Origin of the sequence: Pseudomonas sp. NFACC10-1, assembly GCF_900119195.1 — a bacterium.
GTDB lineage: Bacteria > Pseudomonadota > Gammaproteobacteria > Pseudomonadales > Pseudomonadaceae > Aquipseudomonas > Aquipseudomonas cerasi.
Genome location: NZ_FPJB01000005.1, coordinates 1 through 56,137, shown reverse-complemented (window position 1 = coordinate 56,137; position 56,137 = coordinate 1). Strand labels below are relative to the sequence as shown.

Annotated in this window: 62 protein-coding genes, 4 tRNA genes and 1 rRNA gene; 11 read left to right on the top strand and 56 right to left on the bottom strand. The window is 56.0% G+C overall.

Features of this window, described 5'->3' with window-relative positions; all coding sequences use genetic code 11:
- The first annotated feature begins 213 nt into the window (after positions 1–213).
- Positions 214–453 (top strand): hypothetical protein, encoded by a 240-nt coding sequence (locus tag BT119_RS15455; protein ID WP_072366276.1) that lies wholly within the window; start codon positions 214–216, stop codon positions 451–453.
- A gap of 81 nt (positions 454–534) precedes the next feature.
- A complete protein-coding gene (locus BT119_RS15450; protein ID WP_058416279.1) occupies positions 535–1,086 on the top strand; it encodes a hypothetical protein in 552 nt (183 codons plus the stop codon).
- Between the two features lie 43 nt (positions 1,087–1,129).
- Here the strand turns inward: BT119_RS15450 and BT119_RS15445 are convergent, their stop codons facing one another.
- From BT119_RS15445 to BT119_RS15435, 3 genes are all read right to left on the bottom strand, one after another.
- Positions 1,130–1,765 (bottom strand): hypothetical protein, encoded by a 636-nt coding sequence (locus BT119_RS15445; RefSeq protein WP_054081925.1) that lies wholly within the window; start codon positions 1,763–1,765, stop codon positions 1,130–1,132.
- Positions 1,766–2,207: 442 nt separating this feature from the next.
- Positions 2,208–5,126, bottom strand: a complete 2,919-nt coding sequence (locus BT119_RS15440) for a putative bifunctional diguanylate cyclase/phosphodiesterase (protein WP_054081924.1) — start codon at positions 5,124–5,126, stop codon at positions 2,208–2,210.
- A gap of 31 nt (positions 5,127–5,157) precedes the next feature.
- Positions 5,158–5,979 (bottom strand): phosphate/phosphite/phosphonate ABC transporter substrate-binding protein, encoded by an 822-nt coding sequence (locus tag BT119_RS15435; RefSeq protein WP_003431792.1) that lies wholly within the window; start codon positions 5,977–5,979, stop codon positions 5,158–5,160.
- Positions 5,980–6,293: 314 nt separating this feature from the next.
- Here BT119_RS15435 and BT119_RS15430 point away from each other — a divergent pair, with 314 nt between their 5' ends.
- Entirely contained in the window at positions 6,294–7,181 is an 888-nt protein-coding gene (locus BT119_RS15430) for a serine hydrolase domain-containing protein (RefSeq protein WP_003368979.1), read from the top strand.
- A gap of 73 nt (positions 7,182–7,254) precedes the next feature.
- Here the strand turns inward: BT119_RS15430 and BT119_RS15425 are convergent, their stop codons facing one another.
- A complete protein-coding gene (locus BT119_RS15425; RefSeq protein ID WP_003431794.1) occupies positions 7,255–8,385 on the bottom strand; it encodes an ROK family transcriptional regulator in 1,131 nt (376 codons plus the stop codon).
- Between the two features lie 165 nt (positions 8,386–8,550).
- Here BT119_RS15425 and BT119_RS15420 point away from each other — a divergent pair, with 165 nt between their 5' ends.
- The 7 genes from BT119_RS15420 to BT119_RS15390 are packed head-to-tail and all read left to right on the top strand — an operon-like array spanning position 8,551 to position 15,370.
- Positions 8,551–9,867, top strand: a complete 1,317-nt coding sequence (locus tag BT119_RS15420) for an extracellular solute-binding protein (protein ID WP_072366272.1) — start codon at positions 8,551–8,553, stop codon at positions 9,865–9,867.
- Complete coding sequence (locus tag BT119_RS15415) at positions 9,864–10,757, top strand: carbohydrate ABC transporter permease (protein WP_072366270.1); 894 nt, start codon at positions 9,864–9,866, stop codon at positions 10,755–10,757. The genes BT119_RS15420 and BT119_RS15415 overlap by 4 nt, the downstream gene beginning before the upstream one ends.
- The gene (locus BT119_RS15410; RefSeq protein ID WP_072366268.1) at positions 10,754–11,647 is read left to right on the top strand and encodes an ABC transporter permease subunit; all 894 of its coding nucleotides are present in this window, start codon (positions 10,754–10,756) and stop codon (positions 11,645–11,647) included. Before BT119_RS15415 ends, BT119_RS15410 begins: the two co-directional genes overlap by 4 nt.
- A complete protein-coding gene (locus BT119_RS15405) occupies positions 11,644–12,750 on the top strand; it encodes an ABC transporter ATP-binding protein (protein WP_072366264.1) in 1,107 nt (368 codons plus the stop codon). The genes BT119_RS15410 and BT119_RS15405 overlap by 4 nt, the downstream gene beginning before the upstream one ends.
- A 6-nt stretch (positions 12,751–12,756) precedes the next feature.
- Positions 12,757–13,518 carry a glycerophosphoryl diester phosphodiesterase gene (locus BT119_RS15400; protein ID WP_003368990.1) on the top strand — a complete coding sequence of 254 codons (762 nt, stop codon included), beginning with the start codon at positions 12,757–12,759 and terminating at the stop codon, positions 13,516–13,518.
- The gene (locus BT119_RS15395; RefSeq protein ID WP_003317091.1) at positions 13,515–14,258 is read left to right on the top strand and encodes an inositol monophosphatase family protein; all 744 of its coding nucleotides are present in this window, start codon (positions 13,515–13,517) and stop codon (positions 14,256–14,258) included. Before BT119_RS15400 ends, BT119_RS15395 begins: the two co-directional genes overlap by 4 nt.
- A complete protein-coding gene (locus tag BT119_RS15390) occupies positions 14,258–15,370 on the top strand; it encodes an endo-1,4-beta-xylanase (RefSeq protein ID WP_072366262.1) in 1,113 nt (370 codons plus the stop codon). Before BT119_RS15395 ends, BT119_RS15390 begins: the two co-directional genes overlap by 1 nt.
- A 129-nt stretch (positions 15,371–15,499) precedes the next feature.
- Here BT119_RS15390 and BT119_RS15385 read toward each other — a convergent pair whose 3' ends face one another.
- Both BT119_RS15385 and BT119_RS15380 read right to left on the bottom strand, forming a co-directional pair.
- Positions 15,500–16,063, bottom strand: coding sequence for a single-stranded DNA-binding protein (locus BT119_RS15385; RefSeq protein ID WP_002555458.1), 564 nt, complete (start codon positions 16,061–16,063; stop codon positions 15,500–15,502).
- Positions 16,064–16,072: 9 nt separating this feature from the next.
- Positions 16,073–17,467, bottom strand: coding sequence for an MFS transporter (locus BT119_RS15380; RefSeq protein WP_003431811.1), 1,395 nt, complete (start codon positions 17,465–17,467; stop codon positions 16,073–16,075).
- 129 nt (positions 17,468–17,596) lie between these two features.
- Between BT119_RS15380 and uvrA the strand changes: the two genes are divergently transcribed.
- Positions 17,597–20,431 (top strand): excinuclease ABC subunit UvrA, encoded by a 2,835-nt coding sequence (uvrA, locus tag BT119_RS15375; RefSeq protein ID WP_003431812.1) that lies wholly within the window; start codon positions 17,597–17,599, stop codon positions 20,429–20,431.
- Positions 20,432–20,526: 95 nt separating this feature from the next.
- Here uvrA and bfr read toward each other — a convergent pair whose 3' ends face one another.
- From bfr to rrf, 50 genes are all read right to left on the bottom strand, one after another.
- Entirely contained in the window at positions 20,527–20,991 is a 465-nt protein-coding gene (gene bfr, locus BT119_RS15370; RefSeq protein WP_003317095.1) for a bacterioferritin, read from the bottom strand.
- A 154-nt stretch (positions 20,992–21,145) separates the two neighbouring features.
- Positions 21,146–22,591: a catalase gene (locus BT119_RS15365; protein ID WP_072366260.1), complete on the bottom strand. Its 1,446-nt coding sequence runs from the start codon at positions 22,589–22,591 to the stop codon at positions 21,146–21,148.
- A gap of 167 nt (positions 22,592–22,758) precedes the next feature.
- Positions 22,759–23,145 carry a 50S ribosomal protein L17 gene (gene rplQ / locus BT119_RS15360; RefSeq protein WP_002555463.1) on the bottom strand — a complete coding sequence of 129 codons (387 nt, stop codon included), beginning with the start codon at positions 23,143–23,145 and terminating at the stop codon, positions 22,759–22,761.
- A 41-nt stretch (positions 23,146–23,186) separates the two neighbouring features.
- Positions 23,187–24,188, bottom strand: coding sequence for a DNA-directed RNA polymerase subunit alpha (gene rpoA / locus BT119_RS15355; protein ID WP_002555464.1), 1,002 nt, complete (start codon positions 24,186–24,188; stop codon positions 23,187–23,189).
- Positions 24,189–24,210: 22 nt separating this feature from the next.
- Positions 24,211–24,831, bottom strand: a complete 621-nt coding sequence (gene rpsD / locus BT119_RS15350; RefSeq protein WP_002555465.1) for a 30S ribosomal protein S4 — start codon at positions 24,829–24,831, stop codon at positions 24,211–24,213.
- A gap of 18 nt (positions 24,832–24,849) precedes the next feature.
- The gene (gene rpsK, locus BT119_RS15345) at positions 24,850–25,239 is read right to left on the bottom strand and encodes a 30S ribosomal protein S11 (protein WP_002555466.1); all 390 of its coding nucleotides are present in this window, start codon (positions 25,237–25,239) and stop codon (positions 24,850–24,852) included.
- 30 nt (positions 25,240–25,269) lie between these two features.
- Positions 25,270–25,626 carry a 30S ribosomal protein S13 gene (gene rpsM / locus BT119_RS15340; protein ID WP_002555467.1) on the bottom strand — a complete coding sequence of 119 codons (357 nt, stop codon included), beginning with the start codon at positions 25,624–25,626 and terminating at the stop codon, positions 25,270–25,272.
- A 130-nt stretch (positions 25,627–25,756) separates the two neighbouring features.
- On the bottom strand, positions 25,757–25,873 hold the full coding sequence (gene rpmJ, locus BT119_RS15335; RefSeq protein ID WP_002555468.1) for a 50S ribosomal protein L36: 117 nt from the start codon (positions 25,871–25,873) through the stop codon (positions 25,757–25,759).
- A 28-nt stretch (positions 25,874–25,901) separates the two neighbouring features.
- On the bottom strand, positions 25,902–27,236 hold the full coding sequence (gene secY / locus BT119_RS15330; RefSeq protein ID WP_002555469.1) for a preprotein translocase subunit SecY: 1,335 nt from the start codon (positions 27,234–27,236) through the stop codon (positions 25,902–25,904).
- Positions 27,237–27,671: a 50S ribosomal protein L15 gene (gene rplO / locus BT119_RS15325; RefSeq protein ID WP_002555470.1), complete on the bottom strand. Its 435-nt coding sequence runs from the start codon at positions 27,669–27,671 to the stop codon at positions 27,237–27,239.
- Positions 27,672–27,674: 3 nt separating this feature from the next.
- The gene (gene rpmD / locus BT119_RS15320) at positions 27,675–27,851 is read right to left on the bottom strand and encodes a 50S ribosomal protein L30 (protein WP_002555471.1); all 177 of its coding nucleotides are present in this window, start codon (positions 27,849–27,851) and stop codon (positions 27,675–27,677) included.
- Positions 27,852–27,853: 2 nt separating this feature from the next.
- The gene (rpsE, locus tag BT119_RS15315; RefSeq protein WP_003317099.1) at positions 27,854–28,354 is read right to left on the bottom strand and encodes a 30S ribosomal protein S5; all 501 of its coding nucleotides are present in this window, start codon (positions 28,352–28,354) and stop codon (positions 27,854–27,856) included.
- A gap of 3 nt (positions 28,355–28,357) precedes the next feature.
- Positions 28,358–28,708, bottom strand: coding sequence for a 50S ribosomal protein L18 (gene rplR / locus BT119_RS15310; protein WP_002555473.1), 351 nt, complete (start codon positions 28,706–28,708; stop codon positions 28,358–28,360).
- Positions 28,709–28,718: 10 nt separating this feature from the next.
- Positions 28,719–29,252 (bottom strand): 50S ribosomal protein L6, encoded by a 534-nt coding sequence (gene rplF / locus BT119_RS15305; protein ID WP_003369019.1) that lies wholly within the window; start codon positions 29,250–29,252, stop codon positions 28,719–28,721.
- A 12-nt stretch (positions 29,253–29,264) separates the two neighbouring features.
- On the bottom strand, positions 29,265–29,657 hold the full coding sequence (gene rpsH / locus BT119_RS15300; RefSeq protein ID WP_002555475.1) for a 30S ribosomal protein S8: 393 nt from the start codon (positions 29,655–29,657) through the stop codon (positions 29,265–29,267).
- Positions 29,658–29,871: 214 nt separating this feature from the next.
- Positions 29,872–30,177 (bottom strand): 30S ribosomal protein S14, encoded by a 306-nt coding sequence (rpsN, locus tag BT119_RS15295; RefSeq protein WP_002555476.1) that lies wholly within the window; start codon positions 30,175–30,177, stop codon positions 29,872–29,874.
- A gap of 13 nt (positions 30,178–30,190) precedes the next feature.
- Positions 30,191–30,730 (bottom strand): 50S ribosomal protein L5, encoded by a 540-nt coding sequence (gene rplE, locus BT119_RS15290; RefSeq protein ID WP_002555477.1) that lies wholly within the window; start codon positions 30,728–30,730, stop codon positions 30,191–30,193.
- A gap of 20 nt (positions 30,731–30,750) precedes the next feature.
- A complete protein-coding gene (gene rplX, locus BT119_RS15285) occupies positions 30,751–31,065 on the bottom strand; it encodes a 50S ribosomal protein L24 (protein WP_003317102.1) in 315 nt (104 codons plus the stop codon).
- 11 nt (positions 31,066–31,076) lie between these two features.
- Entirely contained in the window at positions 31,077–31,445 is a 369-nt protein-coding gene (rplN, locus tag BT119_RS15280) for a 50S ribosomal protein L14 (RefSeq protein WP_002555479.1), read from the bottom strand.
- 23 nt (positions 31,446–31,468) lie between these two features.
- Positions 31,469–31,735, bottom strand: coding sequence for a 30S ribosomal protein S17 (gene rpsQ / locus BT119_RS15275; protein ID WP_002555480.1), 267 nt, complete (start codon positions 31,733–31,735; stop codon positions 31,469–31,471).
- Positions 31,736–31,737: 2 nt separating this feature from the next.
- On the bottom strand, positions 31,738–31,929 hold the full coding sequence (gene rpmC / locus BT119_RS15270) for a 50S ribosomal protein L29 (RefSeq protein ID WP_002555481.1): 192 nt from the start codon (positions 31,927–31,929) through the stop codon (positions 31,738–31,740).
- On the bottom strand, positions 31,929–32,342 hold the full coding sequence (gene rplP, locus BT119_RS15265; protein ID WP_002555482.1) for a 50S ribosomal protein L16: 414 nt from the start codon (positions 32,340–32,342) through the stop codon (positions 31,929–31,931). The genes rpmC and rplP overlap by 1 nt, the downstream gene beginning before the upstream one ends.
- Before the next feature lie 12 nt (positions 32,343–32,354).
- Positions 32,355–33,041: a 30S ribosomal protein S3 gene (gene rpsC, locus BT119_RS15260; protein WP_003176422.1), complete on the bottom strand. Its 687-nt coding sequence runs from the start codon at positions 33,039–33,041 to the stop codon at positions 32,355–32,357.
- Between the two features lie 13 nt (positions 33,042–33,054).
- Complete coding sequence (gene rplV / locus BT119_RS15255) at positions 33,055–33,387, bottom strand: 50S ribosomal protein L22 (RefSeq protein WP_002555485.1); 333 nt, start codon at positions 33,385–33,387, stop codon at positions 33,055–33,057.
- Positions 33,388–33,400: 13 nt separating this feature from the next.
- The gene (rpsS, locus tag BT119_RS15250) at positions 33,401–33,676 is read right to left on the bottom strand and encodes a 30S ribosomal protein S19 (RefSeq protein WP_002555486.1); all 276 of its coding nucleotides are present in this window, start codon (positions 33,674–33,676) and stop codon (positions 33,401–33,403) included.
- Positions 33,677–33,692: 16 nt separating this feature from the next.
- Entirely contained in the window at positions 33,693–34,517 is an 825-nt protein-coding gene (gene rplB, locus BT119_RS15245; RefSeq protein ID WP_003317104.1) for a 50S ribosomal protein L2, read from the bottom strand.
- A gap of 14 nt (positions 34,518–34,531) precedes the next feature.
- Positions 34,532–34,831 (bottom strand): 50S ribosomal protein L23, encoded by a 300-nt coding sequence (gene rplW / locus BT119_RS15240; RefSeq protein WP_002555488.1) that lies wholly within the window; start codon positions 34,829–34,831, stop codon positions 34,532–34,534.
- Positions 34,828–35,430 (bottom strand): 50S ribosomal protein L4, encoded by a 603-nt coding sequence (gene rplD, locus BT119_RS15235; protein ID WP_002555489.1) that lies wholly within the window; start codon positions 35,428–35,430, stop codon positions 34,828–34,830. Before rplD ends, rplW begins: the two co-directional genes overlap by 4 nt.
- A 12-nt stretch (positions 35,431–35,442) precedes the next feature.
- On the bottom strand, positions 35,443–36,078 hold the full coding sequence (gene rplC / locus BT119_RS15230) for a 50S ribosomal protein L3 (protein WP_002555490.1): 636 nt from the start codon (positions 36,076–36,078) through the stop codon (positions 35,443–35,445).
- An 81-nt stretch (positions 36,079–36,159) separates the two neighbouring features.
- Positions 36,160–36,471, bottom strand: a complete 312-nt coding sequence (gene rpsJ / locus BT119_RS15225) for a 30S ribosomal protein S10 (protein ID WP_002555491.1) — start codon at positions 36,469–36,471, stop codon at positions 36,160–36,162.
- Positions 36,472–36,612: 141 nt separating this feature from the next.
- Positions 36,613–37,806, bottom strand: coding sequence for an elongation factor Tu (gene tuf / locus BT119_RS15220; RefSeq protein WP_003369027.1), 1,194 nt, complete (start codon positions 37,804–37,806; stop codon positions 36,613–36,615).
- Between the two features lie 31 nt (positions 37,807–37,837).
- Positions 37,838–39,943, bottom strand: a complete 2,106-nt coding sequence (fusA, locus tag BT119_RS15215) for an elongation factor G (RefSeq protein ID WP_003369029.1) — start codon at positions 39,941–39,943, stop codon at positions 37,838–37,840.
- 30 nt (positions 39,944–39,973) lie between these two features.
- Positions 39,974–40,444, bottom strand: a complete 471-nt coding sequence (gene rpsG / locus BT119_RS15210; protein ID WP_002555493.1) for a 30S ribosomal protein S7 — start codon at positions 40,442–40,444, stop codon at positions 39,974–39,976.
- Between the two features lie 122 nt (positions 40,445–40,566).
- Positions 40,567–40,938, bottom strand: coding sequence for a 30S ribosomal protein S12 (gene rpsL, locus BT119_RS15205; RefSeq protein WP_002555494.1), 372 nt, complete (start codon positions 40,936–40,938; stop codon positions 40,567–40,569).
- Between the two features lie 199 nt (positions 40,939–41,137).
- Positions 41,138–45,337 (bottom strand): DNA-directed RNA polymerase subunit beta', encoded by a 4,200-nt coding sequence (gene rpoC, locus BT119_RS15200; protein ID WP_003431814.1) that lies wholly within the window; start codon positions 45,335–45,337, stop codon positions 41,138–41,140.
- 64 nt (positions 45,338–45,401) lie between these two features.
- Entirely contained in the window at positions 45,402–49,475 is a 4,074-nt protein-coding gene (gene rpoB, locus BT119_RS15195; protein ID WP_003431815.1) for a DNA-directed RNA polymerase subunit beta, read from the bottom strand.
- A gap of 221 nt (positions 49,476–49,696) precedes the next feature.
- The gene (gene rplL / locus BT119_RS15190; protein ID WP_003317111.1) at positions 49,697–50,062 is read right to left on the bottom strand and encodes a 50S ribosomal protein L7/L12; all 366 of its coding nucleotides are present in this window, start codon (positions 50,060–50,062) and stop codon (positions 49,697–49,699) included.
- A 79-nt stretch (positions 50,063–50,141) separates the two neighbouring features.
- Positions 50,142–50,642, bottom strand: coding sequence for a 50S ribosomal protein L10 (gene rplJ / locus BT119_RS15185; protein ID WP_003431816.1), 501 nt, complete (start codon positions 50,640–50,642; stop codon positions 50,142–50,144).
- A gap of 201 nt (positions 50,643–50,843) precedes the next feature.
- Positions 50,844–51,539: a 50S ribosomal protein L1 gene (rplA, locus tag BT119_RS15180; RefSeq protein ID WP_002555499.1), complete on the bottom strand. Its 696-nt coding sequence runs from the start codon at positions 51,537–51,539 to the stop codon at positions 50,844–50,846.
- The gene (gene rplK, locus BT119_RS15175; protein ID WP_002555500.1) at positions 51,539–51,970 is read right to left on the bottom strand and encodes a 50S ribosomal protein L11; all 432 of its coding nucleotides are present in this window, start codon (positions 51,968–51,970) and stop codon (positions 51,539–51,541) included. Before rplK ends, rplA begins: the two co-directional genes overlap by 1 nt.
- Before the next feature lie 118 nt (positions 51,971–52,088).
- Positions 52,089–52,622, bottom strand: coding sequence for a transcription termination/antitermination protein NusG (nusG, locus tag BT119_RS15170; RefSeq protein ID WP_002555501.1), 534 nt, complete (start codon positions 52,620–52,622; stop codon positions 52,089–52,091).
- A gap of 9 nt (positions 52,623–52,631) precedes the next feature.
- Positions 52,632–53,000 (bottom strand): preprotein translocase subunit SecE, encoded by a 369-nt coding sequence (gene secE / locus BT119_RS15165; RefSeq protein ID WP_002555502.1) that lies wholly within the window; start codon positions 52,998–53,000, stop codon positions 52,632–52,634.
- 46 nt (positions 53,001–53,046) lie between these two features.
- A tRNA-Trp gene (locus BT119_RS15160) sits at positions 53,047–53,122 on the bottom strand.
- 165 nt (positions 53,123–53,287) lie between these two features.
- Positions 53,288–53,363 (bottom strand) — tRNA-Thr (locus BT119_RS15155).
- 26 nt (positions 53,364–53,389) lie between these two features.
- Positions 53,390–53,463: transfer RNA gene (locus tag BT119_RS15150), tRNA-Gly, on the bottom strand.
- A 24-nt stretch (positions 53,464–53,487) separates the two neighbouring features.
- Positions 53,488–53,572 (bottom strand) — tRNA-Tyr (locus BT119_RS15145).
- A gap of 142 nt (positions 53,573–53,714) precedes the next feature.
- A complete protein-coding gene (locus BT119_RS15140) occupies positions 53,715–54,143 on the bottom strand; it encodes a hypothetical protein (RefSeq protein WP_003369046.1) in 429 nt (142 codons plus the stop codon).
- Positions 54,144–54,150: 7 nt separating this feature from the next.
- Positions 54,151–54,900 (bottom strand): pantothenate kinase, encoded by a 750-nt coding sequence (locus BT119_RS15135; protein WP_072366257.1) that lies wholly within the window; start codon positions 54,898–54,900, stop codon positions 54,151–54,153.
- Positions 54,890–55,849, bottom strand: coding sequence for a bifunctional biotin--[acetyl-CoA-carboxylase] ligase/biotin operon repressor BirA (gene birA, locus BT119_RS15130; RefSeq protein WP_175550586.1), 960 nt, complete (start codon positions 55,847–55,849; stop codon positions 54,890–54,892). Before birA ends, BT119_RS15135 begins: the two co-directional genes overlap by 11 nt.
- 147 nt (positions 55,850–55,996) lie before the next feature.
- Positions 55,997–56,112: ribosomal RNA gene (gene rrf / locus BT119_RS15125) — 5S ribosomal RNA — on the bottom strand.
- Between the last annotated feature and the right edge of the window lie 25 nt (positions 56,113–56,137).

Below are 56,137 nucleotides of genomic sequence, written 5' to 3'. Positions count from 1 at the left end.
GAGTGACGCTGCGCGGTGTGCTCCTGGAGACAGGATCCTGCGGGAACGGGCCTGCTCCTGAAGACAGGCATCTGTGGGAGCGAGCTTGCTAGCGAAGGCAATCTGCCAGTCGCTGCATAATACGTGTCGGTTGCCAGCCCCACGGCGACGAACAGCGCACGGTGCTGCATACTCCCCCGCATCTATAGCGCCTGACTTCCATCTGGACACACCATGACACCCAACGCAGAACTCTATAACCCCTCCACCGAATATGCCGACAAACTGATCTCGCGCATCGGTCAAACCCCTTCGTGGATTGCCAAGCGCATCGGGGTGACCGACAAACGCATTCGCTACATCCTCGATGGGGAACGGACCGTCAAGGGCGAGACCACGCCGATTCAGATGACCTATACCGAGCAGTTTGCGCTGGAGTGCCTTGTGGCAGAGGCTGTAGCGCTGAGGATGTAGGCCAGCAGGCTATCAAGCATTGCCCTTGAATCTGAGGTTCCTGATAATCACGCCCCCAAATAACTCAGACAAGGAAATGCAGTGAAAGGAAATCTACTGTTGGTTGCGGTGCTTGCACTGTTGATACAAGGCTGTGGCGTGACCATGACGCGTTACGAGCCCAGCTTCGATAACGTCCAGAAGCTCAAGCAAACGCCTCCCCTTTTACCGATCCGTCAGACTCAGGTCAGCGCTGCGGCAGGTCAGGATTCACTGCAAGTGCGCGGCAATCCTGTCACATCCCCTAGCGGCAGCATCACGCAACACATCCAGGATGCCCTGACGGGTGAACTGGACCGCGCAGATCTCATCGACCCGCAATCGCCACGCCAGCTAAATGTGCTGGTTACGCAGAATGAACTGACCGCTGGAATGGGTACAGGCACCGGCACAATCGCCGCGCACTTTACCCTGATCAACGGGGCGAAAGTTGAATATGACGCTACCAAGCAGGTCAGCAGCCAATGGAACAGCAGTTTTTTGGGGGCCGTCGCTATCCCCAATGCGGCAAACGCCTACAACCCGTTGGTGCGTGATTTGCTCAAGGCTTTATATAGCGACCCACTGTTTACCCAAGCGCTGAATCACAAATAAAAAAAGAGCCCAAATGGGCTCTTTTTTTCGGGCGGTCAGTTCATTACGCCTGCGGAACAGTAACCTTCAGCATTGAGTACTTCAGACTCTGGCTCTCCACCAACTGCTTGAGCAGTGAATTGACTTGGCGCGTAAACGTATCGTTAACAGCCTTCTGCGGTGTATTGGCCATCATCGGCACAAACCAGATACCTATCCAGGTGTTGATTGCATCATGGTTACCGACTGTTCTCAGCACCTTGCCCTGGGAATCCTGCGCCTCCAGGCTCATGCTGTACTGATCGGTGGCCATCGACGGAATAATAGTCAGAGTCAGACCACTGATAAACGCCATCACCAATTGGCCACCGCTTGGCGGATGGTTATACACCTTGAGGTGCAGGCTGTAGTCGCCTGGCTGTTTCTTGAACTCGTCAAGGGTCACTCGGCCAAACAACCCAGAGTCAGTCAGCGCTTTTTGCAGTTGGGGCTTGAGTGCATCCCGAGCTTGCGGTACTTCTACTGCGCCGGTGGTTCCGGGTGTGCCCTGGTAGAAATCGAACGCAACGAACACGTTGGGTTTATTCGTGTAGCTGGCCATGGAAGGCATGGTGACTGGCGCTACTTCGTCCTTGGTAAAACTGGCGCAGCCGCTCAATACCAGCATTGCCGCAAGGCCCAGTGTCTTCAAGCGTTTCATTTACGATTTTCCTTAGTCAATAACAGAACGTCTGTCCGAATCCATTCAAGAATTGCGGCCTTACCACTGCCTCGTACGACAGCGATAGAAGCCACTATTGTGCCATCAACTAAAACTTCGTCAATAATCTTAAGGCTGGCGCAGACCTCCAGGCGAATGATCTGAGAAACCCTTGGCCACAGCCGCAAAGGATTTCATGCTCTGGGTCGTCTCACGATACTTCGTTACAACCGTTCGCCGATGATTGCAATTGGAAGCGGGTTGACCCAACACTCAGCATGCTGTTGGACACGCTTTACGACGGAGGCTTCATTCGAATAGAGGATTCTCACGCGACCCACATCGTGCAGATCCCCCCTGAAGCTGTCGGCTAACAGCTAAAAGTGGGCGCTGCGTACAGCGGCGCGCCATGACCGCTCTCGCAGACGCTATCACTACTACGCTACGCCACACCACTTTCAGAAAACCCTATATCCAGACTGCGTGACGATTTGATCATCGCTGCACACTCATCACTGATGACAGGCTTACTGAAAAGATAACCCTGCATTTGATCGCAGCCATACGCCACGAGCAGCTCCAGCTGGTCGACTGTTTCAACGCCTTCTGCAATGACCTTAAGACCCAATTCGTGCGCCAGTACGATTACTGCCCTGGTGATCGCGGCGTCCTCATGATTGCTGGTGATATCCTTTATGAACGCCCTGTCGATTTTGAGGGCATCAAGAGGAAACCGCTTCAGGTAGGCCAAACTGGAATAGCCCGTTCCGAAATCATCGACGGAGAGGCTTATACCATACGATTTTATATCTCGAAGTATCTCAACCGCCGACTCGGGATCGATCATCAGCATCGACTCCGTCAGTTCGAACTCTAAAAGAGCGGGGTTGATACCGTATGCTTCAACGACGTGCTTGACGGTCTCAGCCAGGCCTTTGACTTGAAGTTGCCTGACGGATAGATTGATGGCGATCGGTACCAGCCTTATGTTGTTCTCTTCCCAGCTTTTTAGGGTTTCACAGACTTTCCGTATAACCCAAACGCCGACAGGAATGATCAGGCCAGTGTCCTCAAGAATAGGGATAAAATCGGCCGGAGAAATCATACCTTGCTCCGGGTGATTCCAGCGCAATAAAGCCTCCAGACCACTTATCCTGCCATCGGCGAGGCTGACCTTTGGCTGAAAATGCAGAATAAACTCATCGCGATCAAGCGCACCCCGCAATAGCGTTTCCGTTTGCAAGCGTCTGGTTAAACTTTCGTTCATTCTGGCGTTGTAAAACTTGAAATTGTTACGGCCACTTTTTTTCGCATGGTACATGGCGGTGTCCGCATTCTTCAAGATAACGCCAGTGTCACGCCCGTCAAATGGATAATTAGCGATGCCTACACTCGCTGAAACGAATATATCCTGACCGCCAAGGTTGAACGGTTTGCCCAGCGCATCAACAACGTGGGTCGCCAGCGATTTTATGAGGCTCTCGGAATAGACGTTGTGTGTGACGACAATCGAAAATTCATCGCCTCCCAGCCGCGCAACCACACTGTTCTCATCCATGCAGCCTTTCAAGCGTCGACCCGCCTGGATAAGCAATTGATCGCCTACTGAATGCCCCATGGTGTCATTGACGGCCTTGAACCTGTCCAAATCTATGAATATGACGCTTACTGCATCTGGCGCTGACGTTGTCCGACTGATTATCTCGCGCAGATAATTGCTGAGAAACCAGCGATTAGGCAGATGGGTAAGCGAATCATTTTCGGCCAGGTAGGTGAGCTTTCTCTTTGCGTCATGCCTTTCAAGCGCGGCTGCCAAAAGGTTGGCAAGTGTTTGAAGGTAGCTGACATCTTCACGCGTAAACGTGTAATCCCTGCTGGCATACACACCAAGAACGCCCTTGAAGACCTCCCTGCAAGAGATATCAACCTCCAGGCCACTTCTAATATTGCAAACGTCCACTGTTTCACCAGGAAGCAGCGCGTACCTGCTATCTGGCGCATCAGCATTAATGAAAAACCCGACAGAAGCAGCAGTCCCGCTCAAAAAATCATTGTGATAACCACTGCGGATCTCAACGTCGGTGAAGCCAACCTCCGCGCTGAGGATGACCTCATGATTCACTCGATCAATGACCCGTAAAGCGGCCTTGCTCAAGTTCAATCCTTGCGCCGCAGTCAGTGTTGCCCGTTCACCCAGAACACTGACGTTTTCCTCGGTCAACGCCTGCTGGCCAAACAAGGCGATAAGGTTTTGCCTTCTGGAGTTATCCAGAATCGCCACCTCAAACTCTTTTCGATCGGTGATATCGATATCGATGCAGATATATTTTTCAACGCCGCCCAGGTCATCGAGAATAGGTATGATAGTGCGTCGATGCCATGCAACCTTGCCGCTGCGACCTGAGAGCCTGACCTCACCGTTCCACACCTCATTTTCCGGTGCCCATTGCCACGGTTCAGTGGTTGAAGACATGCCGGTCCAGACCTCATCGATCGTCAACTCTAAAAGCTCGGCTCGCGAGTGCTGTGAGCTTGTTACGAATCGTTCGTTAACGTAGGTGATACGTCCGGAGGCCGACACTTCGCAAACGATGGACACCTCATCCAGGGCATTTTTATGCTGCACCAAGGTATTCATCAACGATTCGATACGCAGACCAAAGTGATTGCGCATACTTGCGGCAGTGCGGTTTACCGCTTTTATAGCCTCCTGTATTTCCATGGGAGCATCAGCGACCAACATCGCTTCTGCTGCCACTGCACCTGAAGCAATTTCCGCCTCATAAGAGTGAAGTTTGCCCAGGTGAGCAAGCGAACGCTTGATCATGAACCCCATCAACATCAAACTTATCAGCAGAAAAAATACCGCAAACAATGTAGCCTGGATCACAAGACTATAGAGTTCGGCAGCAATTCTCTCGGCATTAAAAGACAAACGCATCACACCATAATCTTTTCCGCCAATAGTGATCGGGCGATTGACATCGAATAATCTTGCAGCGACTTCAGACTCTATCCACGCAGGCGCTCTTCCAACCGGCGCACTGGCTGCCTCAAGGCGAATCACGCCACCCGACAGGTCAATAAACATGGCCGACTTGAACGGCGAGCGAGCCAGGGTTTTTTCGAGGGTTCTTTTGATGGTGTCGTAATCGCCGATGACGACACTTTCCTCAACCGCTTGCGCCGCAACCTCAATGAGCATGTTAGCGGTGTCTTGTATCTCTTCAATATGCTGAAGCAGCTGGTTTTTATAAAACAGTCCCAGCCCTGTCGTCAAAAAAGTCAGTATCAGAATGGATAACATCGCCAGTATTCGCGACGTCAGTGATTTGGGCAGCAGGCTTTTAAAGAAATTCATTAACAGCCTCTCCAGCTAACGTTGAAATTATTTACTTAAGGTTTGCTGGCAAACTGTTATAAAAATCACGATAGGACGCATAATCCGCTTCCGTCGCAGGAATGAAGGTAATCGGTGCCGGTGCATGGACCAGCTCGGTCGCCTCACGAAGAACCCTGCTACCGTCGGGATCGTTTTGCATATTAAAAAATGCGTTGGCGACCGCATCACGTTCTTTTTTAGAAACCCGAGGGGATGCCATGAGGGCCAAATCATTGAACGAGGCTGAACTCCACAGTACGCGGAACGACTTCCCTTCTCTCTCCGTGTAGCCGCTTACCAGCTGTGAATTGGCTCCCATCGCTTGAGCCTTACCACTGAGGAGTTGGCTGAAAGCACCGTCCATGTTCCCTGCAAACACAGTAGACGTGTTGATCCCTTTCTTGACCAATTCCGAGCTTGTGACTTTATAAGCAATGAACGCTTCCGGTCCCGGGTACACGACTTCCTTGCCCTCCAGCTCCGAAAGGCTATGAATTGGCGAGTCGGCAGGCACCACGATTTGCCCCTCAAGCGCAGGCGCGTCACGGCGACCAAACACCTTCCAGCCCATCTTGTCGCGTTCCGGGCTAAACAGATGATTGGTAAAAGCGAAATCAACTTCTTGGGCGAGCACATAACTCGTTGTATCAGAGGACGTTCGCCCTAACTTCAGCGTAAGATTCACGCCGCTTTTTTCGGACACATACTTTATGATTGGATTCCAAAAGCTGGCTGAAAGATTAAGATTGTACTGATTGACGGGCGAAAAGTTGTACACTTTAAGCTCTTCAGAAATCGCCACATTCGACAAGGCAAACGACAGGGCGATCATTATAGCTTTGCAGCTCAGGCGTAACTTCACTTGTCAACTCCGACTGTACAATACGGCTTATTCAACGATGATTAGAGCCAACTTAATTTCAGCAATATCGTATAATCGGCCGAGTTTCTTGAATCTTAAGCACCGATTGCATGAATAAATGTTAATGGCCAGCCAACGCACCTGCCTGCCCCGCCAAATGCGGCTAATGGCCAAAAGCAGTCGTGCATCACAGCACAAACGGCTGACGTCCCCCCACCCGGCAAAGAAGAGTAATTGGGATATCTTGTCGGGCTGTCGATCCGCTCACCACTCCAGGGAAGCCAATGCTCATTTCACTCTTGTCCAATGGTCGGCCACAAACGCCAGACCGATTGGAACTGATAGCCCCATGGTGGAGCTTTACGAAAACGGTCCTGGCTACGACAGCCCTCTCGTTGGTACAGGATGGACTGACCGGGTTGGACGACCCTATCCCTGATCAACCTTTCACTTTGCGCCAGCTACTGCGGCATGAAGCAGGCCTGGCTGATTACGGAGAACTTGCGGAGTATCACACCGCCGTTGCTAACGGTGAGCCCGCTTGGCCGGCAGATGAAATGATGCGACGTCTTGACGGTACTCGACTTCGATACAGCCCTGGAAACGGCTGGCGTTACTCGAATGTCGGCTACTTATTCATCGGCAGGCTCATTGAACGGCTGACCGATCTGACGCTTGATGATGCAGTGATTCAACGTGCTCTTGCCCCTCTGGGTATCTCGAACGTTCGCTTTGCTAAAGCGCGAGCCGACCTACAAACGATCCCTCTGGGAAGTACCTCGAATGATGACCCCGCCTGGGTTTACCACGGCTTGTTGATAGGTCCGATTTCTCAAGCAGCGCTATTTCTGGACCGACTTCTCAGTGCAGAGCTCCTCTGCGCAGGCTTGCTTCAGGAAATGCAGACAGCACGAACACTAGGCGGCCCGATTTCAGGGCGCCCATGGATCACGCCGGGCTATGGCCTCGGCTTGATGCAAGGTTCGATTGACGGCGGGCATTCTCTAGCTGGGCACACAGGCTGCGGGCCAGGCAGCGTCATTGCTGTCTATCGCATCGGCGATGGCGACGCATCGGCTTGCTGCGCTGCTTTTGAGGCGGACGCCACTGAAGGTGCCGTTGAAGCCATCGTCGTTGAGCAACTGATGCAAGCTCTAAGACAGAAGGGCTGAGGGCGTCAAAATGCTTTTGGCGTAGCTGTCATCATGCGTTGAATGCCCGCTTCGACTCGATACTGACGACAGATCAAACAAAAAACCGCTCTTTCAACGGCACCAACGCCGCCCCCAGAGCCGCCGCATCGCCATTCGTCTCGCTCAGCAATAACTGCGGCCGAGGCGGTGGGGAGTTGTAGCGATGGGTGCCCCAGAAAGTCGTCGCGGCGATCAGGCGTTTTCCCAATTCGGGCGGTAATTGCCCGCCAAACACCACGGCCTGCGGATCGAACAACCCGGCCAGTGCGTTGACCAGACGATCCAGGGTGGGCTTGACGCGTGTCAGCCAGGTATCCACACCGGGCCAGTCGAGGTCGAAGCGCGAGCGCAGGTCTTCGATCGAGTCGACCTGCACGCCGCTCTGATGCAGGTCTTCGAGCAAGTAACGCAGAGCCGGACGGTTTATCGATTCTTCGTCGTTGTAGAGGGTGATCTCGCCTGCGTTGCCGTGGCTGCCGAAGTACGGCTTGCCGTTAATCACGACGCCCGCGCCGAAGCCGAAGTTGAATGACAGGTAGATGAAGTTGCTGGCCCAGGCGCCCACACCGACCAGGCTTTCGCCGATGGCTGCGGTGGTGGCGTTGTTTTCCAGCCAGACCGGCATGCCGAATCGTTCTTCCAGCACCGGTTGCAGGTCCATCAATGACCAGTCGCGCAGCGGTTCAGGCGCATTGATCTGGCGGTTCTCGAGAAAAAAGCCGGCAATCGCGAAGCCCATGCCGACGACCCGTTGCACTTCGATGCCGTTGCGCTGAAGCATGCGTTCGATGGTCTTTTCCAGCGAATCCAGGGTGCTGTTGCGGCTTAACGGCGGCGTGCGCAGGGTGACCTGTTCCAGCACATTGCAGCCCAAATCGGCGACGCAGACCACTGCCGAGTCGGTGTTGATCGATACGCCGATGGCATACACCGCTTCGTTGATCAGTTCGATCCGCGGGCTGGGTTGGCCGCGACCGTTTTTGACGCGCTCACCGCTGCGCAGCAGACCACGGCTGATCAGTTCTTCGATAAGCCGGTGCACCGACTGTTGAGCCAGGTCCATCTCGGTCGAAACCGTGGCACGGGTGATCGCGCCTCGACGACGAAGGATGTCCAGCAGCTTGCGTTCATTGAGGCTCAACGGTTGATGCGAATCAAGTGGCGTGTCGAGGTCGAGAGGCATGGAATCTTCAAATCATAGGAGGATTAAAACAGTCGGCGCGTGAAGCAGTGTATCGCCCACCATCCATTGCACACTTCAATCATGAAAATTTAATAAAAGTCGCGCAGGTCACAAATACTACACACAACCTGTATTAAATGGCATTGAGTTCTTGTGAGTGTTCTCATGCCTTCCATCCGTAAGATGTTTTCTGTGCTGGCCCTGCTGTCGCTCGCTGCACACACCTTCGCCGCACCGGCCGAGTTCTGGTACAGCCACAGTGGCGCGGCCGGGAGTGCCATCGCGGACTTGTGCAGAAGCTTCAATGCGCAACGCGAGGAAGAGGATCGTCTGCACTGCATTCGCCAAGGCAGCTATGAGCAGACGCTGCAGAAAACCGTCGCCGCTTACCGGGCGGGAATAGGCCCGGCACTGGTGGAGATTTACGACGTCGCCACGCCTGACATGCTCTTGGGCGGTGCCACCCGACCTGTCGAGGCGATCATGGCCGATCATCACAGGGCCTATCCCGACGACACCTTTCTGCCAGCCTTGCGGCGCTACTACGCCGACGATCACGGCACGCTCGCGGCGCAGCCTTTTGCGGCGTCCACAGCCGTGCTCTACACGCACAGAAATGCGCTGGCCGCTGCCGGGATCAGTGCGCCACCCACCACGTGGGAAGCTTTTGCGGATGCCTTGCGAGCCCTTAAGAAAAGCGGCCAGAAATGCCCGGTCGTCAGCGCGTTTGCGCCCTGGATCTGGCTGGAGCAGACCAGCGCAGCGCAAGGCACCGCCGTTGCTGTTCGCTCCGCAGGCAGTGACCGTTATCAATTCGACGAAGGCTCCCATCTGCGTCTCATGAAAGACCTCGCGCAATGGGCCCGTGAAGGTCTGGTGGTCCATGAGGATGCAACCCGCAGCGGACAGCAGGCACTGGCGTTTGCCACCGACGACTGCGCCATGCTGATCGACTCCACCGGGGCGTGGAATGTTGTGCACAGCACGCCCGAATCCGATATTCAGGTCACGGCACTGCCGATTTACGCGGGTACCCAACGACGCGCCAATGTCCCCGGAGGCTCCTCGCTGTGGGTGATGCGCGGGCATTCCGTGAGGGATTACCGACTGGTGTCGGAATTTCTGGCATTCGTGCTGCAACCGGACAATCAGTTGATGTTCAGCGCACGGACGGGCTACCTGCCTGTTACTCAGGCTGCCGCCGCACGCTTGCAATCCGCAGCCAGCGAGCCATCGGCAATGACGGTCGGACTGGCAGCGCTGACCGATATCAACGGTCAGCCCTCCGCGCCTTTGCGCTGCGGTTTTATCACGCTGATGCGCCTGATCTGGTCGCAGGAAATGGAGAACGCGCTCGCGGGTCGCCAGAGCATCGATCTGGCCCTGCGCCAGACGACGCTGCGGGCCAACCAGCTGCTGGGGCTGTTTCAACAGATGCATCAGGCCCAGGCCAGCAACGACTCAAACGAGGCAACGCCATGAAACCGCGTGCGCATTTCCCACAGCCACGTCTGGCGTTACTGTTCGCCCTGCCGCAACTGCTGGCGCTCGGCCTGTTCTTCTATTGGCCTGCGATCCAGGCCATCTGGTGGTCGTTTCATCTGGTGCCACCCTTCGGCGGCAATGAAATCTTTGTTGGTCTGAGCAATTACTGGCGTGTGCTGAAAGACCCCGGCGTGCTGGCGTCGCTGGGCTCGACGCTGGTGTTCAGCTTATCGAGCGTCGTGCTTTCGATCCTCATCGCGCTGGTGCTTGCCCTGTGCCTGGAACTGAAACTGCGCGGCAACGCCGTGTTTCGCAACCTGCTGATCTGGCCCTACGCGGTATCGGGCGCAACCATCGGTATCGTCTTTCATGTGCTGGCCAATCCGGTGATGGGTATTTTCGCCTGGCTCAACGCGATTGCACCCGGCACCTGGGCGCCCTACTCCAGCCCGATACAGAGCATGCTGTTGCTGATCGTGGCGTATGCCTGGTGCCTGGTGCCGTTCAACTTCGTGATGCTGGTCGCCAGCCTGAAATCGGTGCCCGACGACTACCTCGCCGCTGCAGCACTGGATGGCGCAGGTCCATTGCGGCGCATGCTCGACATACAACTGCCCCTGATCGCGCCCTATCTGTTGTTCGTGTTTGTCATCGACCTGCTGGAAAGCCTGTCGAACAGTTTCGGCCTGGTCGACACCCTCACCCAAGGCGGACCTGGCGACACCACCAATGTGCTGGCCTACAAGATTTACACCGACGGGTTCATGGGGTTGGACCTGGCAGGCTCATCGACCCTGTCAGTGCTCATGCTGCTCGCGGTGGTGGCGCTGAGCATCGCTCAATTCAAACTCCTGTCGCGCTTCCAGCGTCGCGGGGTGAAAGCATGATCGAGCATAACCGGCTGTTCAACGCAGGTGCTTACCTGCTGCTGACCCTGGGGCTGGTGTTCGCGCTGGGCCCGCTGTACATGGCGGTCTGCTCGGCGACCGTCAGCAATCCACAACTGTTCGCCCACGGTCTGGCGGTGATTCCCGGCGACCAACTGCTGGAGAATCTGCAGCAGGTCACCCGGCGTCTCAATCTGCTGCGCCTGCTGGGCAACAGCCTGCTGGTCGCCACACTGGTGGTGATCGGCAAGCTGACGCTCTCGGCGCTGACAGCCTTTGCCGTGGTGTACTTCCGCAGCCGCTACAGTTCGGTGATTTTCTTCGCCGTGCTGGGGGCGCTATTGCTGCCGCTGGAAGTACGGATCATCCCCACGTATGCAGTGGCCAGCGATCTGTTCGGCCCCGTGCGCAGCCTGTTGCACTGGCTGGGCATTCAGTGGCTGCCGCTGCCGACCATCAATTTGCTCGACAGCTACCCCGGCCTCGCCCTGCCGCTGATTGCCTCGGCGACCGGCACCTTCCTGTTCCGACAGTTCTACCAGGCGCTGCCTGCTGAGCTGGTCGAAGCCGCACGGATGGACGGTGCCGGGCCCTGGCGGTTCTTCATCGACATCCTGCTGCCATTGTCGAAGACCAACTTTGCAGCGCTCGGCACGCTGGTGTTCATCGGCGCCTGGAAGGATTACCTGTGGCCGCTGGTCGCAACCAATCGCGAGGACATGCGCACGCTGGTGCTGGGCGTCGCCAGTTTCCTGCCGACCGATGCAACTCAGGTCCCCGAGTGGAACCTGCTGATGGCCGCTGCTGTGGTCAGCATGCTGCCGCCCATCCTCGTCATTGCGCTCATGCAGCGATGGTTTGTCAAAGGCCTGATTGGAGTCGGTAAATGAACGCGCTCACCCCTATTACCTGCGCGCCGGATATTGTCCTCAAAGGCCTGCACAAAACCTATGGCACAGACCACATCCTTCACGGGCTCGACCTGGTTTTCAAGGCGGGCGAGCTCAACGTGATCCTTGGCCCGTCCGGGTGTGGCAAGTCCACGCTGCTGCGCATGGTGGCAGGGCTGGAAGAGGTCAGCCAAGGGCAGATTCTCATGGGCGGCCGCGATGTTACGCGCCTGCCGCCCAAGGAACGCGGCTGCGCCATGGTGTTTCAGAACTACGCGCTCTACCCGCACATGAGCGTGGCCGACAACATCGGCTACGCGCTCAAGCTGGCGCGGGTTACACGCAAGGAACGCGAGCAGCGCATCCGCGAGTGCGCCGCCTCACTGGGCCTGGAGGAACTGCTGCAACGCAAGCCTGGAGAACTTTCCGGCGGCCAGCGCCAGCGCGTCGCCATCGGTCGGGCGTTGATCCGCAAACCGCCGGTGCTGCTGTTCGATGAGCCGCTGTGCAATCTGGACAGCGCGCTGCGTCATGAAATGCGTCTGTTGATTCGCAGCCTGCACCGGCAGACCGGCGCGACGATCCTGTATGTCACCCACGATCAGACCGAAGCCATGACCCTCGCCGAGCGCGTGGTGATTCTCGACAAGGGCCGTGTCGAGCAGATCGGCACGCCCGCCGAGATCTACGATCAACCCGCCAGCACATTCGTTGCCAGCTTCATCGGCACGCCGCCCATGAACCTGCTGCCGGTGCATTGCCTCGACGACAGGATTTTGCTCCTCGCCGATGGGCAGCGTTTGCCCATCAGGCTCGGTATTGCCAGCAACCGGACCGGCAAATGGCTGATGGGCCTGCGCCCCGAGACCTTCATGCTCGACCAGGAAGGCGTCACTGCCACAGTCGAGTCATCGGAGAATCTGGGTAGCCACACGCTGCTGTATTGCCAACTGGCTGGAACGCGCTGCGTTGTCAGCCTCGCCGGACGGCAACATCAGATACCCGGCACCCAGGTTCGACTCGCGATCAATTCCACGCCCTTGCTGTTCGATATCGAGACCGGCCAGCGCCAGCTCGTGACCTTCTCCCACACCACCAAGTGACCCGCCATGCTCAAACCTGCTCCCCTCGTCCGCTCGTCCCTGATTGCCCATCGCGGTGCCAAGGCTTACGTGCCGGAAAACACTCTGCTGGCCCTGGAAAAAGCTGCCGAATGCGGCGCCGAGTGGGTCGAGATCGACGTGAAGCTGACCCGTGATGGCCAGCCGGTCGTGATTCATGACGACTTGCTGGACCGCACCACCAACGGCCGTGGCGCCGTCGTGCTGCATGAGCTGCAAGCTATCCGCATGCTGGACGCGGGCAGTTGGTTCGCGCCTGAATTCGCCGGCCTGCAGGTGCCGACCTTCGAAGAGATCGTGGCCTGTGCGCTGCGCCTCAACCTGGGCTTGCAGGTCGAACTCAAGCCGACCATTGGCGACGATGTCGAGACGGCGGAAGTGGTGATGCCGATCCTCAAAAATCTGTGGCCCGCCGACAACGATCGGTTGTTCGTCTCCAGCTTTTCGGTACGTTCGCTAACGGCCGCGCGACGCTTGTGGAACGATGTACCGCTGGCTATCGCCTCCGTGGTGGCGCCTGCCGACCCGGTCGCGCTGTTGGCCGAATATGACTGCCGAATACTTCACGTACTTGACGATATGCTCGATGACCATCACCTTGTTCGCCTGAAAAGCAGCGGCGTCGAATTCGCCGTGGCTACCATCAACAGCCCGAAACGTGCGCACTACCTGCTGGAACATGGCGCACAGTCGATTCTCAGTGATTACCCGGACCTGTTGAACCTGCCGAACGGAGGCTGTCTGCAATGAACAACCGACTCAGCGTCGCCATGCAAGCTGTAGAAAAGGCCACTGGCCTGGCCATGGCGTATTTTAACGACCGCCACACCCTCGACATCACCACCAAAAGTGCGCAAGACCTCGTCTCCCGCGCCGACTTTGAAGTGGAACAACTGCTGCGTGCAGAACTGAGCAAACACTTCCCCGACGATACAATCCTGGGCGAAGAAATGGGCGGCGAATTCATCACCGACGGCTGGGTCATCGACCCCATTGACGGCACTGGCAATTACCTGCGCGGCACCCCATTGTGGGGAATCGCGGTGGCGTACATGTCGGCAGGCGAGCCCGAAATCGGCGTCGTCGCCTACCCGGCACTGGGCTACACCCTGGCAGCCCGCACGGGTGATGGCTTGCTGCGCAACGGCGTCCCTTTTGTCCGCCCTCAACCACCCGAGCACCTGCGCATCGCCGGCGTCGGTGAAAACACCCGCTGGGACGCCGAAGAGATGGGCAAACTGCACCTGAGCCTGCGCCGACAGGGCTGGGGCCTTGCTGGTTATCGCTGCGCCACCATCGGCCTGGCGTTCGCTGCTTTGGGGCAGACAGACGGCTACATGGAGAAATTCACCAGCCTCTGGGACATCGCAGCGGGCGCCGTTATCTGCCGGGAGGCCGGATTGTTGTGCACGATTGAGGGCGAGCAGAAACAAGGCTCAATGACGGTGATGGTAGGCCGTGAGGAGTTGATGGGAATTTTTGGTGCGTAATGCGCCGGGCTAGTCGACGCAGTGTTCTGACTGCGTTTGTCCGCCTGCTGGCATGCCTGCCCTTCGTCAACAGCAGGCTGCTGGCGGCAGAAACCTTTCCCGCATTGCGCCAGCCTGCCGCCGAGAAAGGTATCCGGTTCGGCTTTGCGATTGATCCGGCAAAGCTGAGTGACGATGCGGCCTATCGGCAGCTGGTCGCCCGTCAGGCCAGCATCGTTGTGCCAGAAAATGCTTTGAAGTGGCAGACCGTCCACCCCGAACCAGAGCGTTACAACTTCGCGCCCGCCGACGCAATCGCGGCGTTTGCGAAAGCGCATGACCAGCGTATGCGCGGGCACACCTTCTGCTGGCATCGCTCCTTACCCGACTGGCTTCACCACACCGTCACCCCGATGAACGCCGAAGCAGTGCTGACGGCGCACATCAGTACCGTCGCCAGCCATTATCGCGGCCTCATCAGCGCATGGGACGTCGTCAACGAAGCCATCCAGCTGGAGGACGGCCAGCCTGACGGGCTGCGCAATTCATTCTGGTATCAGATGCTCGGGCCTCGCTATATGGACATAGCCTTCAAGGCTGCGCAAAAGGCCGACCCGGACGCCCTGCTCTGCTACAACGATTACGGCCTGGAAAAGGATACCCATTACGGCGAAAGCAAACGCACTGCCGTGCTCGCCCTGCTGCGCGGGCTCAAGCAGCGGGGCATTCCCATACACGGCCTTGGCATTCAGTCCCACCTGCGTACAGGCGACACATTTGGTCCGGGCCTGTCTCGCTTTATTCTGGCAGTGCGTGATATGGGGTTGTCGATCCACATCACGGAACTCGACGTCGACGACAGCCACTTGACGGGGTCCATCGCAGATCGTGATGGATCAGTTGCAGCGACTTATAAGCGGTATCTCGACGTGGTGCTTGCCACGCGCTCGGTATCTACCGTTGTTACGTGGGGTGTTTGGGACAGCCCGCATATTGCCGGTGCCACGGCCAGCAACGGGCCGTTGGCACAACGGGCATTGGCGTTTGGCCCACGAGGTGAGGTGAAGCCGGCGAGCTGGGTGATCGCGCATTGTTTCGAAAACGCACAAACACAGAAGGATGCGCGGTTTTAGGCGCATAGCAGCCTTCATGGCAGCAGTATCGCCAGAGCGGTTCAGCGCTTTCTGACGCCTGAAAACGACGGAGCCCCCGATAAACGGGGGCTCCGGCTCTGGACCTGAACAGCAGGCTCCAGCTACATCCTAGAACGGAATATCATCATCGAAGCTGTCGAAGTCAGCAGCTGGCTGCGGCGCTTGTTGTTGCGGCGCCGGGCGCGAGTCGCGTTGTGGCGGCTGCTGGTTGTAGTTTTGCTGAGGTGCGGACTGCTGCGGCGCCGATTGCTGTGGGCGCGACTGCTGTGGACGAGGTGCGGACTGGTTGTAGTTGCCGCCGCCCTGACCTTGTTGGGAGTCGCCCTGAGGACGGCCGCCCAGCAGTTGCATGGTGCCCTGCATGTCGACGACGATTTCAGTGGTGTAGCGCTTGATGCCGTCTTTTTCCCACTCGCGGGTCTGCAGCTTGCCTTCGATGTACACCTGCGAACCCTTGCGCAGGTATTCGCCAGCGATTTCGGCGACTTTGCCGAACATCGATACACGGTGCCATTCGGTCTTTTCGACTTTCTGACCGGACTGCTTGTCAGTCCACTGTTCGCTGGTTGCCAGACTCAGGTTGGTCACGGCGTTACCGTTAGGCAAGTAGCGAACTTCGGGATCCTGGCCGCATGTACCGACCAATATGACTTTGTTAACCCCACGGGCCATAACGTTCTCCTAGGCTTCGCACGCTTCTGACGCTGGATTGACCAGCTTTTCGAGAGAGGTACGATCCAATAATTTTGTGTCGAGTTTTATGTAGATGGCTGCCTCTTCCGCAACCACCACTGCATCTGTCACGCCTGCTACGGACATCAAGCGCTCTGCCAGGCCTGCTTCACGCTGCGCCTGCGGCGACAACGGCAGACGTAGGCTGGTCACGTAAGGCGGTTCTCGCATGGTCACTGCGAAGGCGAGCCAGACGGCGGCCATGGCTGCACCACCCAGGAACACCGCATCGAGACCACCGTGCTGGAACAACCAGCCGCCCAGTATCCCACCTGCGGCCGATCCAAGAAACTGGCTGGTGGAATAAACTCCCATTGCCGTGCCTTTTCCGCCGGCCGGTGAAACCTTGCTGATCAACGACGGCAACGACGCTTCCAGCAGGTTGAACGCAGTGAAGAATACCACTGTCCCGATGACCAGTGCCCGCAACGTGTCCCCGTAGGCCCAGAAGAATAGCTCAGCCAGCATCAAAACTGTGACGGCGCCCAGCAGAACGCGCTTCATTTGACGTTTCTTCTCGCCATAGATGATGAACGGGATCATCGCGAAGAAGGAAACGAGCAAGGCGGTCAGGTACACCCACCAGTGTTGTTCCTTGGGCAAACCGGCTTTTTCGACCAGCGCCAGCGGCAAGGCCACGAAGCTGGACATGAGCATCGCATGCAACACGAAGATACCCAAATCCAGGCGCAACAGGTCCGGATGACGCAACGTCGCCCCCAGTGCCTGTTTGGCGACGCCGGACTCGCGGTGCATTAATGGCCCGCTGGCCTTGGGCACCACGTAGGCGACGATGAGAACACCTATCAAGGCCATGCCGCCAGTGGCCAGGAACAACCCGGAAAGACCGAACATGCCGGTGATGACCGGGCCGACGACCATGGCAATGGCGAACGACAGGCCGATGGTCATGCCGATCATGGCCATGGCCTTGGTGCGGTGCTGTTCGCGGGTCAGGTCGGAGAGCAGCGCCATGACCGCCGCGGAAATCGCGCCGGCACCCTGCAGGATACGTCCGGCAATGATTCCCCAGATCGAATCCGCGTTCGCCGCCACCACGCTGCCGATCGCAAAGATGATCAGGCCGAAATAAATGACCGGTCGCCGGCCGATACGGTCGGAAATGATCCCGAACGGTATCTGCAACACCGCCTGGGTCAGACCGTAGGCGCCAATTGCCAGACCGATCAGTGCAGGGCTCGCGCCTGCCAGGTCCATGCCGTAGGTTGCCAGAACCGGCAAAACCATGAACATGCCAAGCATGCGGAACGCGAACACCAGGGCCAGACCACCTGCTGCGCGGGTCTCGCCGCTACTCATACGCTCGCTGTGGGTATCGTGCATGGAATAACCTCGTGTGAACCGGCGGCGATTCTACCAGTCCCATCGTTGTACAGCACATACGCGACGCTTTGCCGCGTAATGGCTCGGAGCCTTATACTCCGTCGTTTATGCCCGCCAAGCGAGGCCGCAGTGGACAAGATCCTGATACGTGGGGCACGAACCCACAACCTGAAAAATATTGACCTGACACTTCCCCGCGACAAACTGATCGTTATCACCGGGCTCTCCGGCTCAGGCAAGTCTTCGCTGGCTTTCGATACGCTGTACGCCGAAGGGCAACGCCGCTATGTCGAATCGCTGTCGGCCTATGCCCGCCAGTTTCTGTCGATGATGGAAAAACCGGACGTCGACACGATCGAAGGTCTGTCGCCGGCGATTTCCATCGAGCAGAAGTCTACATCGCACAACCCGCGCTCGACCGTGGGTACGATCACCGAAATCTACGACTACCTGCGTCTTTTGTATGCGCGCGTCGGCCAGCCTCGCTGCCCCGACCACGATATCCCGCTCGAAGCCCAGACGGTCAGCCAGATGGTCGACCTGGTGCTGACCCAGCCGGAAGGCAGCAAATTGATGCTGCTTGCGCCGGTTATCCGCGAACGCAAGGGTGAGCATCTTTCGGTTTTTGAAGAGCTGCGCGCGCAGGGCTTTGTCCGGGCGCGAGTCAACGGCAAGCTGTGCGAGCTGGATGAGCTGCCGAAGCTGGACAAGCAAAAGAAGCACTCGATCGACGTGGTCGTTGACCGTTTCAAGGTCCGCGCCGACCTGCAGCAGCGTCTGGCCGAGTCCTTTGAAACAGCCCTGAAGCTGGCCGACGGTATCGCCCTGGTTGCGCCAATGGACGACGAGCCGGGCGAGGAAGTGATCTTCTCCGCCCGCTTCGCCTGCCCTATCTGTGGCCATGCGATCAGCGAACTGGAACCGAAGCTGTTCTCTTTCAACAACCCGGCTGGCGCCTGCCCGACCTGTGACGGCCTGGGCGTGAAGCAGTTCTTCGATATCAAGCGGCTGGTGAATGCCGAACTGACACTTGCCGAAGGCGCGATACGAGGCTGGGACAGGCGTAACGTCTATTACTTCCAGATGCTCGGCTCGCTCTCCAAACACTATGGCTTCAGCCTGGAAATGCCCTTCAAGCAGATCCCGGCCGACATGCAGAAGATTCTGCTCAACGGCAGCGGCTCGCAGAGTGTCGATTTCCGCTACCTGAATGACCGTGGTGATATCGTCAAGCGTGCGCACCCGTTCGAAGGCATCGTGCCGAATCTGGAACGTCGCTATCGGGAAACCGAGTCGGCCACAGTCCGCGAAGAGCTCGCCAAGTTCTTGGGCACGCAGCCCTGCCCTGACTGCCGAGGCACTCGTCTGCGTCGTGAAGCGCGCCACGTGTGGGTGGGTGAAAAGACTCTGCCTGCAGTCACCAATCTGCCGATTGGCGACGCGACGCATTACTTCGAAACCCTCAAGCTGACCGGACGGCGTGGCGAGATCGCCGACAAGATTCTCAAGGAAATTCGTGAGCGTCTGCAGTTTCTGGTCAACGTGGGCCTGGACTATCTGACCCTGGATCGTAGCGCGGACACCCTGTCCGGCGGCGAAGCACAGCGTATTCGTCTGGCCAGCCAGATCGGTGCGGGCCTTGTCGGGGTGATGTACATCCTCGATGAGCCGTCCATCGGTCTGCACCAGCGCGACAACGATCGTTTGCTGGGCACGCTCAAGCACCTGCGCGACATCGGTAATACGGTGATTGTGGTCGAGCACGATGAAGATGCGATTCGCCTGGCCGACTACGTGGTCGACATCGGCCCGGGGGCCGGCGTGCATGGTGGTCATATCGTTGCCGAAGGTACGCCGGACGAAGTGATGTCGCATCCCGACTCGCTGACCGGCAAATACCTGTCGGGCCGCGTGAAGATTGCCGTTCCTGCCAAGCGCACCCCGCGTAACAAAAAGCTCTCGCTAACCCTCAAGGGCGCGCGTGGCAACAACCTGCAAAACGTCAATCTCGAAATCCCTATCGGTTTGTTGACCTGCGTGACGGGGGTTTCCGGATCGGGCAAGTCGACGCTGATCAACAACACGCTATTCCCGCTTAGTGCTACAGCACTGAACGGCGCCACCACGCTGGAAGCGGCTACGCACGACAGCATCAATGGTCTGCAGCATCTGGACAAGGTGGTGGACATCGACCAGAGCCCTATCGGTCGTACGCCGCGTTCCAACCCGGCGACCTACACCGGGCTGTTCACGCCGATTCGCGAACTGTTCGCCGGGGTTCCGGAATCACGCTCGCGGGGCTACGGTCCGGGGCGGTTCTCGTTCAACGTCAAGGGCGGCCGCTGCGAGGCGTGCCAGGGCGACGGACTGATCAAGGTCGAGATGCACTTTTTGCCGGACATCTACGTGCCCTGCGATGTGTGCAAGAGCAAGCGTTACAACCGTGAAACGCTTGAGATCAAGTACAAGGGCAAGAACGTCCATGAAGTGCTGGAGATGACCATTGAGGAAGCGCGTGAGTTCTTCGATGCCGTTCCTGCACTGGCGCGCAAGCTGCAAACCCTGATGGATGTCGGACTTTCCTATATCAAGCTGGGGCAATCGGCGACGACCTTGTCAGGCGGTGAGGCGCAACGGGTCAAGCTGTCACGTGAGCTGTCCAAGCGCGACACCGGCAAGACGCTGTACATCCTCGACGAGCCGACCACAGGCCTGCACTTCGCGGATATTCAGCAGTTGCTGGATGTATTGCATCGCTTGCGCGACCACGGCAATACCGTGGTGGTGATCGAACACAACCTGGACGTGATCAAGACGGCCGACTGGCTGGTGGATCTGGGTCCGGAAGGCGGTTCGAGAGGTGGGCAGATCATTGCAACGGGCACACCTGAACAGGTCGCCGAGATGGAACAGTCCTACACTGGTCACTATCTGAAACCTCTGTTGATCAGAGACAAGGCCTGACGCTAGTGATGAAAAACGGGGTCGGCGTCAGTCGAACCCGGATACAAAAAAGCTCCTGTCACGCAAGTGCAGGAGCTTTTTCATGAGCGGCTGAATCAGAACTGCGATTGCAGGTAGTTCTGCAGGCCGATGGACTTGATCAGCCCCATCTGCTGTTCGAGCCAGTAGGTATGGTCTTCTTCCGTATCAGCCAACTGTACGCGCAGGATTTCGCGGGTCACGTAGTCGCTGTGCAGCTCACAGAGCTCGATACCCTTGCACAGGGCAGCACGTACCTTGTATTCGAGACGCAGATCGCTGGCGAGCATCTCAGGCACTGTGGTGCCGACGTCGAGGTCGTCAGGGCGCATGCGCGGCGTGCCTTCGAGCATGAGGATACGACGCATCAGCGCATCAGCGTGTTGCGCCTCTTCTTCCATCTCATGATTGATACGCTCGTAGAGCTTCGAAAAGCCCCAGTCTTCGTACATACGTGAGTGAACGAAATATTGGTCACGAGCTGCCAGTTCGCCCGTGAGCAACGTGTTGAGATAATCGATTACTTCCGGGTGGCCTTGCATCGCACCAGACTCCTGCTTCAAAGGCGCTAGTTTGAACCAAGCGTCGCGCGAGGTCACTTAGAAAAACGCAATAAACCGACGAAAAGTGGCGAAATTACGCCGTTAAGAAGCGAAAAACCGCCCAAATGAGGGCGGTTCTGTTTCTCACTTCGACTCAGCCCAGTTTTATGCTCAATGCGTTTGCGATGCCTTCTCCGTAAGCAGGGTCGGCTTTGTGGAAATGCTGCAACTGACGCTGAACCACGTCACTGGAAACGCCTGCCATTGCCCCGGCAATGTTGCCGATCAACAGCGCTTTCTGATCAGCGCTCATCAGGTTGAACAACTTGCCTGCCTGACTGTAGTAATCACCGTCTACCCGGTGCTCATGACGATCTGCGGCACCGCTCAGAGACAGCGCAGGCTCTGCGTAGCGCGGATCTTCTTTCGGCGCATCCGAATAGCTGTTCGGTTCATAGTTTGGCGCCGCACCACCATTGGTGCCGAAGGCCATCGCCCCGTCACGTTGATAGCTGTGTACAGGACTCTTGGGGGCATTGATCGGCAACTGCTGGTGATTGGTACCCACGCGGTAGCGATGCGCATCGGCGTAGGCAAATACGCGCCCTTGCAGCATACGGCCTGGCGAAAGGCCAACGCCTGGCACCATGTTGCTCGGGCCGAACGCGGCCTGCTCGACTTCGGCAAAGTAGTTGAGAGGGTTACGGTTCAACTCCAGCTCGCCGACCTCGATCAGCGGGTATTCTTTCTGCGACCAGGTCTTGGTCACGTCGAACGGGTTCTCATGATGATTCGCAGCCTGAGCCTCGGTCATCAACTGAATGCACACCTGCCACTTGGGGAAGTCGCCCTTCTCGATGGCAGTGAACAGATCGCGCTGAGCGTAATCGGGATCAGTACCGGCAATCCGCGCAGCGTCTGCGGGCGCCAGGTTCTTGATCCCTTGGCGGGTCTTGTAATGCCACTTCACCCAATGACGCTCGCCTGCAGCACTGATGAGGCTATAGGTGTGGCTGCCGAAGCCGTGCATGTGACGGTAGCCGTCCGGAATGCCACGATCAGAGAACAGAATGGTGACTTGGTGCAGCGCCTCAGGCGAGTGCGACCAGAAATCCCACATCATCTGAGGACTTTTCAGATTGGTCTGCGGCAGGCGCTTCTGAGTGTGAATGAAGTCAGGGAATTTCAGAGGGTCACGGATAAAGAACACCGGCGTGTTGTTGCCCACGATGTCCCAGTTACCTTCCTCGGTGTAAAACTTGATCGCAAAGCCGCGCGGGTCACGCTCGGTGTCAGCCGAACCACGCTCTCCGCCTACGGTGGAGAAGCGCAGGAAAATCGGTGTCTGCTTGCCCACCGTGTCGAACAGCCTGGCGCTGGTGTACTGGCTGATGTCGCGGGTCACGGTAAACGTGCCATGAGCACCCGATCCCTTGGCATGCACGCGACGCTCCGGAATGTTCTCACGGTTGAAGTGGGCAAGCTTTTCGATCAGATGGAAATCATCAAGCAGTAGAGGACCACGTGGGCCTGCCGAACGGGAGTTCTGATTGTCTGCGACTGGGGCACCGCTGGCGGTCGTAAGGGTCTTCTGGCTCATCTACATCTTCCTCTGGTGTGTATAGCCGGCTGATCGGCTTGGGAGGAAGTATTGCCGAAAGCTATTGAAGCGTCGAATTCATTAAATCATGACTATCGATAGCAATTCTTAATTCCGGAAAACAAAAAACCGGGCACTAGGCCCGGTTTCATGTTCAAACTGATGTCTTATTCAGCAGCTTCTACAGAGCCACCGACAGGACGATCAACCAGCTCGACGTACGCCATTGGCGCGTTGTCGCCAGCGCGGAAACCGCACTTGAGGATGCGCAGGTAGCCGCCCTGACGGGTTGCATAGCGCTTGCCCAGATCGTTGAACAGTTTGCCGACGATTTCTTTCGAACGAGTACGGTCGAAAGCCAGACGACGGTTGGCAACGCTGTCTTCCTTGGCCAGGGTGATCAGCGGCTCGGCAACGCGGCGCAGTTCCTTGGCTTTCGGCAGGGTAGTTTTGATCAGCTCGTGCTCGAACAGCGACACCGCCATGTTTTGGAACATGGCTTTGCGGTGAGAGCTGGTACGGCTCAGGTGACGTCCACTTTTACGATGACGCATGGTTCATTCCTTACCAAACTCGCGTTCGGTGATTACGACGATCAGGCCGTAGCCTTGTCGTCCTTCTTAAGACTTGCCGGCGGCCAGTTGTCGAGGCGCATGCCGAGGGAGAGACCACGAGAAGCCAGAACGTCCTTGATCTCGGTCAAGGATTTCTTGCCCAGGTTCGGAGTCTTCAACAGCTCTACTTCGGTGCGCTGAATCAGATCACCGATGTAGTAGATGTTCTCCGCCTTAAGGCAGTTGGCCGAACGCACGGTCAGTTCCAAATCGTCAACCGGACGAAGCAGGATCGGATCGATCTCGTCTTCCTGTTCGATTACCACTGGTTCGCTGTCGCCTTTGAGGTCCACGAACGCAGCCAACTGCTGTTGCAGGATGGTTGCAGCGCGACGGATAGCCTCTTCAGGGTCCAGAGTACCGTTGGTTTCCAGATCAATAACCAGCTTGTCCAGGTTAGTACGCTGCTCGACACGGGCGTTTTCCACCACGTATGCGATACGGCGAACCGGGCTGAACGAAGAGTCAAGCTGCAAGCGACCAATGCTGCGGCTTTCGTCTTCATCGCTTTGACGCGAGTCTGCCGGCTCATAACCACGACCACGAGCTACGGTGAGCTTCATGTTCAAGACGCCGTTAGACGCCAGGTTAGCGATTACGTGATCGGGGTTAACGATCTCGACATCATGATCCAGCTGAATATCGGCAGCGGTAACCACCCCCGAACCCTTCTTCGACAAGGTCAGCGTAACTTCGTCTCGACCGTGCAGCTTGATAGCCAGACCTTTAAGGTTCAACAGGATTTCAATGACGTCTTCCTGTACACCTTCGATGGCGCTGTACTCATGGAGTACACCGTCAATCTCGGCCTCGACTACTGCACAGCCGGGCATGGAGGACAACAAAATGCGGCGAAGCGCGTTGCCCAGGGTATGGCCGAAACCACGCTCGAGAGGCTCGAGAGTGATTTTGGCGCGGGTTGGACTGACAACCTGCACATCAATGTGGCGGGGTGTCAGGAACTCATTTACCGAAATCTGCATGGATGCACCTATTTTCTAGCCCTTACTTGGAGTAGAGCTCGACAATCAGGCTTTCGTTGATGTCGGCGGATAGATCACTGCGAGCTGGAACGTTCTTGAAAACGCCCGATTTCTTCTCAGTGTCTACTTCTACCCATTCTACGCGGCCACGTTGGGCACACAGATCGAGAGCCTGGACAATACGCAGCTGATTCTTAGCTTTTTCGCGGATAGCAACAACGTCGCCAGCACGAACCTGATAAGAAGGAACGTTAACGGTTTTGCCGTTTACGCTGACCGACTTGTGCGAAACCAATTGACGGGATTCGGCACGCGTCGAGCCGAAGCCCATGCGGTATACAACGTTGTCCAGACGGCATTCGAGCAGTTGCAGCAGGTTCTCGCCTGTTGCACCTTTCTTGCCGGCGGCTTCTTTGTAGTAGCCGCTGAACTGACGCTCGAGAACGCCGTAGATACGACGGACTTTTTGCTTTTCACGCAGCTGAGTACCGTAATCGGACTGGCGACCACGACGCTGGCCGTGGATACCTGGAGCTGCTTCGATGTTGCACTTGGATTCGATAGCGCGAACGCCGCTCTTCAGAAAGAGATCGGTGCCTTCACGACGAGCAAGTTTGCATTTTGGACCAATGTAACGAGCCATTTCTTACAGTCTCCTGGATTACACGCGGCGCTTCTTCGGCGGACGGCACCCGTTGTGCGGGATTGGCGTCACGTCGGTGATGCTGGCGATCTTATAGCCACAGCCGTTCAATGCACGGACAGCGGATTCACGACCTGGGCCTGGACCCTTGACATTGACGTCGAGGTTCTTCAGACCGTACTCCAGCGCAGCTTGACCAGCACGTTCAGCAGCTACTTGAGCAGCGAACGGGGTGGACTTGCGCGAACCACGGAAACCCGAACCGCCGGAGGTAGCCCACGAAAGAGCGTTACCTTGACGATCGGTAATGGTGACGATTGTGTTGTTAAACGACGCGTGGATGTGGGCGATGCCATCAACCACTGTCTTTTTAACTTTTTTACGAGGACGAGCAGCAGGTTTTGCCATGACTAAATTCCTGTCGTTGCGCTGGTGCGATTACTTGCGGATCGGCTTACGCGGACCTTTGCGAGTACGCGCGTTGGTCTTGGTACGCTGACCGCGCACTGGAAGACCACGACGATGACGCAGACCGCGGTAGCAGCCCAGGTCCATCAAGCGCTTGATTTTCATGTTGATTTCGCGACGCAGGTCACCTTCAGTGGTGAACTTCGCCACTTCGCCACGCAGCTGTTCAATCTGCTCGTCGCTCAGATCTTTGATTTTCACCGCCGGATTTACGCCGGTGGTTGCACAAATTTTCTGTGCGGTGGTGCGACCAACACCATAGATGTAGGTCAACGAGATAACAGTATGCTTGTTATCTGGAATGTTAACGCCTGCAATACGGGCCATTCAGTGGGACTCCAATTGACAGCTACCTACGCCCCGGAAGCCAAGAAATAGGGCGCGAGATAATATCGCTGTAGTAACAAATAATCAACCCAGCAGCGCACTAGCTGCTGGGCTTAAGCACAAATCACAATCAGCCTTGGCGCTGCTTATGACGTGGTTCCGCGCTGCAAATTACTCGAACCACACCTTCGCGGCGGATAATCTTGCAGTTACGGCACAGCTTTTTCACCGATGCACGAACTTTCATCACCAACTCCTCGAACCTTAGGGGTGCTTCAGCGCAGCATACCGCCGCTGCCACCGTAGCCCTTCAGGTTGGCTTTCTTCATCAGGGATTCATACTGGTGCGAAACGAGGTGAGATTGCACTTGCGACATAAAGTCCATCACAACCACGACCACGATCAGCAACGAGGTCCCGCCAAGGTAGAACGGTACGTTTGCCGCGACCACCAGGAACTGGGGAAGCAGACACACGGCCGTCATATATAGAGCACCGAACATGGTCAAGCGAGTCAAAACGCCATCAATATAGCGTGCCGACTGCTCACCTGGACGAATACCCGGAATAAAGGCACCGGACTTCTTCAGGTTTTCCGCTACGTCTTTCGGATTGAACATCAACGCCGTATAGAAGAAGCAGAAGAAAATAATCCCTGCACTAAACAGCAGAATATTCAACGGCTGACCAGGAGCGATCGACTGCGAGATGTCCTGCAACCAGCCCAGACCTTCAGACTGACCGAACCAGGACCCCAACGAAGCCGGGAACAGCAAAATGCTGCTCGCGAAAATGGCCGGTATCACACCAGCCATGTTCACTTTCAGCGGCAAGTGGCTGGTCTGCGCAGCGAAGACCTTGCGGCCCTGCTGACGCTTGGCGTAGTGAACAGCGATACGACGCTGACCACGCTCAATGAACACCACAAAACCGATGATCGCTACCGCCAGCAAACCGATTGCAACCAGAGCGAAGATATTGATATCACCCTGACGTGCAGACTCGAAAGACTGCCCTATTGCTCTCGGAAGACCGGCGACGATACCTGCGAAAATCAACATCGAGATACCGTTGCCGACACCGCGCTCGGTGATCTGCTCGCCCAGCCACATCATGAACATCGCACCTGCCACGAAGGTAGTTACGGCCACAAAGTGGAAACCCAGGTCCCCAGAAAACGCGACGCCCTGACTCGCCAGACCAACGGACATGCCGATAGCTTGGACCAGAGCCAGGACAACGGTGCCATAGCGGGTGTACTGGCTTATCTTGCGACGGCCAGCTTCACCTTCCTTCTTCAACTGCTCCAGCTGCGGGCTGACGGCGGTCATCAGCTGCATGATGATCGATGCCGAAATGTACGGCATGATCCCCAGTGCAAAGATGCTCATCCGTTCCAGCGCGCCGCCGGAAAACATGTTGAACAAGCTAAGAATGGTCCCCTCATTCTGTCGAAACAGTTCTGCGAGTCGGTCCGGGTTGATACCTGGAACCGGGATGTGTGCGCCTATTCGGTAGACGATAATCGCCAGGAACAGAAAACGCAGACGAGCCCAGAGTTCAGACATACCGCCTTTGCCGAGCGCTGAGAGAGCACCTTGCTTAGCCATTTATTCCTCGAACTTGCCGCCAGCTGCTTCGATAGCCGCACGCGCACCTTTGGTGGCGGCGATACCCTTGATAGTGACAGCGCGAGTAACTTCGCCCGACAGCATGATTTTCACACGCTGAACGTTCTGGTTAATCACGTTGGCATCTTTCAGGGACTGCACAGTTACGATGTCGCCTTCCACTTTAGCCAGCTCGGACAGACGCACTTCTGCGCGGTCCATGGCCTTCAGGGAAACGAAACCGAATTTTGGCAGGCGACGATGCAGCGGCTGTTGGCCGCCCTCAAAGCCCGGAGCAATAGTGCCACCGGAGCGGGAGCTTTGACCTTTGTGGCCACGGCCACCGGTCTTGCCCAAACCACTACCGATACCACGGCCCGGACGATGCTTTTCGCGACGGGAACCCGGCGCTGGACTCAGATCATTGAGTTTCATCGATTAACCCTCGACTCGCAGCATGTAGTAAGCCTTGTTGATCATCCCGCGATTTTCGGGAGTATCCAGGACTTCTACAGTGTGACCGATGCGACGCAGACCCAAACCCTTAATGCACAATCTGTGATTAGGGATGCGGCCGGTCATGCTTTTGATCAGCGTTACTTTAACGGTAGCCATGATCAGATGATCTCCTCAACACGCTTGCCACGCTTGGCAGCGATCGACTCAGGAGACTGCATGCCCTTCAAACCCTTGAACGTAGCGTGAACCACGTTTACCGGGTTAGTCGAACCGTAGCACTTGGCCAATACGTTCTGGACACCAGCAACTTCCAGCACTGCGCGCATTGCGCCGCCAGCGATGATACCGGTACCTTCAGAAGCAGGCTGCATGTACACCTTGGAGGCGCCATGAGCAGACTTCATCGCGTACTGCAGGGTAGTGCCGTTCAGATCAACCTGAATCATGTTGCGACGAGCAGCTTCCATCGCTTTCTGGATTGCAGCAGGCACTTCACGTGACTTGCCACGGCCGAAGCCAACGCGCCCTTTACCATCACCCACTACGGTCAACGCAGTGAAAGTGAAGATACGGCCGCCTTTTACGGTTTTGGCCACGCGGTTAACTTGAACCAGCTTCTCGATGTAGCCTTCGTCGCGTTTTTGGTCGTGATTTGACATAACTTAGAACTCCAGCCCGCCTTCACGAGCAGCATCAGCCAGCGCTTTGACACGGCCGTGGTACTTGAAGCCAGAACGGTCGAAAGCGACTTGCGATACACCCGCGGCTTTCGCGCGCTCGGCGACCAGCTTGCCAACCTTAGTGGCCGCGTCGATGTTGCCAGTGGCGCCATCACGCAGTTCTTTGTCCAAAGTCGAGGCGCTTGCCAGGACTTTGCTGCCGTCGGCCGAGATGACCTGGGCATAAATGTGCTGCGAAGAGCGGTGCACGCAGAGACGCACGACTTCCAGCTCGTGCATTTTCAGGCGTGCTTTGCGAGCGCGACGCAGTCGGGTAACTTTTTTGACGGTCATTTGCTATGCCCTACTTCTTCTTGGCTTCTTTACGGCGGACGACTTCGTCCGCGTAACGCACACCTTTGCCTTTGTAAGGCTCAGGACGGCGGAAGTCGCGGATCTCAGCGGCCACTTGACCAACCAACTGCTTATCGATACCACGAATCAGGATATCGGTCTGGCTGGGGGTCTCAGCGGTGATGCCATTCGGCAATTCATAGTCCACCGGGTGCGAGAAGCCAAGTGCAAGGTTCAGGACCGTGCCTTTTGCTTGCGCCTTGTAACCAACACCGACCAGCTGGAGCTTACGCTCGAAGCCTTGGCTTACGCCCTGGACCATGTTGTTAACCAGTGCACGAGTGGTGCCTGCCATTGCGCGGGTTTGTTGATCGCCATTGCGAGCAGCGAAACGCAGCTCACCAGCTTCTTCAACAATCTCAACGGACGAATGGATGTTCAGTTCCAGAGTGCCCTTGGCACCCTTCACCGAAAGCTGCTGGCCGACGAGTTTGACTTCGACGCCGGATGGCAACTTAACGGGGTTCTTAGCTACGCGTGACATGCTTATCCCCCCTTAGAACACAGTGCAAAGCACTTCGCCACCGACACCGGCAGCGCGCGCAGCACGATCCGTCATCACACCTTTACTGGTGGAGACGATAGACACACCAAGACCGCCACGAACTTTCGGCAGATCATCGGAGGACTTGTACTGACGCAAGCCTGGGCGGCTGACGCGCTTAACCTCTTCAATGACCGGACGGCCTTCGAAGTACTTAAGCTCGATGGACAGCGAGGATTTAACTTCGCTGCTGATCTGATAACCCGCAATGTAGCCTTCGTCCTTCAGGACTTTTGCTACAGCAACCTTCAACGTGGAAGATGGCATGCTTACGACGGGCTTTTCAGCCATCTGGGCATTACGGATACGAGTTAGCATGTCCGCTAACGGGTCCTGCATACTCATGGGCTAGACGCTCCTAAAACAAAATAATTAGCCTTGCGGCTACAGCTTGATCGCCGAGAACTTCCGGGCAAGTAAAAACACGGGCTCAGGCGAGCCGGCAATTCTAGTCCTACGCCGGAAATGAATCAAGCCCCAATAGGGGCTTGATTCAAATTCAGGCTTCATGCCGACCGGTGACTTGCGCAACCGGCTGGCACGAAGCGAGAGGTGCGCCTTACCAGCTGGCTTTGACCAGACCTGGTACGTCGCCACGCATGGCTGCTTCACGCAGTTTGTTACGGCCGAGGCCGAACTTGCGGTAAACGCCGTGTGGACGACCAGTGATGCGGCAACGGTTACGCATGCGCGCAGCGCTTGCGTCACGTGGTTGCTTCTGCAGGGCTACGGTAGCTTCCCAACGCGCTTCTGGACTTGCGTTCAGATCAACGATGATTGCTTTCAGCTCTGCACGCTTCTTGGCGTACTTGGCAACGGTGAGCTGACGCTTCAGCTCACGGTTTTTCATGCTCTTCTTGGCCATTTTCCTACTCCAATCAGTTGCGGAACGGGAATTTGAAAGCACGCAGCAATGCGCGACCTTCATCATCGTTCTTGGCAGTGGTGGTCAGGGTAATGTCCAGACCGCGGAGAGCATCGATCTTGTCGTAGTCGATTTCCGGGAAGATGATCTGCTCTTTTACGCCCATGCTGTAGTTACCACGACCATCGAAGGACTTGGCATTCAGGCCGCGGAAGTCGCGAACCCTAGGCAGGGAGATCGACAGCAGACGATCCAGGAATTCGTACATACGATCGCGGCGCAGAGTCACTTTGACACCGATCGGCCAACCTTCACGGACTTTAAAGCCAGCGATGGATTTCCGAGCGTAAGTCACAACGACTTTTTGACCGGTGATCTTTTCCAGGTCAGCAACAGCGTGCTCGATGACTTTTTTGTCGCCGATCGCTTCGCCCAGACCCATGTTCAGGGTGATTTTGGTAACGCGCGGAACTTCCATCACGTTCGAAAGCTTAAGTTCTTCCTTAAGTTTCGGAGCGATTTCCTTCCGGTAAATCTCTTTTAGTCGTGCCATGGTCTTCTACCTAGCAGTGTTCAAGCATCAACCGCTTTTTGGGTCGACTTGAAGACACGAATTTTCTTGCCGTCTTCAACTTTGAAACCAACGCGGTCAGCCTTGTTGGTTGCGCCGTTGAAAATGGCGACGTTGGAAGCGTGCATTGGCGCTTCTTTCTCGACGATACCGCCCTGTACGCCCGACATCGGGTTTGGCTTGGTATGACGCTTCACCAGGTTGATCCCACCAACGACCAAACGGTCGTCAGCGAGAACCTTGAGCACCTTACCGCGCTTACCTTTGTCTTTGCCGGCGATCACGATGATCTCGTCGTCACGACGAATCTTTTGCATGTCGGATCTCCTTAGAGCACTTCTGGGGCGAGCGAGACGATCTTCATGAACTTCTCAGTACGAAGTTCACGGGTCACTGGCCCAAAGATACGGGTACCGATCGGCTCTTGCTTGTTGTTCAACAGAACAGCAGCGTTGCCATCGAAGCGGATGATGGAGCCGTCTGCACGACGAACACCGTGGCGAGTGCGGACTACTACTGCAGTCATCACTTGGCCTTTTTTCACCTTGCCGCGAGGAATTGCTTCCTTGACGGTTACTTTGATGATGTCACCGATACCAGCGTAACGACGATGGGAGCCACCCAGCACCTTGATGCACATAACGCGGCGTGCGCCGCTGTTATCGGCCACATCGAGCATGGATTGAGTCTGAATCATATAATTTCTCCGACCCCTAGCCCTTAGACTTCCACAGCGCGTTCGAGGATATCAACCAATGCCCAAGACTTGGTCTTGGCTACCGGACGAGTTTCACGAATAGTGACCTTGTCGCCGATATGGCATTGATTGGTTTCGTCGTGCGCGTGCAGCTTAGTCGAACGCTTAACGTATTTACCGTAGATCGGGTGCTTTACGCGACGCTCGATCAGAACGGTGATGGTCTTGTCCATCTTGTCGCTGACAACACGGCCAGTCAGCGTACGGACAGTTTTTTCGGCTTCAGCCATGATTACTTACCTGCCTGCTGGTTGAGCACAGTTTTCACGCGAGCGATGTCACGCTTAACTTGCGAGAGCAGATGAGACTGCCCCAACTGGCCAGTTGCTTTCTGCATACGCAGATTGAACTGGTCGCGCAGCAGGCCGAGCAGTTGCTCGTTCAGCTGCTGTGCTGATTTTTCACGAAGTTCATTCGCTTTCATCACATCACCGTCCGCTTAACAAAGGAGGTGGCGAGCGGCAGCTTTGCAGCAGCCAGGGCGAAAGCCTCACGCGCCAGCTCTTCAGTAACACCCTCGATTTCATACAGGACTTTGCCTGGCTGAATCTGGGCAACCCAGTACTCCACGTTACCCTTACCTTTACCCATCCGAACTTCGAGTGGCTTTTTGGTTACAGGCTTGTCCGGGAACACACGGATCCAGATCTTGCCGCCACGTTTAACGTGACGGGTCAGAGCACGACGCGCTGACTCGATCTGACGAGCGGTGAGACGACCACGAGCAACAGACTTCAGCGCGAACTCGCCGAAGCTGACTTTGCTACCGCGCAGTGCCAGACCACGGTTGTGGCCGGTCATCTGCTTGCGGAACTTCGTACGCTTTGGTTGCAACATTTGGCGTACCCCTTACTTAGCAGCTTTTTTACGAGGCGCTGGTGCTTGCGGTTTCAGTTCTTCTTGGCGACCACCAATTACTTCGCCTTTGAAGATCCAAACCTTTACACCGATCACACCGTAAGTGGTGTGAGCTTCGTAGTTGGCATAGTCGATGTCGGCACGCAGGGTGTGCAGTGGCACACGACCTTCGCGATACCATTCAGTACGTGCGATTTCAGCACCGCCGAGACGACCGCTCACTTGGATTTTGATGCCTTTGGCACCAATGCGCATGGCGTTCTGAACAGCGCGCTTCATAGCGCGACGGAACATTACGCGACGCTCCAGCTGCTGAGCTACGCTCTGCGCAACCAGCATACCGTCGAGCTCCGGCTTACGGATCTCTTCGATATTGATGTGCACAGGCACACCCATTTGCTTGGTCAGGTCCTGACGCAGTTTCTCAACATCTTCACCTTTCTTCCCGATAACGATACCTGGACGAGCGGTGTGGATGGTGATACGTGCTGTCTGAGCCGGACGATGGATATCGATACGGCTGACGGACGCGCTTTTTAATTTGTCTTGGAGGTACTCACGCACTTTCAGATCAGCGAACAAATAGTCCGCATAAGTCCGACCGTCTGCGTACCAGACGGAGGTGTGCTCCTTGACGATTCCCAGGCGAATGCCAATGGGATGTACTTTCTGACCCATCTCTTCGACTCCGTTACTTGTCAGCAACCTTGACAGTGATATGGCAAGACCGCTTGACGATGCGATCAGCACGGCCTTTAGCACGTGGCATGATGCGCTTCAGCGAACGCCCTTCGTTGACGAAAACGGTGGAGACCTTGAGGTCATCAACGTCTGCGCCTTCGTTATGCTCGGCGTTGGCTACAGCCGACTCCAGCACTTTCTTCAGGATCTCGGCGGCTTTCTTACTGCTGAAAGCCAACAGGTTGAGCGCTTCGCCCACCTTCTTCCCGCGGATCTGGTCGGCGACCAAGCGGGCTTTCTGGGCGGAGATTCGAGCGCCCGACAACTTAGCGGCTACTTCCATCGTTCCTTACCCCTTAACGCTTGGCTTTCTTGTCTGCCACGTGCCCACGATATGTGCGGGTACCGGCAAACTCGCCTAGTTTATGGCCGACCATGTCTTCGTTCACGAGAACTGGAACATGCTGGCGACCGTTATGCACTGCAATGGTCAAACCGACCATTTGTGGCAGGATCATCGAACGACGCGACCAGGTCTTAACTGGTTTGCGATCGTTCTTTTCCGCCGCCACTTCGATCTTCTTCAGTAGGTGAAGATCAATAAAAGGACCTTTTTTCAGAGAACGTGGCACTGTCGTATCCCTCTATTTACTTGCGACGACGGACGATCATTTTGTCGGTACGCTTATTACCACGAGTCTTCGCGCCCTTAGTCGGGAAGCCCCACGGCGATACCGGATGACGACCACCAGAGGTACGACCTTCACCACCACCATGTGGGTGGTCAACCGGGTTCATGGCAACACCACGAACGGTTGGGCGAACGCCACGCCAGCGTTTGGCACCCGCTTTACCCAGCGAACGAAGGCTGTGCTCGGAGTTCGAGACTTCACCCAGCGTTGCACGGCACTCAGACAGTACTTTACGCATTTCACCGGAGCGAAGACGCAGGGTAACGTACACACCTTCACGAGCGATCAGCTGTGCCGAGGCACCAGCGGAACGAGCGATCTGTGCGCCTTTACCTGGCTTCAGTTCGATGCCGTGTACGGTGCTACCAACTGGAATGTTGCGCAGTTGAAGAGCGTTGCCCGGCTTGATTGGTGCCAGAGCACCTGCAATCAGCTGGTCGCCAGCACTTACGCCTTTAGGGGCGATGATGTAGCGGCGCTCGCCGTCTGCGTAAAGCAGCAGAGCAATGTGAGCAGTACGGTTTGGATCGTATTCGATACGCTCGACGGTGGCAGCGATGCCATCCTTGTCGTTGCGACGGAAGTCGACCAGACGATAATGCTGCTTATGGCCACCACCGATATGACGGGTAGTAATACGACCATTGTTGTTACGACCACCAGACTTCGATTTTTTCTCGAGCAGCGGTGCGTGAGGAGCGCCTTTATGCAGCTCCTGGTTGACCACCTTGACCACAAAACGGCGGCCAGGGGAAGTCGGTTTGCATTTAACGATTGCCATGATGCACCCCTTCCTTACTCAGCACTGCTGCTGAAATCGAGATCTTGGCCTGGCTGAAGGGAGATAACTGCCTTCTTCCAGTCATTACGCTTGCCCAGACCGCGAGCAGTGCGCTTGCTCTTACCCAGAACATTCAGGGTAGTAACACGCTCTACTTTCACGCTGAACAGGCTTTCGACGGCCTTCTTGATTTCCAGCTTGGTTGCGTCAGTAGCAACCTTGAAAACGAACTGACCTTTTTTGTCTGCAAGAACCGTAGCCTTCTCGGAAACGTGCGGGCCAAGCAGAACTTTAAATACGCGTTCCTGGTTCATCCCAGCAGCTCCTCGAATTTCTTCACGGCCGACACAGTGATCAACACTTTGTCGTATGCGATCAGACTAACTGGATCGGAACCTTGAACGTCACGTACATCAACGTGCGGCAGGTTACGAGCAGCCAGGTACAGATTCTGGTCAACAGCGTCAGACACGATCAGGACGTCAGTCAGGCCCATGCCAGTCAGCTTGTTCAGCAAATCTTTGGTTTTCGGTGCTTCAACAGCGAAGTCCTGAACCACGACCAAACGATCAGTACGAACCAGTTCAGCAAGGATGGAGCGCAGAGCAGCGCGATACATCTTCTTGTTGAGCTTCTGAGTGTGATCCTGAGGACGAGCCGCGAAAGTGGTACCGCCGCCACGCCAGATTGGGCTACGGATAGTACCGGCACGAGCACGGCCAGTACCTTTCTGACGCCAAGGGCGCTTACCGCCACCACGAACGTCGGAACGGGTCTTTTGCTGCTTGCTACCCTGACGACCGCCAGCCATGTAGGCCACGACTGCCTGGTGAACCAGCGTCTCGTTGAATTCGCCGCCAAATGTCAGTTCGGAAACTTCGATTGCCTGAGCGTCATTTACATTTAATTGCATGTCAGCTTCCCCTTAACCGCGAGCCTTGGCTGCCGGACGTACAACCAGGTTGCCGCCAGTAGCGCCAGGAACAGCACCCTTGACCAACAACAGATTGCGTTCAGCGTCCACGCGCACTACTTCCAGGGACTGCACGGTCACGCGCTCAGCGCCCATATGACCGGACATTTTTTTGCCCTTGAATACACGACCAGGAGTCTGGCACTGGCCGATAGAGCCTGGGACGCGGTGGGAGACGGAGTTACCGTGGGTATTGTCTTGACCACGGAAATTCCAACGCTTGATCGTACCCTGGAAGCCTTTACCCTTGGACTGACCGGTTACATCAACCAGTTGACCAGCGGCGAAGATTTCAGCGTTGATCTGATCGCCAGCCTGGTAGTCGCCTTCTTCAAGACGAAATTCCATGACGGTACGACCGGCGGCAACGTTCGCCTTAGCGAAGTGGCCAGCCTGAGCGGCTGTAACACGCGAAGCGCGACGCTCGCCGACAGTGACTTGCACTGCACGATAGCCATCGGTTTCTTCGGTTTTGAACTGAGTGACGCGATTCGGCTCGATCTCAATGACCGTGACCGGAATGGAGACACCTTCTTCGGTGAAAATACGGGTCATACCGCATTTACGACCGACTACACCAATAGTCATGTTGTAAACCTCATGAGTGTACGGGGCTTTCACCCGCTATGGCCGCCCATTTCAGAGCGTTACACGACTAAGACCCAAGTCTTAGCCGAGGCTGATCTGAACTTCCACACCGGCCGCAAGATCAAGCTTCATAAGCGCATCAACGGTTTTTTCCGTTGGCTGAACAATGTCCAGAACACGCTTGTGAGTACGGATCTCATACTGGTCGCGCGCGTCTTTGTTGACGTGCGGAGAAACCAGAACGGTGAACCGCTCTTTACGAGTCGGCAGTGGAATCGGACCACGCACCTGTGCACCAGTACGTTTCGCGGTTTCCACGATTTCCTGGGTTGATTGGTCGATCAGGCGATGGTCAAAAGCCTTCAACCTGATACGGATTTGCTGGTTTTGCATTGGATTCAGACTCCAGATTGCTGTTCCCACCGAGCGCAATACGCCCGTTAAAAGGAGGCGCAATTCTATAGACGACCTCACTAGGTGTCAACCCAATAAAAAAGCCCCCGCGTTGCGGGGGCTCTTTTTGGGAATCAACGCTTACGCGATGATTTTGGCCACGACGCCAGCGCCGACGGTACGACCGCCTTCACGGATTGCGAAACGCAGACCATCTTCCATTGCGATTGGCTTGATCAGGGTAACGGAAACTTTAACGTTATCACCTGGCATAACCATTTCTACGCCTTCCGGCAGTTCGCAGCTACCAGTTACGTCGGTAGTACGGAAGTAGAACTGTGGACGGTAGCCTTTGAAGAACGGAGTGTGACGACCGCCTTCTTCTTTGCTCAGAACGTAGATTTCAGCTTCGAACTGAGTGTGCGGCTTGACGGTGCCTGGCTTGACCAAAACCTGGCCACGCTCAACGTCGTCACGCTTGGTACCACGCAGCAGAACGCCGCAGTTCTCGCCAGCACGACCTTCGTCGAGCAGCTTACGGAACATTTCAACACCGGTGCAGGTGGTGACGGTAGTGTCACGCAGACCAACGATTTCCAGTGGATCCTGAACCTTGACGATACCGCGCTCAATACGACCAGTCACAACAGTACCGCGACCGGAGATCGAGAACACGTCTTCGATCGGCATCAGGAACGGCTTGTCGGTCAGACGAACTGGTTCTGGAATGTAGGAGTCCAGTGTTTCAACCAGTTTACGAACGGCAGTGGTGCCCATTTCGTTGTCGTCTTTACCTTCCAGAGCCATACGAGCAGAACCGATGATGATCGGAGTGTCGTCGCCTGGGAAGTCGTAAGTGCTCAGCAGATCGCGCACTTCCATCTCAACCAGTTCCAGCAGCTCAGCGTCGTCTACCAGGTCAGCCTTGTTCAGGAAAACCACGATGTACGGAACGCCAACCTGACGGGACAGCAGGATGTGCTCACGGGTTTGTGGCATCGGACCATCAGCGGCCGAACAAACCAGAATCGCGCCGTCCATCTGGGCAGCACCGGTGATCATGTTCTTCACGTAGTCAGCGTGACCCGGGCAGTCAACGTGAGCGTAGTGACGGATCAACGATTTGTATTCAACGTGCGCGGTATTAATGGTAATACCACGAGCTTTCTCTTCCGGTGCGCTGTCGATCTTGTCGAATTCAACAGCAGCCGAACCGAAAACTTCGGAGCAGACGCGAGTCAGAGCAGCGGTCAGCGTGGTTTTACCGTGGTCAACGTGACCAATGGTGCCAACGTTGACGTGCGGGAGGGAACGATCAAATTTTTCTTTAGCCACGACAAATAACTCCTAGCCTAAAGGCGCTGAATCAGCCTTGTTTTTTGGTTACAGTTTCGACGATGTGCGACGGAGCTGTATTGTATTTTTTGAATTCCATAGAGTAGCTTGCGCGACCCTGAGACATGGAGCGAACGTCGGTCGCATAACCGAACATCTCACCCAACGGAACCTCGGCACGAATTACCTTGCCGGAAACCGTATCTTCCATACCCAGAATCATGCCGCGACGGCGGTTAAGGTCGCCCATCACGTCACCCATATAGTCTTCAGGCGTAACAACCTCTACCGCCATGATCGGCTCAAGCAACTCACCACCGCCCTTCTGGGCCAGTTGCTTGGTCGCCATGGAGGCAGCCACCTTAAACGCCATCTCGTTCGAGTCGACGTCATGGTAGGAACCATCAAACACGGTAGCCTTCAGGCCGATCAGCGGATAGCCGGCAACAACGCCGTTCTTCATCTGCTCTTCGATACCCTTCTGGATAGCCGGGATGTATTCCTTGGGAACAACACCACCTACCACTTCGTTTACGAATTGCAGACCTTCCTGACCTTCGTCAGCAGGTGCAAAACGGATCCAGCAGTGACCGAACTGGCCACGACCGCCGGATTGACGAACGAACTTGCCTTCGATTTCACAATTCTTCGTGATGCGCTCACGATAGGAAACCTGAGGCTTGCCGATGTTGGCTTCGACGTTGAACTCACGGCGCATCCGGTCAACCAGGATGTCCAGGTGCAGCTCGCCCATGCCAGAGATGATCGTTTGACCAGTCTCTTCATCAGTCTTGACGCGGAAAGACGGGTCTTCCTGAGCAAGTTTGCCCAGTGCGATACCCATTTTTTCCTGGTCATCCTTGGTTTTAGGCTCAACGGCAACCGAAATAACCGGCTCCGGGAAGTCCATGCGAACCAGGATGATTGGCTTGTCAGCGTTGCACAAGGTCTCACCAGTGGTGACGTCCTTCATGCCGATCAAGGCCGCGATGTCACCAGCGCGTACTTCCTTGATCTCTTCGCGGGCGTTTGCGTGCATCTGCACCATACGACCCACACGCTCTTTCTTGCCCTTGACCGAGTTGATCACGCCGTCGCCGGATGCCAACACGCCCGAGTAAACGCGGACGAAAGTCAAGGTACCCACGAATGGGTCGGTAGCGATCTTGAACGCCAGAGCCGAGAACGGCTCGTTGTCGTCTGCATGACGCTCCATCAGGACTTCTTCGTTATCAGGATCGGAACCCTTGATAGCTGGAATGTCGGTCGGAGCCGGCAGGTAGTCGATCACGGCGTCGAGAACCAGGGGAACGCCCTTGTTCTTGAAGGAAGAACCGCAAACAGCAAGAACGATCTCGCCAGCGATAGTACGCTGACGCAGAGCGGCCTTGATTTCCTCGTTGGAGAGTTCCTCACCTTCGAGGTACTTGTTCATCAGCTCTTCGCTGGCTTCGGCCGCAGCCTCGACCATGTTGCTGCGCCATTCGTCAGCCAGTTCCTGCAGCTCAGCAGGAATAGGCTCACGACGTGGAACCATACCCTTGTCGGCATCGTTCCAGTAAACAGCTTCCATGGACATCAGATCGATCTGACCCTGGAAGTTGTCTTCGGCGCCAATGGCCAGCTGGATCGGCACCGGGGTGTGACCCAGGCGCTGCTTGATCTGAGCGATTACGCGCAGAAAGTTCGCACCTGCACGGTCCATCTTGTTCACGTAAACGATACGTGGAACACCGTACTTGTTGGCTTGACGCCATACGGTTTCGGACTGCGGCTCTACGCCGGAAGTACCACAGAACACAACGACCGCGCCGTCGAGTACACGCAGGGAACGCTCAACTTCAATGGTGAAGTCAACGTGGCCCGGGGTGTCAATAACGTTGAAACGGTATTGGTCTTTGTGTTGCTTCTCGGAACCCTGCCAGAAGGCAGTAATAGCAGCAGAAGTAATGGTAATACCACGCTCCTGCTCCTGAACCATCCAGTCCGTGGTCGCGGCGCCGTCATGCACCTCGCCCATTTTGTGGCTTTTGCCGGTGTAAAAAAGGACGCGCTCGGTGGTGGTGGTTTTACCAGCATCCACGTGAGCAACGATACCAATGTTACGGTAGCGGCCAATCGGAGTAGTACGAGCCATAAAGCCCTCGCAAAATTAGTGACGCTGAAATTAGAAGCGGTAGTGCGAGAAAGCCTTGTTGGCCTCAGCCATACGGTGCACGTCTTCACGCTTCTTGACCGCAGCACCTTTACCTTCGGCGGCGTCCAGCAGTTCGCCAGCCAAACGCAGCGCCATTGACTTCTCACCGCGCTTGCGCGCGAAGTCTACCAGCCAACGCATTGCCAGAGCATTACGACGGGACGGACGAACTTCGACAGGAACCTGGTAAGTAGCACCGCCTACACGGCGCGACTTTACTTCGACCAGCGGAGCGATGGCGTCGAGAGCTTTCTCGAAGATTTCCAGGGGGTCGCTGTTCTTACGTTCTTTAACCTTTTCCAGCGCGCCATAAACGATACGCTCGGCAACGGCTTTCTTGCCGCTTTCCATTACGTGGTTCATGAACTTGGCCAGAATCTGGCTGCCGTATTTTGGATCGTCAAGCACTTCGCGCTTGGCTGCTACGCGTCTTCTTGGCATGGATAAGCCCTCAAACGGTCTTCAGGTTAGCTCGGGACCACCATCCTGCGAGGGATGCGCCCGACCTTACTCTTATCGACTCAGAAAAATAGAAATCTGCAATTTCAAACAGAAGCCAAAAACTACTTAGGCTTCTTGGTACCGTATTTCGAGCGACCCTGGTTACGACCTTTAACGCCGGAAGTATCCAAAGAACCACGAACGGTGTGATAACGAACACCTGGCAAGTCTTTTACACGACCGCCACGGATCAGTACCACGCTGTGCTCTTGCAGGTTGTGACCTTCACCACCGATGTACGAGGAAACCTCGAAACCGTTGGTCAGGCGCACACGGCAGACTTTACGCAATGCCGAGTTAGGTTTTTTCGGCGTGGTGGTATACACACGAGTGCACACACCGCGACGTTGCGGGCAGTTCTGCAGCGCAGGTACGTCGGATTTCTCGACGATACGCTTACGCGGCTGACGTACCAGCTGGTTGATAGTTGCCATCTACTAGCTCCACTGTTGTCTTGCGACGCTATTGTCTTACAAGAAAAGCAAATGACAGGGCACAGGCCCCGCCAAATTTAGGGGTACAAGAGTCTAAAGAGGATCCCGCCCCCAGTCAAGACAAAGCCCCGACGTCCTCACCGGGCGAGGCAGCACGAAAGGTGCTGTCTGCCAGGTGAAAAATGCCGAGGCTCTGGTCTCAATTACCGCTGGAGTTCAACGCTTCCGTCAGAGCTGCTTCTACTTCGCTCGCGCTGACACGGGTCGGTTTGTCCATTTCACGACGACGCTTGCGCTCGCTGTGATAAGCCAGACCAGTACCGGCCGGGATCAGACGACCCACGACCACGTTTTCCTTCAGGCCGCGCAGGTAATCGCGCTTGCCGGTCACAGCCGCTTCGGTCAGTACGCGGGTTGTCTCTTGGAAGGAGGCCGCGGAGATGAACGACTCGGTGGACAGCGATGCCTTGGTGATACCCAGCAACACGCGAGTGAACTTGGAGACAAACTTGTCTTCCGTGCTCAAACGCTCGTTTTCTACCAGTACGTGAGTCAATTCCATCTGGTCGCCCTTGATGAAACTGGAATCGCCAGACTCGGCAATCTCAACCTTGCGCAGCATCTGACGCAGAATCGTCTCGATGTGCTTGTCGTTGATCTTCACGCCTTGCAGACGGTATACGTCCTGAATCTCGTTGACGATGTACTTGGCCAGCGCACTCACACCCAGCAGACGCAGAATGTCGTGTGGATCGCTCGGGCCGTCGGAGATAACTTCGCCGCGGTTCACTTGCTCGCCTTCGAAGACGTTCAGGTGACGCCACTTCGGAATCAGTTCCTCGTACGGATCGCTACCGTCGTTCGGGGTAATGACCAGACGGCGCTTGCCTTTGGTCTCTTTACCGAATGCGATGGTACCGCTGACTTCTGCAAGGATCGACGCCTCTTTCGGACGACGCGCTTCGAACAGGTCGGCAACACGCGGCAGACCACCGGTGATGTCACGAGTCTTCGAAGTTTCCTGCGGAATACGAGCGATAACATCACCGATCGCGATCTGCGCACCGTCAGCAACACCAACAAGGGCGTTGGCTGGCAGGAAGTACTGGGCCGGTACGTCAGTACCAGGCAGCAGCAGATCCTTGCCATCCAGACCGACCATCTTCACAGCAGGACGGATGTCCTTGCCGGCAGCCGGGCGGTCTTTGGCGTCGAGCACTTCAATGTTGGTCATACCGGTCAATTCGTCTGTCTGACGCTTGATCGTGATGCCTTCTTCCATGCCTACGTAGGTAACAGTACCTTTCATCTCGGTGACGATTGGGTGAGTGTGCGGATCCCACTTGGCCACGATAGAGCCAGCGTCGACCTTGTCGCCTTCCTTCACCGAAATCACTGCACCGTATGGCAGCTTGTAACGCTCACGCTCGCGACCGAAGTCATCTGCGATTGCCAGCTCACCGGAGCGGGATACCGCAACCAAGTGACCGTCAACACGCTCGACGTGCTTCAGGTTGTGCAGACGGACAGTACCGCCATTCTTCACCTGAACGCTGTCGGCTGCCGAGGTCCGGCTTGCCGCACCACCGATGTGGAACGTACGCATTGTCAGCTGGGTACCCGGCTCACCGATCGACTGTGCAGCGATTACGCCGACAGCTTCACCGATGTTGACCTGATGACCGCGTGCCAGGTCGCGACCGTAGCACTTGGCGCAGATGCCGTAGCGGGTTTCGCAGCTGATTGGCGAACGAACGATGACTTCGTCGATGCTGTTCAGCTCGATGAACTCGACCCACTTCTCGTCTACCAGCGTGCCAGCAGGCACGATGACATCTTCTGTGCCCGGCTTGAATACGTCACGGGCGATGACTCGACCCAGTACGCGCTCACCCAGCGGCTCCACAACGTCACCGCCTTCAATGTGCGGTGTCATCAGCAGACCGTGCTCGGTACCGCAGTCAACCTCGGTAACCACCAGATCCTGAGCGACGTCTACCAGACGGCGTGTCAGATAACCGGAGTTAGCGGTTTTCAGTGCGGTATCCGCAAGACCCTTACGAGCACCGTGAGTAGAGATGAAGTACTGAAGTACGCTCAAACCTTCACGGAAGTTCGCAGTGATCGGCGTTTCAATGATGGAGCCGTCAGGCTTGGCCATCAGACCACGCATACCGGCCAGCTGACGGATCTGGGCAGCAGAACCACGCGCCCCGGAGTCAGCCATCATGTACATCGAGTTGAAGGATTCCTGATCAACTTCGACGCCGTGACGGTCGATAACACGCTCTTTGGACAGGTTCGACATCATCGCTTTCGAGACTTCGTCGTTCGCCTTGGACCAAAGGTCGATTACCTTGTTGTACTTCTCGCCCTGGGTTACCAGGCCGGAGGCGTACTGACTTTCGATCTCTTTAACTTCTTCGGTAGCCGCGTCGATGATGCGAGCTTTTTCATCAGGGATAACGAAGTCGTTAACGCCGATGGAAACACCCGAAATGGTCGAGTAGGCAAAACCGGTGTACATCAACTGGTCAGCGAAGATAACGGTCTCTTTCAGGCCAACCACGCGATAGCACTGGTTGATCAGCTTGGAGATCGCCTTCTTCTTCATCGGCTGGTTGACAACGTCGTAGGACAGGCCGGCCGGAACCACCTGGAACAGCAGCGCACGGCCGACAGTGGTGTCGACGATACGGGTGTTCTTGACGCTGCCACCATCACGGTCGTTGACCGTTTCGTGGATACGAACCTTGACCTTGGCGTGCAGAGCCGCTTCGCCGGCGCGGAATACGCGGTCGACTTCCTGCAGATCCGCAAATACACGACCTTCGCCCTTGGCGTTAATCGCTTCGCGGGTCATGTAGTACAGACCCAGTACAACGTCCTGCGAAGGAACGATGATTGGCTCACCGTTGGCTGGCGACAGAATGTTGTTGGTCGACATCATCAGTGCACGGGCTTCGAGCTGAGCTTCCAGCGTCAGAGGCACGTGAACGGCCATCTGGTCACCGTCGAAGTCGGCGTTGTACGCAGCACAGACCAGCGGGTGCAGCTGAATAGCCTTACCTTCGATCAGTACCGGTTCAAACGCCTGGATGCCCAGACGGTGAAGCGTTGGCGCACGGTTCAGAAGCACTGGGTGTTCGCGAATCACTTCAGCGAGAACGTCCCAGACCTCTGGCAGCTCGCGCTCGACCATCTTCTTGGCAGCTTTGATGGTCGTGGCCAGGCCACGCATTTCCAGCTTGCCGAAAATGAACGGCTTGAACAGCTCGAGAGCCATCTTCTTCGGCAGACCGCACTGGTGCAGACGCAGGGTCGGACCTACGGTAATTACCGAACGACCCGAGTAGTCAACACGCTTACCGAGCAAGTTCTGACGGAAACGACCCTGTTTACCCTTGATCATGTCAGCCAGGGATTTCAGAGGACGCTTGTTGGAACCTGTGATCGCACGACCGCGACGGCCGTTGTCGAGCAGTGCATCGACCGCTTCCTGCAGCATGCGCTTTTCGTTGCGCACGATGATATCGGGAGCGGACAGATCCAGCAGGCGCTTCAGACGGTTGTTACGGTTGATCACTCGACGATACAGGTCGTTGAGGTCGGACGTCGCGAAACGGCCACCGTCAAGCGGAACCAGAGGACGCAGATCTGGCGGCAGAACCGGCAGAACGGTCAGCACCATCCACTCAGGGAGGTTGCCGGAACCCTGGAAGGCTTCCATCAATTTCAGACGCTTGGACAGCTTCTTGATTTTGGTTTCGGAATTGGTTTGCGGAATTTCTTCGCGCAGGCGGCCAATTTCGTGCTCCAGGTCAATAGCGTGCAGCAGCTCGCGGACAGCCTCGGCACCCATGCGGGCATCGAAGTCGTCACCGAACTCTTCAAGCGCTTCGAAGTACTGCTCGTCGTTCAGCAGCTGACCTTTTTCAAGGGTAGTCATGCCTGGATCGATAACGACATAGCTCTCGAAGTAGAGAACACGTTCGATATCACGCAGGGTCATGTCCATCAGCAAACCGATACGGGACGGCAGCGATTTCAGGAACCAGATGTGAGCAACCGGCGAAGCCAGCTCGATGTGAGCCATGCGCTCGCGACGAACCTTGGCCAGTGCTACTTCAACACCGCATTTTTCGCAGATGACACCACGGTGCTTCAGGCGCTTGTACTTACCGCACAGGCACTCGTAATCTTTTACCGGGCCAAAGATCTTGGCGCAGAACAGACCGTCACGCTCAGGCTTGAACGTACGGTAGTTGATGGTTTCCGGCTTTTTAACTTCACCGAACGACCAAGAGCGGATCATCTCAGGCGATGCAAGTCCGATACGGATTGCGTCGAACTCTTCGACTTGACCCTGGTTTTTCAGCAAATTCAGTAGGTCTTTCAAGGCTTTTCCTCCTGGCGGAGCAGGGAGCAGGCAATACCGCCCTGCCCCCGATTCGCGTCACGTGTTATTCGGTTTCCAGATCGATATCGATACCGAGCGAACGGATTTCTTTGATCAACACGTTGAAAGACTCGGGCATGCCCGGCTCCATACGGTGATCGCCGTCCACGATGTTTTTGTACATCTTGGTACGACCGTTCACATCGTCCGACTTCACTGTGAGCATTTCCTGCAGAGTGTACGCCGCGCCGTATGCTTCCAGCGCCCACACTTCCATCTCCCCGAAACGCTGACCACCGAACTGTGCCTTACCACCCAGCGGCTGCTGGGTAACCAGGCTGTACGAACCAGTGGAACGCGCGTGCATCTTGTCGTCCACCAAGTGGTTCAGCTTCAGCATGTACATGTAGCCAACCGTTACAGCACGTTCAAACTTGTTGCCGGTACGACCGTCGAACAGCTGCATCTGGCCGCTTTCCGGCATATCTGCCAGCTTGAGCATTGCCTTGATTTCGCTTTCCTTGGCACCGTCGAAAACCGGGGTAGCCATCGGTACGCCGTTACGCAGGTTCTTCGCGAGGTCCAGAATCTCGTTGTCGGAGAGGTCTTCCAGAGACTCCTGACGACCGCCGATTTCGTTATAGATCTCGTTGAGGAACTTGCGCAGCTCAGCAACCTTACGCTGCTCTTCGAGCATGCGGTTGATCTTCTCGCCCAGACCTTTGGCCGCGAGGCCCAGGTGGGTTTCGAGAATCTGACCAACGTTCATACGCGAAGGTACGCCCAGCGGGTTGAGGACGATATCGACCGGCGTGCCATTGGCATCGTGCGGCATGTCTTCAACCGGCATGATCACAGAGACCACACCCTTGTTACCGTGACGACCGGCCATCTTGTCGCCCGGCTGGATGCGGCGACGGATTGCCAGGTAGACCTTGACGATTTTCAGAACGCCTGGAGCAAGGTCATCGCCCTGCTGCAGTTTGCGTTTCTTGTCTTCGAACTTGTCATCCAGAAGACGACGACGGTCAACGATGTAAGCCTGAGCCTTTTCGAGCTGCTCGTTGAGAGCATCTTCAGCCATGCGCAGCTTGAACCACTGACCATGCTCAAGACCGTCGAGCACTTCGTTGGTGATCTCCTGGCCCTTCTTGAGGCCAGCGCCGCCTTCAGCTACACGACCCACCAGCGCAGAGCGCAGACGTTCGAAAGTAGCGCCTTCGACAATACGGAACTCTTCGTTCAGATCCTTGCGGATCTCGTCGAGTTGCGACTTCTCGATGGACAGGGCACGCGCATCACGCTCGACACCATCACGGGTGAAGACCTGAACGTCAATGACAGTACCTTTGGTACCGGTTGGTACACGCAGGGAGGTGTCTTTAACGTCGCTGGCTTTCTCACCGAAGATCGCGCGCAACAGTTTTTCTTCCGGTGTCAGCTGGGTCTCGCCTTTCGGAGTGACCTTACCGACCAGGATGTCGCCGGCGCCGACTTCGGCACCTACATAAACGATACCCGCTTCGTCCAGCTTGTTCAGAGCAGCTTCACCCACGTTAGGGATGTCAGCTGTGATTTCCTCTGGCCCAAGCTTGGTGTCACGTGCCACACAGGTCAGTTCCTGAATGTGGATCGTGGTGAAGCGGTCTTCCTGAACAACACGCTCAGAAAGACAGATGGAGTCTTCGAAGTTGAAACCGTTCCAGGCCATGAACGCGATGCGCATGTTCTGACCCAGCGCCAGTTCACCCATATCGGTGGACGGGCCGTCGGCCATGATGTCGCTACGCTGAACACGGTCACCCTTGCTGACCAGCGGACGCTGGTTGATGCAGGTGTTCTGGTTCGAACGGGTGTATTTGGTCAGGTTGTAGATGTCTACACCCGCCTCACCTGTTTCAACTTCATCATCGGCAACGCGGACAACGATACGGCTGGCGTCAACCGAGTCGATCACACCACCACGACGAGCCACGACGCAAACGCCGGAGTCGCGAGCAACGTTGCGCTCCATGCCAGTACCTACCAGCGGCTTGTCGGCACGCAGAGTAGGAACAGCCTGACGCTGCATGTTCGAACCCATCAACGCACGGTTGGCGTCATCGTGCTCGAGGAACGGAATCAGCGATGCAGCTACCGAGACAACCTGCTTGGGCGAAACGTCCATGAGGGTGACATCGGCTGGCGCCTTGACGGTGAATTCGTTCAAGTGACGCACAGCAACCAGCTCGTCGATCAGCTCTTGCTTGTCGTTCATTGCGGCCGAAGCCTGAGCAATGACGTGGTCCGCTTCTTCGATCGCCGAAAGGAAGACGATCTCTTCGGTGACCAGACCTTCCTTGACCACACGGTACGGACTCTCGAGGAAGCCGTACTGGTTGGTGCGGGCATAGGCCGCCAGGGAGTTGATCAGACCGATGTTCGGACCTTCAGGCGTCTCGATCGGGCACACACGGCCGTAGTGAGTCGGGTGAACGTCTCGAACTTCAAAGCCGGCGCGCTCACGCGTCAGACCGCCAGGGCCGAGCGCGGAAACACGACGCTTGTGCGTGATCTCGGACAGCGGGTTGTTCTGGTCCATGAACTGGGACAGCTGGCTGGAACCGAAGAACTCTTTGACCGCCGCCGCAACAGGTTTGGCGTTGATCAGGTCCTGAGGCATCAGGCCTTCGCTTTCTGCCATGGACAGACGTTCTTTGACAGCGCGCTCGACACGGACCAGACCTACACGGAACTGGTTCTCGGCCATCTCGCCAACGCAACGAACGCGACGGTTACCGAGGTGGTCGATGTCATCGACGATGCCTTTGCCGTTACGGATATCAACGAGGGTCTTGAGGACCGCTACGATGTCTTCCTTGCACAGCACGCCCGAGCCTTCGATTTCAGTACGACCGATACGACGGTTGAACTTCATCCGGCCTACAGCAGACAGGTCGTAACGCTCAGGACTGAAGAACAGGTTGTTGAACAGTGTCTCAGCGGCATCCTTGGTTGGCGGCTCGCCAGGACGCATCATTCGATAGATCTCGACCAGCGCTTCCAGTTGGTTGCTGGTGGAGTCGATCTTCAGTGTGTCGGAGACGAACGGACCGCAGTCGATGTCGTTGGTGTACAACGTTTCGATGCGAACAACCTGAGCCTTGGCGATCTTGGCCAGGATTTCAGTGTTCAGTTCGGTGTTGCACTCGGCAATGATCTCACCGGTTGCCGGATGCACGATGACCTTGGCTGTAGTGCGACCCAGGACGTAGTCCAGAGGCACTTCCAGCTCTTTGATCCCGGCCTTTTCCAGCTGGTTGATGTGACGGGCAGTGATACGACGACCCTGCTCGACAATGACCTTGCCCTTGTCGTCCAGGATATCCAGAACGGCAATTTCACCACGCAGGCGCTGAGGCACCAGTTCCAGGCTCAGGTTTTCGCCGCGCACATGGAATACGTTGGTGGTGTAGAAAGCATCAAGCACTTGCTCGGTGGTGTAACCCAGAGCGCGCAGAAGTACGGACGCAGGCAGCTTGCGACGACGGTCGATACGGACGAATACGCAGTCTTTCGGATCGAACTCGAAGTCCAGCCACGAACCGCGGTAAGGAATGATACGAGCGGAGTACAGCAGCTTGCCGGAGCTGTGCGTCTTGCCACGGTCGTGGTCGAAGAATACGCCAGGCGAACGGTGAAGCTGAGACACGATAACGCGCTCGGTGCCATTGATTACAAAGGTACCGTTCTCAGTCATCAGGGGGATTTCACCCATGTAGACTTCTTGCTCTTTGATGTCCTTGATCGCTTTGTTCGACGATTCTTTGTCGAAAATGATCAGACGGACCTTGACTCGCAGAGGTACTGCGTAAGTCACACCGCGCAGCACGCATTCCTTGACATCAAATGCCGGTTCGCCCAAGCGATAACCTACATACTCCAGCGCAGCATTGCCGGAGTAGCTGATGATCGGGAAAACGGATTTGAAGGCTGCATGCAGACCGACGTCGCGGAACTGATCTTTGGTCGCTCCCGCCTGCAGGAATTCGCGATACGAATCCAGCTGGATGGCCAAGAGATACGGCACATCCATTACGTCCGGCAACTTGCTAAAGTCCTTGCGGATACGTTTTTTCTCAGTATATGAGTAAGCCATCAGCGTTCCCCAGCTTGGTCACCTGCTTGTTTGGCTCCCTCCCGACGGAAGCAGCCAGAAAATCTTGCAAACCCCTTGGTTTGCGCCACCGCCATCGGTGGATGCCACACGTTACAGACGTTGACAGCGCCAATCGTCTATAACGGAAAAAGGCCGGTGGCAAAAGCCACCAGCCATCAGCCTTTCGCTAAACGCGTGGGCTGGACACTCAAAATCGATGCTTATTTCAGCTCGACTTTAGCGCCTGCTTCTTCCAGGGTAGCTTTTGCTTTGTCAGCTGCGTCTTTCGACACTGCTTCCAGAACCTGGGCAGGAGCGCCGTCAACTACAGCCTTGGCTTCTTTCAGGCCCAGACCGGTCAGTTCACGAACTGCCTTGATCACGTTTACTTTCTTCTCGCCAGCTTCCAGCAGCATGACGTTGAATTCAGTTTGTTCTTCAACAACAGCAGCTGCAGCAGCAGGACCAGCAGAGCCAGCAGCAGCAGTAACGCCGAACTTCTCTTCGAAAGCCTTGATCAGCTCTACAACCTGCAGAACGGACATTTCAGCTACGGCGTTAAGGATATCGTCTTGAGAGATGGACATGACTCAATTTCCTGAATTGGGGGACGGCCTACGCGACCATCAAAATAAACAAAAATACGCGAAAAGATCTGACTCAGCCTTAGGCTGCAGCTGCTTCTTTTTGGTCGCGAACAGCCGCCAGAGTACGAGCCAACTTGCTGGTAGCGCCTTGAATCACGCTCATCAGCTGAGAAATTGCTTCGTCACGGGTCGGCAGGCTTGCCAGTACATCGATCTGATTAGCTGCGAGGAACTTGCCCTCGAACGCAGCTGCCTTGATCTCGAACTTGTCCTGACCTTTAGCGAATTCCTTGAACAAACGGGCAGCAGCGCCAGGATGTTCATTGGAGAACGCGATCAAGGTCGGGCCAGTGAACACGTCGTTGAGGACACTGAATTCAGTGTCAGCAACAGCGCGCTTGAGCAGGGTGTTACGTACAACACGTACGTAAACGCCAGCTTCACGAGCCTCTTTACGGAGTCCGGTCATTGCGCCAACCGTCACGCCACGGGCATCAGCCACGACAGCGGACAGACCAGCTTTGGCAGCCTCGTTGACTTCAGCGACGATGGCCTTCTTGTCTTCGAGTTTAATTGCCACGGGTTTAACTCCTGCTTGTTACCGTTTCATCCGACCGAAGCCAGATGTCGTTTTGGTGTCTGATTCGGTAAGGAACCGGGAGCACCATCTGCGTAGGCTTGTGGTTTAAGACTTGCGTCGCCTACGGTCTTGGATAGCCCCCGCCAGGCAGGGACCCCAATCTTTCAAATGGTACGGCATCAATCACCGTACCATTTTGTCTCACGCTTCCAACGAACCCTGGTCGATGACCAGGCCTGGGCCCATAGTGGTGCTCAGGGTGATGCGCTTGACGTAAATACCTTTCGAAGAAGCAGGCTTGATACGCTTCAGATCAGCGATCAGGGCTTCAACGTTTTCCTTCAGCTTGACAGCGTCGAAACCGACCTTGCCAACGGAAGTGTGGATGATGCCGTTTTTGTCGGTACGATAACGAACCTGACCAGCCTTGGCGTTCTTGACGGCGTTAGCAACGTCAGGAGTAACAGTGCCGACTTTCGGGTTTGGCATCAGACCGCGAGGACCGAGAACCTGACCCAGCTGACCCACAACGCGCATTGCGTCAGGGGAAGCGATAACAACGTCATAGTTCAGATCGCCAGCTTTCATTTCAGCGGCCAGATCGTCCATACCAACGCGGTCAGCACCGGCAGCCAGAGCAGCTTCAGCAGCAGGACCCTGGGTGAAAACTGCAACGCGTACAGTCTTACCGGTACCGTGTGGCAGTACAGTAGCGCTACGTACAACCTGGTCGGATTTACGAGGATCGACACCCAGGTTAACAGCAACGTCTACAGACTCGCTGAACTTGACAGTCGACAGCTCGGTCAGCAGAGCAGCAGCGTCTACGAAGTTGTAGGATTTACCAGCTTCGATCTTGCTGGCGATTGCCTTTTGACGCTTGGTCAGCTTAGCCATTACACACCCTCCACGTTAAGGCCCATGCTACGAGCGGAACCGGCGATGGTACGCACGGCCGCTTCCATGTCAGCTGCAGTCAGATCCGCATTTTTTGCTTTAGCGATATCTTCCAGCTGAGCACGAGTCACGGTGCCAACTTTAACGGTGTTCGGGCGAGCCGAGCCGCTGGTCAAGCCTGCAGCTTTCTTCAGCAGAACCGATGCAGGGGTACTTTTTGTTTCGAAAGTGAAGCTACGGTCGCTGTATACAGTGATGATCACTGGTGTCGGCAAGCCTGGCTCAATACCCTGAGTACGGGCGTTGAACGCTTTGCAGAATTCCATGATGTTCACACCGTGCTGACCCAGAGCAGGACCAACTGGCGGGCTTGGGTTAGCCTGAGCGGCTTTCACTTGCAGCTTGATGTATGCGGTTATCTTCTTGGCCATGAGGCACTCCAATTACGGGTTCAAGCGCCAACAAAGGCTCCCCGGTTACTTACGCGTATATCCCAGTGACGAAAAAACCCCACAGCCTTGGGCTGCGGGGTATGGGATTCCAGCTCAGTTATGCCTTTTCGACCTGACTGAACTCCAGCTCTACCGGAGTAGAGCGTCCGAAAATGAGCACCGCCACTTGAATCCGGCTCTTTTCGTAGTTAACTTCTTCGACCGTGCCATTGAAATCAGCGAACGGACCGTCGGTGACACGAACGACTTCACCTGGCTCGAACAGCGTCTTCGGCTTCGGCTTGTCGCTACCATCAGCGACACGACGCAGAATCGCTTCTGCCTCTTTATCAGTGATGGGAGCAGGCTTGTCAGCGGTACCGCCGATGAAGCCCATGACACGCGGGGTGTCCTTGACCAAGTGCCAAGTACCCTCATTCATGTCCATCTGAACAAGCACATAACCTGGGAAGAACTTGCGTTCGCTTTTGCGCTTCTGGCCATTACGCATTTCAACCACTTCTTCAGTGGGAACCAGAATTTCGCCGAAGCCATCTTCCATGCCTGCCAGCTTCACACGCTCGATCAACGAGCGCATGACATGCTTCTCGTAACCCGAGTAAGCATGCACTACGTACCAACGCTTAGCCACGGGACACCCTTAGCCAACTATCAAGGAAACAAGCCAGCCGAGCAGGGAATCGAGCCCCCACAACAGCAACGCCATAACCAGCACAACAGCCACAACGATCAACGTGGTTTGAGTGGTTTCTTGGCGAGTAGGCCATACGACTTTACGGATCTCGGCACGGGCCTCTTTCGCCAAAACGAAGAAAGCCTTACCTTTGCCTGTCTGCAGCGCTACAAATGCAGCGGCTGCGGCAATCACAAGGAGAGCGAGAACGCGATACAGGATCGGCTCAGCAGAATAATACTGATTACCGACAACACCCACGACAACCAAAACGACTACCAGGAGCCACTTCAGCATATCAAAGCGAGAGTCTGATGCTTCAGCCTTGGGATTCATCTACGGAGATCCTGTGAAAAGAAAGCCAGATTACATCTAGGGAATCTGGCAGGTCAGGAGGGAATCGAACCCCCAACCTACGGTTTTGGAGACCGTCGCTCTGCCAATTGAGCTACTGACCTAAAAGCAAAATCAGGCCGACCATTATGCGGACCTGACAAGAGTTTTTCAACACCTTATTCGGAGAGCACCAAACAGGCGACGCCCTCCGAATAAGCTTTAGACGGCGCACGCAGCGCGGAACCGCCTAAAACAAAGGCAGATATTTTCATATCTGCCTTTATCAATGGAGCTCTTGAGCGGATTTGAACCGCTGACCTCACCCTTACCAAGGGTGTGCTCTACCAACTGAGCTACAAGAGCAAAACACTATGCATGAACCACAAGCCTGGAGCGGGTAGCGGGAATCGAACCCGCATCATCAGCTTGGAAGGCTGAGGTTCTACCACTAAACTATACCCGCACAACTTGCAGCTCGCGCTAAATCTGGTGGAGGGGGAAGGATTCGAACCTTCGAAGTCGTAGACGTCAGATTTACAGTCTGATCCCTTTGGCCGCTCGGGAACCCCTCCTAAGCGAGGCAGCATTCTCAACTCATGCTACCCTTCTGTCAACCTTTTTCTCAGTAAAAACCTGAGGTTACATGCGTTGACTACTACCACTTCGTTCGTGAGACTTTCACCTCACTGCGAAGCGGGCGCCATTCTATGTAAACTAATCAGCAGTTGCAATGCCCTCGCACGACATTATTTGATTTTTTAATTGCGGGAAATCCTGACTCAGCTGGCTGATCAAGCCTGCTTCGACAAGGCGTCGACTTTCCGGCGCAATTTTCAGCCAGTAGGCGGTCGACCCGCTCGTTTGCACTGACTGATATTGAGACTGGATATCCAGGCTGTTCAATCGCTGCTCTACCAGGCGCGCGTCCTCTTGCCTGGCAAAGCCACCAACGTACAGGCATTTAGTGTCAGGATCGTGGGACGCCCGGCCAGCATCCGATTCGCTGAGCAGACGGATATCCTGCTGAGAAGCACGGTGCAACGACAAGGGCATGACCTCCTTGGCCCTGAGCGGAGCCTCCTGCTGATGCCAGATGTAATAAAAGGCATTAAGCATCAACAGCAGAAGAAATAACCAACGCATAAAGACCTCAACGCAAAGGGCAGGCGAGAGCCAGCCCCACGAAGACCAGATCAGGAACAATTCGGGCTCCTGGCAGCACATCCGCAACCAGAGCAGCGTCACCGCCCGTCACAAAAATAGCAAAGTCGTCCCCCCAATGCCCACGAGCTATCTCGACCTGAGTCACTGCAAACCCCCGAAGCATCAGCGAGCAGCCGCGCTCTACCGCTTCTGCGGTCGCCCGCCCGGGAACTAGACGAACCAACGCCCTTTCCGCCTCTGTGTCGTCATACCTGATGCGACGAGTATGGGTGCGCAACTGATTGCGCATCAAGGGCATCCCAGGACAGATGAAGCCACCAAGATGCGCGCCGCCGGCGTCGACGAAATCAGATGTCACGGCAGTGCCCAGATCAATCACCAGGCATGCACGTTTGACAAGATGGTACGCACCTACAAAAGCCAGCCAGCGATCCAGGCCGAGACGTTCGAAATCGTCATAGCCATTGATCACCCCTCCCAGCTCGCGGGCAGGCACTGCGCAGACGGGGGCAACCGAGAACGCATCAGCCAGGACAGCAACCAGACGCGCCGTTTCTTCGGCGCTGCGGACACTTACCAGACGGCAGTCGCTGAACGTTGTGTCAGGTAGATTACGCAGGTGCTCCAACAAGGCTGCGTCAGAGTCCACAACACCGCCGCTGACCACTGCTGCATCGCTTTTAGCGGTAATGCGCCACTTGATGAAGCTGTTGCCGCAATCGAGCTCAAGAATCATCTCGCAACCTCAGGCTCAGCTCACCACCACTAAAGCTTTTTTCCACACCATTGACCTCCAACCGCAGCGCTCCAAGTGAGTCGACCCCCAACACTACTCCCTCCACGACCTCCACCCCCGAGAGCAGCTTGACCGCAGCCCCCTGCCACAAGTGCCCACGCTCCCACTCCTTATGAAATGCTGCAAAGCCCTCCGTGCGATGAACCGCCATAAGAGCCTCAAGCTGGGTGCTTATACGAGCGGCGACCTGATTGCGATCAACCAGGCCGCCTGTCTCAAGCCTCATCGACGTCCATAGCTGATCCACCTCGCTGGAGGAACGCATGTTTACGTTCACCCCTATCCCGATGATCACATGACAAACGTCCGCCGGATCGCCAATCAGCTCGAGCAAAATGCCGGCGATCTTCTGCCTGCCAACAAGCACGTCGTTTGGCCACTTGAGGCCTGCGCCCTGGACGCCCATATCACGCAGGACATTCATCACCGCGAGCCCCACCAACAAGCTGAGGCCTTCCAGCTGACGCATCCCGCCATCGATGCGCAGGACCAGGCTGTAATACAGGTTTTCAGCAAAGGGACTTACCCACTTTCGACCACGTCGCCCTCTTCCGGAAGTCTGCTGCTCGGCCACCACCAGTACAGGCAGAGGAACGCCTTGAGCGATCAGGCGTGCGGCCTCAGCGTTGGTCGAGTCGATGGAATCGTAAGTGCGAACAGACCAGTTGGCAGGAAAGCCTGACTGTTCGATACCGCCAGGACTTAGAAGAGAAATAGGCGTCGCGAGTCTATAACCACGACCACGCACCTTGTGGACATCTATGCCCAGATCCGCTTCAAGCTGCTGGAGCTGCTTCCAGACAGCACTGCGACTTATGCCGAGGGCATCGCCCAATACCTGTCCGGAATGAAACGCACCATCGGCAAGAAGCTTTAACAAGGTCAGCATTTGGAATCGCCTGGCAATAAGGCACGCATCATAGCCACGCTGAGGCATGATGCATAGAAACGAAAACGTGTTTTCACGCTGGTTTTTGCAGGCACCAGACAAACAAAAACCCTCAACGCGTAAGCGAAGAGGGTTTCTGGAATTCAATCTTGACGATGACCTACTCTCACATGGGGAAACCCCACACTACCATCGGCGATACATCGTTTCACTACTGAGTTCGGGATGGGATCAGGTGGTTCCAATGCTCTATGGTCGTCAAGAAATTCGGGTACCGAATCGTGCCGT

What these genes read in the sequence shown, in the direction of transcription:
- secY (WP_002555469.1), bottom strand. Translation starts at nt 27,236, where the DNA reads ATGGCTAAGCAAGGTGCTCTCTCAGCGCTCGGCAAAGGCGGTATGTCT.
- rpsG (WP_002555493.1), bottom strand. Translation starts at nt 40,444, where the DNA reads ATGCCAAGAAGACGCGTAGCAGCCAAGCGCGAAGTGCTTGACGATCCA.
- BT119_RS15135 (WP_072366257.1), bottom strand. Translation starts at nt 54,900, where the DNA reads ATGATTCTTGAGCTCGATTGCGGCAACAGCTTCATCAAGTGGCGCATT.
- BT119_RS15440 (WP_054081924.1), bottom strand. Translation starts at nt 5,126, where the DNA reads ATGAATTTCTTTAAAAGCCTGCTGCCCAAATCACTGACGTCGCGAATA.
- rplE (WP_002555477.1), bottom strand. Translation starts at nt 30,730, where the DNA reads ATGGCACGACTAAAAGAGATTTACCGGAAGGAAATCGCTCCGAAACTT.
- rplB (WP_003317104.1), bottom strand. Translation starts at nt 34,517, where the DNA reads ATGGCAATCGTTAAATGCAAACCGACTTCCCCTGGCCGCCGTTTTGTG.
- rplK (WP_002555500.1), bottom strand. Translation starts at nt 51,970, where the DNA reads ATGGCCAAGAAGATAACCGCATACATCAAGCTGCAAGTGAAAGCCGCT.
- rplV (WP_002555485.1), bottom strand. Translation starts at nt 33,387, where the DNA reads ATGGAAGTAGCCGCTAAGTTGTCGGGCGCTCGAATCTCCGCCCAGAAA.
- rplN (WP_002555479.1), bottom strand. Translation starts at nt 31,445, where the DNA reads ATGATTCAGACTCAATCCATGCTCGATGTGGCCGATAACAGCGGCGCA.
- rpoB (WP_003431815.1), bottom strand. Translation starts at nt 49,475, where the DNA reads ATGGCTTACTCATATACTGAGAAAAAACGTATCCGCAAGGACTTTAGC.
- rpsD (WP_002555465.1), bottom strand. Translation starts at nt 24,831, where the DNA reads ATGGCTCGTTACATTGGTCCAAAATGCAAACTTGCTCGTCGTGAAGGC.
- rplO (WP_002555470.1), bottom strand. Translation starts at nt 27,671, where the DNA reads ATGAAACTCAATGATCTGAGTCCAGCGCCGGGTTCCCGTCGCGAAAAG.
- rpsJ (WP_002555491.1), bottom strand. Translation starts at nt 36,471, where the DNA reads ATGCAAAACCAGCAAATCCGTATCAGGTTGAAGGCTTTTGACCATCGC.
- BT119_RS15420 (WP_072366272.1), top strand. Translation starts at nt 8,551, where the DNA reads ATGCCTTCCATCCGTAAGATGTTTTCTGTGCTGGCCCTGCTGTCGCTC.
- BT119_RS15365 (WP_072366260.1), bottom strand. Translation starts at nt 22,591, where the DNA reads ATGAGCCAGAAGACCCTTACGACCGCCAGCGGTGCCCCAGTCGCAGAC.
- BT119_RS15390 (WP_072366262.1), top strand. Translation starts at nt 14,258, where the DNA reads ATGCGCCGGGCTAGTCGACGCAGTGTTCTGACTGCGTTTGTCCGCCTG.
- rpmD (WP_002555471.1), bottom strand. Translation starts at nt 27,851, where the DNA reads ATGGCTACCGTTAAAGTAACGCTGATCAAAAGCATGACCGGCCGCATC.
- rplD (WP_002555489.1), bottom strand. Translation starts at nt 35,430, where the DNA reads ATGCAATTAAATGTAAATGACGCTCAGGCAATCGAAGTTTCCGAACTG.
- rpmC (WP_002555481.1), bottom strand. Translation starts at nt 31,929, where the DNA reads ATGAAAGCGAATGAACTTCGTGAAAAATCAGCACAGCAGCTGAACGAG.
- rplC (WP_002555490.1), bottom strand. Translation starts at nt 36,078, where the DNA reads ATGACTATTGGTGTAGTCGGTCGTAAATGCGGTATGACCCGTATTTTC.
- rplA (WP_002555499.1), bottom strand. Translation starts at nt 51,539, where the DNA reads ATGGCTAAGCTGACCAAGCGTCAAAAGGCAATCGCCAGCAAGATCGAA.
- BT119_RS15430 (WP_003368979.1), top strand. Translation starts at nt 6,294, where the DNA reads ATGCTCATTTCACTCTTGTCCAATGGTCGGCCACAAACGCCAGACCGA.
- rpsK (WP_002555466.1), bottom strand. Translation starts at nt 25,239, where the DNA reads ATGGCAAAACCTGCTGCTCGTCCTCGTAAAAAAGTTAAAAAGACAGTG.
- rpsM (WP_002555467.1), bottom strand. Translation starts at nt 25,626, where the DNA reads ATGGCCCGTATTGCAGGCGTTAACATTCCAGATAACAAGCATACTGTT.
- BT119_RS15140 (WP_003369046.1), bottom strand. Translation starts at nt 54,143, where the DNA reads ATGCGTTGGTTATTTCTTCTGCTGTTGATGCTTAATGCCTTTTATTAC.
- rplR (WP_002555473.1), bottom strand. Translation starts at nt 28,708, where the DNA reads ATGACCGTCAAAAAAGTTACCCGACTGCGTCGCGCTCGCAAAGCACGC.
- rpsC (WP_003176422.1), bottom strand. Translation starts at nt 33,041, where the DNA reads ATGGGTCAGAAAGTACATCCCATTGGCATTCGCCTGGGAATCGTCAAG.
- BT119_RS15380 (WP_003431811.1), bottom strand. Translation starts at nt 17,467, where the DNA reads ATGCACGATACCCACAGCGAGCGTATGAGTAGCGGCGAGACCCGCGCA.
- rplQ (WP_002555463.1), bottom strand. Translation starts at nt 23,145, where the DNA reads ATGCGTCATCGTAAAAGTGGACGTCACCTGAGCCGTACCAGCTCTCAC.
- BT119_RS15435 (WP_003431792.1), bottom strand. Translation starts at nt 5,979, where the DNA reads ATGATCGCCCTGTCGTTTGCCTTGTCGAATGTGGCGATTTCTGAAGAG.
- rpsH (WP_002555475.1), bottom strand. Translation starts at nt 29,657, where the DNA reads ATGAGTATGCAGGACCCGTTAGCGGACATGCTAACTCGTATCCGTAAT.
- BT119_RS15455 (WP_072366276.1), top strand. Translation starts at nt 214, where the DNA reads ATGACACCCAACGCAGAACTCTATAACCCCTCCACCGAATATGCCGAC.
- rpsL (WP_002555494.1), bottom strand. Translation starts at nt 40,938, where the DNA reads ATGGCAACTATCAACCAGCTGGTACGTCAGCCGCGTAAGCGTATCGTC.
- rplP (WP_002555482.1), bottom strand. Translation starts at nt 32,342, where the DNA reads ATGTTGCAACCAAAGCGTACGAAGTTCCGCAAGCAGATGACCGGCCAC.
- rplL (WP_003317111.1), bottom strand. Translation starts at nt 50,062, where the DNA reads ATGTCCATCTCTCAAGACGATATCCTTAACGCCGTAGCTGAAATGTCC.
- BT119_RS15415 (WP_072366270.1), top strand. Translation starts at nt 9,864, where the DNA reads ATGAAACCGCGTGCGCATTTCCCACAGCCACGTCTGGCGTTACTGTTC.
- BT119_RS15385 (WP_002555458.1), bottom strand. Translation starts at nt 16,063, where the DNA reads ATGGCCCGTGGGGTTAACAAAGTCATATTGGTCGGTACATGCGGCCAG.
- secE (WP_002555502.1), bottom strand. Translation starts at nt 53,000, where the DNA reads ATGAATCCCAAGGCTGAAGCATCAGACTCTCGCTTTGATATGCTGAAG.
- BT119_RS15425 (WP_003431794.1), bottom strand. Translation starts at nt 8,385, where the DNA reads ATGCCTCTCGACCTCGACACGCCACTTGATTCGCATCAACCGTTGAGC.
- rpsQ (WP_002555480.1), bottom strand. Translation starts at nt 31,735, where the DNA reads ATGGCTGAAGCCGAAAAAACTGTCCGTACGCTGACTGGCCGTGTTGTC.
- rpoA (WP_002555464.1), bottom strand. Translation starts at nt 24,188, where the DNA reads ATGCAGATTTCGGTAAATGAGTTCCTGACACCCCGCCACATTGATGTG.
- birA (WP_175550586.1), bottom strand. Translation starts at nt 55,849, where the DNA reads ATGCTGACCTTGTTAAAGCTTCTTGCCGATGGTGCGTTTCATTCCGGA.
- BT119_RS15445 (WP_054081925.1), bottom strand. Translation starts at nt 1,765, where the DNA reads ATGAAACGCTTGAAGACACTGGGCCTTGCGGCAATGCTGGTATTGAGC.
- BT119_RS15395 (WP_003317091.1), top strand. Translation starts at nt 13,515, where the DNA reads ATGAACAACCGACTCAGCGTCGCCATGCAAGCTGTAGAAAAGGCCACT.
- BT119_RS15410 (WP_072366268.1), top strand. Translation starts at nt 10,754, where the DNA reads ATGATCGAGCATAACCGGCTGTTCAACGCAGGTGCTTACCTGCTGCTG.
- rplX (WP_003317102.1), bottom strand. Translation starts at nt 31,065, where the DNA reads ATGCAAAAGATTCGTCGTGACGACGAGATCATCGTGATCGCCGGCAAA.
- bfr (WP_003317095.1), bottom strand. Translation starts at nt 20,991, where the DNA reads ATGCAAGGCCACCCGGAAGTAATCGATTATCTCAACACGTTGCTCACG.
- rpsN (WP_002555476.1), bottom strand. Translation starts at nt 30,177, where the DNA reads ATGGCCAAGAAGAGCATGAAAAACCGTGAGCTGAAGCGTCAGCTCACC.
- rplF (WP_003369019.1), bottom strand. Translation starts at nt 29,252, where the DNA reads ATGTCACGCGTAGCTAAGAACCCCGTTAAGTTGCCATCCGGCGTCGAA.
- rpmJ (WP_002555468.1), bottom strand. Translation starts at nt 25,873, where the DNA reads ATGAAAGTTCGTGCATCGGTGAAAAAGCTGTGCCGTAACTGCAAGATT.
- BT119_RS15405 (WP_072366264.1), top strand. Translation starts at nt 11,644, where the DNA reads ATGAACGCGCTCACCCCTATTACCTGCGCGCCGGATATTGTCCTCAAA.
- BT119_RS15400 (WP_003368990.1), top strand. Translation starts at nt 12,757, where the DNA reads ATGCTCAAACCTGCTCCCCTCGTCCGCTCGTCCCTGATTGCCCATCGC.
- rplW (WP_002555488.1), bottom strand. Translation starts at nt 34,831, where the DNA reads ATGAACCAGGAACGCGTATTTAAAGTTCTGCTTGGCCCGCACGTTTCC.
- rpsE (WP_003317099.1), bottom strand. Translation starts at nt 28,354, where the DNA reads ATGTCAAATCACGACCAAAAACGCGACGAAGGCTACATCGAGAAGCTG.
- fusA (WP_003369029.1), bottom strand. Translation starts at nt 39,943, where the DNA reads ATGGCTCGTACTACTCCGATTGGCCGCTACCGTAACATTGGTATCGTT.